The sequence below is a fragment of the Bellilinea caldifistulae genome (assembly GCF_001306055.1).
Classification (GTDB): Bacteria; Chloroflexota; Anaerolineae; order Anaerolineales; family Anaerolineaceae; genus Bellilinea; species Bellilinea caldifistulae.
Window position 1 is genome coordinate 169,598 of sequence record NZ_LGHJ01000012.1, and the last position, 57,671, is coordinate 227,268.

Annotated in this window: 53 protein-coding genes and 2 tRNA genes (2 of these 55 running past the window's edge); 31 read left to right on the forward strand and 24 right to left on the reverse strand. The window is 54.4% G+C overall.

The features are described from left to right. Positions 1 to 3,373, reverse strand: the 5' portion of a protein-coding gene (locus AC812_RS06815; RefSeq protein ID WP_169787268.1) for a transglycosylase domain-containing protein. Its footprint begins 197 nt before the window's first position; the window shows 3,373 of its 3,570 coding nt (coding positions 1-3,373); it begins with the start codon at positions 3,371 to 3,373; the stop codon falls past the left edge of the window. A 222-nt stretch (positions 3,374 to 3,595) separates the two neighbouring features. Here AC812_RS06815 and AC812_RS06820 point away from each other — a divergent pair, with 222 nt between their 5' ends. From AC812_RS06820 to AC812_RS06840, 5 genes are all read left to right on the forward strand, one after another. Continuing rightward, positions 3,596 to 5,968 (forward strand): MGH1-like glycoside hydrolase domain-containing protein, encoded by a 2,373-nt coding sequence (locus tag AC812_RS06820; protein WP_062158842.1) that lies wholly within the window; start codon positions 3,596 to 3,598, stop codon positions 5,966 to 5,968. A gap of 26 nt (positions 5,969 to 5,994) precedes the next feature. Further along, positions 5,995 to 6,348, forward strand: coding sequence for a cyclic-di-AMP receptor (locus tag AC812_RS06825; protein WP_082149233.1), 354 nt, complete (start codon positions 5,995 to 5,997; stop codon positions 6,346 to 6,348). Between the two features lie 2 nt (positions 6,349 to 6,350). Beyond that, complete coding sequence (locus tag AC812_RS06830; protein ID WP_061919421.1) at positions 6,351 to 6,620, forward strand: cyclic-di-AMP receptor; 270 nt, start codon at positions 6,351 to 6,353, stop codon at positions 6,618 to 6,620. Between the two features lie 122 nt (positions 6,621 to 6,742). After that, on the forward strand, positions 6,743 to 7,150 hold the full coding sequence (locus AC812_RS06835; RefSeq protein ID WP_061919423.1) for a hypothetical protein: 408 nt from the start codon (positions 6,743 to 6,745) through the stop codon (positions 7,148 to 7,150). 114 nt (positions 7,151 to 7,264) lie between these two features. Beyond that, positions 7,265 to 7,933, forward strand: coding sequence for a DUF4013 domain-containing protein (locus AC812_RS06840; RefSeq protein ID WP_061919425.1), 669 nt, complete (start codon positions 7,265 to 7,267; stop codon positions 7,931 to 7,933). Between the two features lie 67 nt (positions 7,934 to 8,000). Here AC812_RS06840 and amrA read toward each other — a convergent pair whose 3' ends face one another. Together amrA and AC812_RS06850 are read right to left on the reverse strand one after the other, a co-directional pair. Next, on the reverse strand, positions 8,001 to 8,573 hold the full coding sequence (amrA, locus tag AC812_RS06845) for an AmmeMemoRadiSam system protein A (RefSeq protein WP_082149234.1): 573 nt from the start codon (positions 8,571 to 8,573) through the stop codon (positions 8,001 to 8,003). After that, entirely contained in the window at positions 8,545 to 9,057 is a 513-nt protein-coding gene (locus AC812_RS06850) for a flavin reductase family protein (RefSeq protein WP_061919427.1), read from the reverse strand. Before AC812_RS06850 ends, amrA begins: the two co-directional genes overlap by 29 nt. A 223-nt stretch (positions 9,058 to 9,280) precedes the next feature. Between AC812_RS06850 and AC812_RS06855 the strand changes: the two genes are divergently transcribed. Next, on the forward strand, positions 9,281 to 10,060 hold the full coding sequence (locus AC812_RS06855) for an N-acetylmuramoyl-L-alanine amidase family protein (RefSeq protein WP_061919429.1): 780 nt from the start codon (positions 9,281 to 9,283) through the stop codon (positions 10,058 to 10,060). Beyond that, positions 10,057 to 11,193 carry a L,D-transpeptidase gene (locus AC812_RS17555; RefSeq protein WP_145962592.1) on the forward strand — a complete coding sequence of 379 codons (1,137 nt, stop codon included), beginning with the start codon at positions 10,057 to 10,059 and terminating at the stop codon, positions 11,191 to 11,193. The genes AC812_RS06855 and AC812_RS17555 overlap by 4 nt, the downstream gene beginning before the upstream one ends. Here the strand turns inward: AC812_RS17555 and AC812_RS18445 are convergent. Further along, positions 11,122 to 11,568, reverse strand: coding sequence for a hypothetical protein (locus AC812_RS18445; protein WP_145962593.1), 447 nt, complete (start codon positions 11,566 to 11,568; stop codon positions 11,122 to 11,124). The genes AC812_RS17555 and AC812_RS18445 overlap by 72 nt on opposite strands. 451 nt (positions 11,569 to 12,019) lie before the next feature. Here AC812_RS18445 and AC812_RS18450 point away from each other — a divergent pair, with 451 nt between their 5' ends. From AC812_RS18450 to AC812_RS06875, 3 genes are all read left to right on the forward strand, one after another. Further along, the gene (locus AC812_RS18450; protein ID WP_419714819.1) at positions 12,020 to 12,289 is read left to right on the forward strand and encodes a L,D-transpeptidase; all 270 of its coding nucleotides are present in this window, start codon (positions 12,020 to 12,022) and stop codon (positions 12,287 to 12,289) included. Between the two features lie 37 nt (positions 12,290 to 12,326). Beyond that, on the forward strand, positions 12,327 to 12,752 hold the full coding sequence (locus AC812_RS06870) for a hypothetical protein (protein WP_061919433.1): 426 nt from the start codon (positions 12,327 to 12,329) through the stop codon (positions 12,750 to 12,752). A gap of 111 nt (positions 12,753 to 12,863) precedes the next feature. After that, positions 12,864 to 13,694: a tetratricopeptide repeat protein gene (locus AC812_RS06875; RefSeq protein ID WP_061919435.1), complete on the forward strand. Its 831-nt coding sequence runs from the start codon at positions 12,864 to 12,866 to the stop codon at positions 13,692 to 13,694. Between the two features lie 7 nt (positions 13,695 to 13,701). Here AC812_RS06875 and AC812_RS06880 read toward each other — a convergent pair whose 3' ends face one another. Continuing rightward, positions 13,702 to 14,652, reverse strand: coding sequence for a sugar-binding protein (locus AC812_RS06880; protein ID WP_061919437.1), 951 nt, complete (start codon positions 14,650 to 14,652; stop codon positions 13,702 to 13,704). A gap of 116 nt (positions 14,653 to 14,768) precedes the next feature. Here AC812_RS06880 and AC812_RS06885 point away from each other — a divergent pair, with 116 nt between their 5' ends. Continuing rightward, a complete protein-coding gene (locus tag AC812_RS06885) occupies positions 14,769 to 15,440 on the forward strand; it encodes an NUDIX hydrolase (protein WP_114676128.1) in 672 nt (223 codons plus the stop codon). Here the strand turns inward: AC812_RS06885 and AC812_RS06890 are convergent. The 3 genes from AC812_RS06890 to AC812_RS06900 are packed head-to-tail and all read right to left on the reverse strand — an operon-like array spanning position 15,437 to position 17,594. Then, positions 15,437 to 16,681, reverse strand: coding sequence for a class I SAM-dependent RNA methyltransferase (locus AC812_RS06890; RefSeq protein ID WP_061919439.1), 1,245 nt, complete (start codon positions 16,679 to 16,681; stop codon positions 15,437 to 15,439). The genes AC812_RS06885 and AC812_RS06890 overlap by 4 nt on opposite strands. Further along, positions 16,681 to 17,115, reverse strand: coding sequence for a CBS domain-containing protein (locus tag AC812_RS06895; protein WP_061919747.1), 435 nt, complete (start codon positions 17,113 to 17,115; stop codon positions 16,681 to 16,683). Before AC812_RS06895 ends, AC812_RS06890 begins: the two co-directional genes overlap by 1 nt. A 32-nt stretch (positions 17,116 to 17,147) precedes the next feature. Further along, positions 17,148 to 17,594: a CBS domain-containing protein gene (locus AC812_RS06900; RefSeq protein WP_061919441.1), complete on the reverse strand. Its 447-nt coding sequence runs from the start codon at positions 17,592 to 17,594 to the stop codon at positions 17,148 to 17,150. Between the two features lie 380 nt (positions 17,595 to 17,974). On the opposite strand from AC812_RS06900, the gene AC812_RS06905 reads away from it, so the two are divergent. From AC812_RS06905 to AC812_RS06950, 10 genes are all read left to right on the forward strand, one after another. Further along, the gene (locus tag AC812_RS06905) at positions 17,975 to 18,949 is read left to right on the forward strand and encodes a c-type cytochrome (protein WP_061919443.1); all 975 of its coding nucleotides are present in this window, start codon (positions 17,975 to 17,977) and stop codon (positions 18,947 to 18,949) included. 38 nt (positions 18,950 to 18,987) lie between these two features. Next, positions 18,988 to 19,524, forward strand: coding sequence for a cytochrome c3 family protein (locus AC812_RS06910; protein ID WP_061919445.1), 537 nt, complete (start codon positions 18,988 to 18,990; stop codon positions 19,522 to 19,524). 19 nt (positions 19,525 to 19,543) lie between these two features. Beyond that, entirely contained in the window at positions 19,544 to 21,697 is a 2,154-nt protein-coding gene (locus tag AC812_RS06915; protein WP_061919446.1) for a molybdopterin-dependent oxidoreductase, read from the forward strand. Positions 21,698 to 21,730: 33 nt separating this feature from the next. After that, positions 21,731 to 22,447, forward strand: a complete 717-nt coding sequence (locus tag AC812_RS06920) for a 4Fe-4S dicluster domain-containing protein (RefSeq protein ID WP_061919448.1) — start codon at positions 21,731 to 21,733, stop codon at positions 22,445 to 22,447. Then, a complete protein-coding gene (gene nrfD / locus AC812_RS06925; protein ID WP_061919450.1) occupies positions 22,437 to 23,879 on the forward strand; it encodes an NrfD/PsrC family molybdoenzyme membrane anchor subunit in 1,443 nt (480 codons plus the stop codon). Before AC812_RS06920 ends, nrfD begins: the two co-directional genes overlap by 11 nt. A gap of 15 nt (positions 23,880 to 23,894) precedes the next feature. Next, positions 23,895 to 24,431, forward strand: coding sequence for a quinol:electron acceptor oxidoreductase subunit ActD (locus tag AC812_RS06930; RefSeq protein WP_061919452.1), 537 nt, complete (start codon positions 23,895 to 23,897; stop codon positions 24,429 to 24,431). Then, positions 24,422 to 24,949 carry a c-type cytochrome gene (locus AC812_RS06935; protein ID WP_061919454.1) on the forward strand — a complete coding sequence of 176 codons (528 nt, stop codon included), beginning with the start codon at positions 24,422 to 24,424 and terminating at the stop codon, positions 24,947 to 24,949. The genes AC812_RS06930 and AC812_RS06935 overlap by 10 nt, the downstream gene beginning before the upstream one ends. A 265-nt stretch (positions 24,950 to 25,214) precedes the next feature. Next, positions 25,215 to 25,424 (forward strand): cold-shock protein, encoded by a 210-nt coding sequence (locus AC812_RS06940; protein WP_061919749.1) that lies wholly within the window; start codon positions 25,215 to 25,217, stop codon positions 25,422 to 25,424. Positions 25,425 to 25,532: 108 nt separating this feature from the next. After that, positions 25,533 to 25,622: transfer RNA gene (locus tag AC812_RS06945), tRNA-Ser, on the forward strand. Positions 25,623 to 25,695: 73 nt separating this feature from the next. Further along, positions 25,696 to 25,772, forward strand: a tRNA-Val gene (locus AC812_RS06950). A gap of 159 nt (positions 25,773 to 25,931) precedes the next feature. Here the strand turns inward: AC812_RS06950 and AC812_RS06955 are convergent. The 12 genes from AC812_RS06955 to AC812_RS07015 form a co-directional block, all read right to left on the reverse strand. Further along, on the reverse strand, positions 25,932 to 26,648 hold the full coding sequence (locus tag AC812_RS06955) for an ABC transporter ATP-binding protein (protein WP_061919456.1): 717 nt from the start codon (positions 26,646 to 26,648) through the stop codon (positions 25,932 to 25,934). Next, positions 26,645 to 30,721: an FtsX-like permease family protein gene (locus tag AC812_RS06960; protein WP_061919458.1), complete on the reverse strand. Its 4,077-nt coding sequence runs from the start codon at positions 30,719 to 30,721 to the stop codon at positions 26,645 to 26,647. Before AC812_RS06960 ends, AC812_RS06955 begins: the two co-directional genes overlap by 4 nt. A 480-nt stretch (positions 30,722 to 31,201) precedes the next feature. Continuing rightward, positions 31,202 to 32,407 (reverse strand): M23 family metallopeptidase, encoded by a 1,206-nt coding sequence (locus tag AC812_RS06970; RefSeq protein WP_061919462.1) that lies wholly within the window; start codon positions 32,405 to 32,407, stop codon positions 31,202 to 31,204. A gap of 89 nt (positions 32,408 to 32,496) precedes the next feature. Further along, positions 32,497 to 32,991: a hypothetical protein gene (locus AC812_RS06975; RefSeq protein WP_061919464.1), complete on the reverse strand. Its 495-nt coding sequence runs from the start codon at positions 32,989 to 32,991 to the stop codon at positions 32,497 to 32,499. Next, a complete protein-coding gene (locus AC812_RS06980; RefSeq protein WP_061919466.1) occupies positions 32,988 to 34,082 on the reverse strand; it encodes a dipeptidase in 1,095 nt (364 codons plus the stop codon). Before AC812_RS06980 ends, AC812_RS06975 begins: the two co-directional genes overlap by 4 nt. 89 nt (positions 34,083 to 34,171) lie before the next feature. Continuing rightward, positions 34,172 to 35,416: a 30S ribosomal protein S1 gene (locus AC812_RS06985; protein WP_061919468.1), complete on the reverse strand. Its 1,245-nt coding sequence runs from the start codon at positions 35,414 to 35,416 to the stop codon at positions 34,172 to 34,174. Positions 35,417 to 35,487: 71 nt separating this feature from the next. After that, a complete protein-coding gene (locus AC812_RS06990; RefSeq protein WP_061919470.1) occupies positions 35,488 to 39,609 on the reverse strand; it encodes a preprotein translocase subunit SecA in 4,122 nt (1,373 codons plus the stop codon). 146 nt (positions 39,610 to 39,755) lie between these two features. Next, positions 39,756 to 41,153, reverse strand: a complete 1,398-nt coding sequence (gene lpdA, locus AC812_RS06995) for a dihydrolipoyl dehydrogenase (RefSeq protein ID WP_061919473.1) — start codon at positions 41,151 to 41,153, stop codon at positions 39,756 to 39,758. 143 nt (positions 41,154 to 41,296) lie between these two features. Next, the gene (locus AC812_RS07000) at positions 41,297 to 42,613 is read right to left on the reverse strand and encodes a dihydrolipoamide acetyltransferase family protein (RefSeq protein ID WP_061919475.1); all 1,317 of its coding nucleotides are present in this window, start codon (positions 42,611 to 42,613) and stop codon (positions 41,297 to 41,299) included. Between the two features lie 17 nt (positions 42,614 to 42,630). After that, on the reverse strand, positions 42,631 to 43,617 hold the full coding sequence (locus tag AC812_RS07005) for an alpha-ketoacid dehydrogenase subunit beta (RefSeq protein WP_061919477.1): 987 nt from the start codon (positions 43,615 to 43,617) through the stop codon (positions 42,631 to 42,633). Further along, the gene (locus AC812_RS07010) at positions 43,610 to 44,593 is read right to left on the reverse strand and encodes a thiamine pyrophosphate-dependent dehydrogenase E1 component subunit alpha (RefSeq protein ID WP_272897788.1); all 984 of its coding nucleotides are present in this window, start codon (positions 44,591 to 44,593) and stop codon (positions 43,610 to 43,612) included. Before AC812_RS07010 ends, AC812_RS07005 begins: the two co-directional genes overlap by 8 nt. 100 nt (positions 44,594 to 44,693) lie before the next feature. Next, positions 44,694 to 46,040, reverse strand: coding sequence for an FAD-dependent oxidoreductase (locus tag AC812_RS07015; protein WP_061919481.1), 1,347 nt, complete (start codon positions 46,038 to 46,040; stop codon positions 44,694 to 44,696). Between the two features lie 103 nt (positions 46,041 to 46,143). Here AC812_RS07015 and AC812_RS07020 point away from each other — a divergent pair, with 103 nt between their 5' ends. Genes AC812_RS07020 through AC812_RS07045 form a run of 6 tightly spaced genes read left to right on the forward strand, consistent with a single transcriptional unit; the run spans position 46,144 to position 51,556 of the window. Continuing rightward, a complete protein-coding gene (locus AC812_RS07020) occupies positions 46,144 to 46,803 on the forward strand; it encodes a hypothetical protein (RefSeq protein WP_061919483.1) in 660 nt (219 codons plus the stop codon). Positions 46,804 to 46,818: 15 nt separating this feature from the next. Then, positions 46,819 to 48,111, forward strand: a complete 1,293-nt coding sequence (locus tag AC812_RS07025) for a M16 family metallopeptidase (RefSeq protein ID WP_061919486.1) — start codon at positions 46,819 to 46,821, stop codon at positions 48,109 to 48,111. Beyond that, positions 48,108 to 49,409, forward strand: coding sequence for a M16 family metallopeptidase (locus AC812_RS07030; RefSeq protein WP_061919488.1), 1,302 nt, complete (start codon positions 48,108 to 48,110; stop codon positions 49,407 to 49,409). Before AC812_RS07025 ends, AC812_RS07030 begins: the two co-directional genes overlap by 4 nt. Beyond that, entirely contained in the window at positions 49,406 to 49,828 is a 423-nt protein-coding gene (gene acpS / locus AC812_RS07035) for a holo-ACP synthase (RefSeq protein WP_061919490.1), read from the forward strand. The genes AC812_RS07030 and acpS overlap by 4 nt, the downstream gene beginning before the upstream one ends. Further along, the gene (locus tag AC812_RS07040; protein ID WP_061919492.1) at positions 49,825 to 50,517 is read left to right on the forward strand and encodes a metallophosphoesterase family protein; all 693 of its coding nucleotides are present in this window, start codon (positions 49,825 to 49,827) and stop codon (positions 50,515 to 50,517) included. The genes acpS and AC812_RS07040 overlap by 4 nt, the downstream gene beginning before the upstream one ends. Then, positions 50,510 to 51,556 carry a hypothetical protein gene (locus AC812_RS07045; protein WP_061919494.1) on the forward strand — a complete coding sequence of 349 codons (1,047 nt, stop codon included), beginning with the start codon at positions 50,510 to 50,512 and terminating at the stop codon, positions 51,554 to 51,556. The genes AC812_RS07040 and AC812_RS07045 overlap by 8 nt, the downstream gene beginning before the upstream one ends. Here AC812_RS07045 and AC812_RS07050 read toward each other — a convergent pair. After that, entirely contained in the window at positions 51,520 to 51,777 is a 258-nt protein-coding gene (locus tag AC812_RS07050; protein ID WP_061919496.1) for a hypothetical protein, read from the reverse strand. The genes AC812_RS07045 and AC812_RS07050 overlap by 37 nt on opposite strands. 19 nt (positions 51,778 to 51,796) lie before the next feature. Next, positions 51,797 to 52,618, reverse strand: a complete 822-nt coding sequence (locus AC812_RS07055; RefSeq protein WP_061919498.1) for a hypothetical protein — start codon at positions 52,616 to 52,618, stop codon at positions 51,797 to 51,799. Between the two features lie 166 nt (positions 52,619 to 52,784). Between AC812_RS07055 and frr the strand changes: the two genes are divergently transcribed. From frr to glpX, 4 genes are read left to right on the forward strand one after another with little or no spacing between them, the layout of a single operon-like run. Beyond that, entirely contained in the window at positions 52,785 to 53,342 is a 558-nt protein-coding gene (frr, locus tag AC812_RS07060; RefSeq protein ID WP_061919500.1) for a ribosome recycling factor, read from the forward strand. An 8-nt stretch (positions 53,343 to 53,350) separates the two neighbouring features. Then, complete coding sequence (gene uppS / locus AC812_RS07065) at positions 53,351 to 54,091, forward strand: undecaprenyl pyrophosphate synthase (protein WP_061919502.1); 741 nt, start codon at positions 53,351 to 53,353, stop codon at positions 54,089 to 54,091. Then, on the forward strand, positions 54,060 to 54,911 hold the full coding sequence (locus tag AC812_RS07070; RefSeq protein ID WP_061919504.1) for a phosphatidate cytidylyltransferase: 852 nt from the start codon (positions 54,060 to 54,062) through the stop codon (positions 54,909 to 54,911). Before uppS ends, AC812_RS07070 begins: the two co-directional genes overlap by 32 nt. Positions 54,912 to 54,960: 49 nt before the next feature. Beyond that, positions 54,961 to 55,947 carry a class II fructose-bisphosphatase gene (gene glpX / locus AC812_RS07075; RefSeq protein WP_061919506.1) on the forward strand — a complete coding sequence of 329 codons (987 nt, stop codon included), beginning with the start codon at positions 54,961 to 54,963 and terminating at the stop codon, positions 55,945 to 55,947. A 100-nt stretch (positions 55,948 to 56,047) separates the two neighbouring features. Here the strand turns inward: glpX and AC812_RS07080 are convergent, their stop codons facing one another. Both AC812_RS07080 and AC812_RS07085 read right to left on the reverse strand, forming a co-directional pair. Continuing rightward, a complete protein-coding gene (locus tag AC812_RS07080) occupies positions 56,048 to 56,758 on the reverse strand; it encodes an SIMPL domain-containing protein (protein WP_061919508.1) in 711 nt (236 codons plus the stop codon). Between the two features lie 141 nt (positions 56,759 to 56,899). Further along, positions 56,900 to 57,671, reverse strand: partial view of a toast rack family protein gene (locus tag AC812_RS07085; protein WP_061919511.1) — the 3' portion only. 299 nt of this gene lie beyond the right edge of the window; the window shows 772 of its 1,071 coding nt (coding positions 300-1,071); the start codon falls outside the window, past its right edge; the stop codon is at positions 56,900 to 56,902.

Below are 57,671 nucleotides of genomic sequence, written 5' to 3' on the forward strand. Positions count from 1 at the left end.
TCAGCACAATCCGCAAGGTGACTTTGCCGGCCGGCACATCGGTCAGATCCCAGTCGGTGAGGAACTGCGGCTGATCGGACTGCGGTCCGCCGCGGTACAGCTCTTTCCACTCGGCCGGTTCATCCCCAATTCCGTATTCCAGCCGGTAGTCCTCATACGCTTCCGGCACTTTGATCAGGGCATAAATTTCCAGCGGCGAGCGGGTAATGGTTTGATTCTCACTCAACCCGGCGAACAAAATCAGGGGGCGCTGGTCATTGACCGTACATTCACGCTCCGGCGTGAAAAAGATGGGCTGCTGAAAGCCCATTTGCTCGGCCCAGCGTTGTCCTTCCGAAGTTTCCAGAATCCAGCGGATAGCGCTTTTATCGGTCACGTTCAGGGCAAATTTCTCCTCCACAAAATCGGCACAGGCCGAGGAAGCCAGCAGTCCCGTCCAGGTATCAATGCGTACCTTCTTCCAAAGGTCTTCTTCTTTGGGCAGAGGGGGTTGGTCATAGGCAAAAATTTCATTGCGCTGTAACGGACAAAATTCGGACGGTTCGGTTCCGGAGATGGCGCAAATCACCCGATCTACAATCCCGGCCGGACGGGCAAACGGAGTAGGATTACCACCGGTGATTTGCTGCACAGCAAGGCGCATGAAATTCGACCAGATCGGCGCCGCACCGGTCAGGCCGGTTGTGTTGATCATCGGCGTGTAATCGGCATTACCGACCCAAACCCCCACCGCCAGATCAGGGGTGTAACCCACCGTCCAGTTATCGCGAAAATCGTTGGTTGTGCCGGTCTTGACGGCAGCCGGAAAGCCAATATTCAACACCGAATCGATTCCAAACATCAGCGCCCGGGCTTGATTATCCGAAAGAATGGAACTGATCAGGTAAGCGTGTTCCGGGCGGATGACCTGCTCCCCAGCCGGGGTTTTGTACTCGTAAACAGTATTGCCCTGAAAGTCCACAATCTTTGTGATCGAAACGGGTGGAATCAAGCGTCCGCCGGTGGCAAATACACTGTAAGCCGCGGTCAATTCCAGCAGCGATACATCCCCGCCGCCCAGCGTCAGGGATAGGCCGTAATCCGGTCTCGTCAGCGTAGTAATTCCCAAGCGCCGCGCAAAAGCAATCAGGCCTTCTTGTTGGGGCGTGGCAGGGTTGTCATAAATTCCCACAAATTGCAGCGCCTTGACCGCCGGGACATTGTAGGAATTAGCCAGCGCCGTGCGCACGGTCACCGGTCCATGAAAACGCTCATCGTAGTTAATCGGGCGGTAAGGTTCCCGCTGGTCATTCGGATCTCCGGAGGGTGGAAATTCGCTCGGCACATCCCAGATCAGGGTTGCCGGTGTCCAGCCCTTTTCAAAAGCAGCCGCGTAAGTCAACGGCTTGATCGCCGAACCGGGCTGCCGCGGGCTGATTGCCATGTTGACCTGCCCGGAAATGGCCGCGTTGTAAAAATCGGGCGAGCCGACCATTGCCAGAATCTCCCCGGTGGACGGGCGAATGGCCACCAGCGCGCCGTTGGTCGCATTGTTGCCCGCCAGTTGAGCCACCTGGTCACGCACCAACCGCTCGGCCGTTTCCTGCAAAGCCGGATCCAGGGTGGTATAAACGGTAAAACCGGAGCGGTAGATGGTCGCCGGGTCGTAACGCTCTTCCAATTGGGCACGGATGTAATCCACCCAGTGTGGAAAGCGGTAGACCTGCCGGGCGGGTTGGAAGTTGTAGTTTTCAATCTCGCGCACCGCTTCGGCAGCTGCCTGAGCATCCACACACACCGGACGCAGCGAAGTGCTGACATCAATGCAGTTGCGCTCACGGCTCAACTCGTACATCAAAACCACCACCGTGCGAAAGCGGTTCAAAGTTGCCTCGCGGTTGGCTTCAATGTCGTAAATGGCCGGTGCCTGCGGAATACCGGCGAGGAAGGCTGCCTGACCAAGGGTCAATTTGTCGGCGGTGGTGTTGAAGTAGGTTTCGGCAGCGGCTTCCACCCCGTAAGCCAGTTTGCCGTAATAATTCTCATTCAGGTATAGTTCGAGGATTTCTTCTTTGCTGTAGCGGCGGGTAATTTCGGCTGCCAGCACAATTTCGCGGGCTTTTCGATCCACCGTCCGCTCGTAGCGTTCATCGGCCAGCAACAAAGCCCGCGCCAGCTGCTGAGTAATGGTTGAAGCGCCGGATACCACCTCGCCGGTGGTGTAGTTTTGCCACAAAGCGCGCGCAATTGCCCAAGGGTCAAAACCGGGGTGGGTGTAAAAATCCTTATCCTCGGTGGCAATCGTCGCCGCAATCATGTAAGGAGAGATTTTCTCCAAAGGCACGTAGGTTCGCCGTCCGGCGTTGGGATCAATGATTTCGTAGATCAGGTTACCGTTGCGGTCGAGCAGACGGGTCGTTTCAAATTGAGAGGCTTTACCGGGCAAGTCCTCGATGCTCGGCAAGCTGGCGGCAATCGAAAAATAGCGCACAACCAGGAACGATCCAACCAGCACCACCACAATCACCGCCAGAAACAGCAGCCCGATCAACCCCCTCAACAGGCAACCGAGTGGCTTCTTCCAGGCGTTGTTGGCTTTTGGTTGAGAAGGCGGCGAAACGCTTTGTCCGGCGCTGGAAGTCGTCCGCGAGGGAGGCGCTCCACCGGGGCGAGGCGCTCCACCGGGGCGTTGAGCTCTGGTTGGCGTGCCGGCCGCAGTGGTCTGACGTGAGCGTTGGGCGGCCGACGTCGAACGCTGGTAAGCTGCCGGAGTTACCCGGGTGGCATCCGGATCAACTTCTTCTACCCGACGGGGCAGGTCAGTGCTACTTTTGCCGTAAGGCGGCGGGGGAGGTTGTGGAGCGCCGCCGCTGACCCGCGTGGCTTGGGAATCGGGCAGTGGGGCGGATGGCGGTGCTGCACTCGGGCGGGTTTGTTCAGGTTCTTCCTTCACGCCGGGGGCGGGTTCTTCCAGCCCCTCGCCATACCAGCCGCCCGTTTCTTCAGGGACACCCGTCGGGTGACGGCTCACCGCCGCCGTATCCGCCGGGGCTTCGCCCTTTTCCAGACGCTCCAGGTCTTCACCAAACCAGCCGGCCGTTTCCTCGGGTTCTCCGGTGGGGTGGCGCTCACTAACGGATGCGCTTTCCTCAGCCGGGCTGGGGGTTTCTTCTTTAGGCGCGGAGGACTTGTCCGCTTCTGCCGGTTGGGGTGGCTGGCCCTCCTTACTGCCGGGCTGTTCCGGCATTCGCAAAGGGCCGGTGCCGCCGGTCAACACCGATGAATCACCGTCCTGCGCCGAAGCAACCAGACGGCGCAGACGTTCACCGGGCTGGGTTGGCTGGGTATCATCCAGCGGTTTTTTTTCCTGAGGTTCTTTCGGTTCTTCGCTCATTTTCATTCTACAAATTGACGGATTTCAGATTGACAATTTCTCACCCGGATTGCATTCCATCTGCCTTCCTTCAAGACGCCACAGGTTTTTTTTGTTCGCGGCGCCGCTTAGTAAGGCTGCAAGCATTGTACCAGAAAGTCAATCCATTGCATTTTCATTCTAGCATAATCCATCCGGGCGCAACTCAGGTAAAATGAAAGTATGCGAACCTGGAATCTCGGAATGAACGACCCGTTGATGCTCACCTTGTGCGCTGATGCACGCATTTCCCCCGTAGATTACCTGAACGATCACATCTGGCAGATTTCTTTCAGCGGCAATGAGCCCGAAGCCCTCACCCTGTTCACCACCTTTGGGCTACGGGTGCGCGCCATGCGGCTTTTTCCGCGGTTCTTGCGCAAAGACACGGTGATCAGTGCTCCAGCGGATTTCTTCCAACCGCCGCGCGTGACCCGCCTGTTCCCCAATGATATTGAAGTGCGCTTTTCACCCTTCAGCGGACTGGATGTAACCGCCGAGTACCGCGTCTTCAATTCACAGGCCATCGGCGGGCGATTCACCTTCCATAACCCCTCGGTGCTGGGCGAAAAGTTCATCTTCGAGTGGTGCGGGCTGCTCACCCCATTGAAGGACGGTGAAGGGGGTATGCGGACCACTCAATTTGGCATTCATCCGGTTTTAGAGGGTCGAATCGAGGGCCTGGCGCCCGTGTGTTTCATCACCGGCGGTTTGCGGGCTGGCAGTGGCCCCTATCCCAGTCTCACCGAGCAGGTCAGTCTTTCTCCCGGCGGAATGCGCCAGATTGTCTGGGCACTGGCCAGCCTGCCGGAAACCTCGCAAAGTTACGAACTCGCCCGCCAGATCTGTGCCCGCTCATGGGAAGCGGACCTCGCCCGCATTGAATTGACCAACCGCAGCGAGTGTATGGAAATCACCACCGGCAATCCCGAATGGGATGCCGTCTTCAAACTTTCGCAGCGTCTGGCGGCTTCCCTCTTTTTCCCGGCCAGCGCTCATCTGCCCCGTCCCTCGTTTGTACTGGCTCGCCAGCCGGATCAGGGTTATTCCCTGCGCGGGGATGGCAGCGACTACAACAGTCTCTGGAATGGTGCAACCGCGCTGGATGGCTGGTATCTCAGCCGATTGGTTTTACCGGGCATGGCCGAGCGGGTGGCCGGGGTGGTGGAGAATTTTCTCGCCACCGCCGACTCCAGAGGTCAGGTGGATTGGAAACCCGGTCTTGCCGGTCAGCGCAGCCGGCGCATGGCCCAGCCGCTTCTGGCTCAACTGGCCTGGGACGCGCATCAGACCCTCGTGGATACCGAATGGTTGAAAAAAGTCTATACCGGTTTGCTGGCTTTCTTTAAAGCCTGGTTTTCACCCGATCATGACCGTGACCAGGACGGTTTCCCGGAATGGGAGCATCCTTACCAATCCGGCCTGGAATTTTCGCCCCTCTTCGATGTGACTTTTTCGCCAAGTCAGGGAATTGAGCCAACCTTTATCGAAACCCCCGCTCTGGCGGCCATGTTGTTCAATGAAGCCGGCTGCCTGCTGAAAATCGCCGCCGCACTGGGCGAGGAAAGCGACCAGGAGTGGTTGAAAGCCCGGCAAAAGCACCTGCGGGATCTGGTTGAGGGACTGTGGAACGAAGAAGAGGGCATCTACACGCCCCGCGACGCCTATACCCACACCGTCAGCCGTGGAGAAGTGCTGTTGACCTTCGACTCGCCGGGTGAATACCGGTTACAGCATCGCCTGAATCCCCCGGCCCGCCTTCGGCTGCAATTGGAAACCCAGACCGAACTGACCCGCCGCATTCACCTGTGCCTGAAAGGGCGCGATACCTTTGGCAATCCGCTGGAAGAAGAAATCACCCCCCAGCAGATCAGCTGGCGGCATGGCGGCGGAAGATATACCAGTCCATCCGTATTTTCCTTTATCAGCAGCATCGAAGTGGTCAACCTTCACCCCGGTGATCAGGCCACCATTGCCACCATAGACTTTTTCGATGAGGACATCTCAATGCTCTTACCTCTGTGGGCGGGTATTCCCTCGCCTGAACACGCCGCCCGGCTGGTCAACGAAACGCTGCGCAGCCGTTACCTCCAACCATACGGATTGGTAGCCCATCCGGTGCGCGGGACAAAAATCGGCAGCGGACAAAATCCGCCGGTATTGCTGGCCTGGAATGTACTGATTGGCGAGGGCCTGATTCGCTACGGCTACCTCCGGGAAGCCGTGGAGCTGTTTGAAAGCTGGATGAAAGCCATCACCCAGTCATTGAGGAAAGAACATGTCTTTCGAGCCGCCTATGATGCGATGAGCGGACAGGGAAAAGGCGAGCAGAATGTCCTTGGCGGAGCAGCGCCCTTGGGCTTTTTCATCCGACTGCTGGGGGTACGCCTTCTCGGCGACCAACGAATCATCCTCACTCATTTGAACCCCTTTTCCTTCCCGGTTACAGTACAATATCGGAGAATCACACTCACATTTCTTTCCGATTCTACCCGCATCACCCTGCCCAACGGTCAAACCTGGGTGTATGACGGAAACTCGCCGCAGGAAATTTGGTTGACGCCTCCCCATCCATAGCGCAAAGGACGAAAGGAGCAGATTGAATGACAAAAAAAGGAGCATCTTCCCCACCCCCTGACCTGTGTATGTGGGTCGTCGTTCAAGCTCAGGACGCTGAAAGCGCCGAAATGGCTTTGATGGAACTGGGATTCCCGGTCACGCGCCTGCCCAGTTACGGGGGATTTCTCGGCAGACGCAATGCCACCCTGCTGGTTGCCCTTCACAGCAGCCGCCGGCAGACGGTGTTAGATGCCCTGCACGAAACCTGCCGGCAGCGGGTCGAATACATTGCTGTGCCGCTGGAAAGCGCGCCACTGCCCCTGCCCACCCCCACCCCGATCACCATTGGCGGGGCGACCATTTTCGAAATGGAAATTGAACATTACGAGGAGTTATAGCCATGAAACTCATTCTTGCCATCGTCCCTGATACTTCCAGCGAGCCGGTTTCCCAGGCGCTCACCTCGCACAATTTCCGCGTTACCGGCATCGCCTCCACTGGAGGATTTCTGCGGCGGGGTAAAACAACCCTGCTCATCGGCGTTGAGGATGATCAACTGGAACAGGCATTGCAGCAGATTCGCGCTGCCTTACCCCCCCAACCAGCGGACAGCAAAGAGAGCCGCGCCGTGATTTTTGTCCTGAAAGTGGATCACTTCGATCATTTCTGAGCCTTCCTCCTTAATCGGCTGGCGGGGTGAATTGTGCAACTTTTTTACTCTGCCTGACGTAAATAGGGTATGATGTATCCCACTGGGGTAAATCCCATTCTAAAAAATGATCGGAGTATTCCATGATCGAACAGAATCCTCAACCCACCTATTCAAATGCGATGCTCAAACCGGGTCTGGTTACCGCACTGGGAGTCATGACGCTGGTCAGCGGTATCATCAACATCCTGACCGGTTTGGGAATTACCACGGCAACCGTACTGGCAACCCTGGGCATTGGTCTGATTTGCGCCCCCATCACCTTTCTGCCGGCAATTCTAGGCATCTTCGAAGTGCTTTATGCCCTGAAAATTCTGGCAAACCCGCCTGTACCGGTTCAGTTTTCCCAAACCATCGCCATTTTAGAAATTCTGTGCATTGCCTTTGGGAATGCGATTGCCTTGATCGTTGGTATTCTGGCGCTGGTGTTTTACAACGATGCGGCCGTTAAAAACTACTTTGACCGCATCAACGCCCAGCCGGCCGCATGAGAGAAACGGGCATCAAATTAATGTGGCACAGGGATTGCACCGTTCCAAAAAGAAGGTATAGTAAACCACAGGCATCCCTGTTTCCAGCAATCATTTCAAAATAAGGAGAATATCATGGATTTTGGTCTGGCATTTTCATATGTATTTCAGGACAAGGATTGGCTGCGCAAAGTGGGCATCGTTGCGCTCATTTCGCTGATCCCCATCCTGGGTCAACTGGTGCTGATCGGCTGGTCATTGAACATCACCAAACGGGTCATTGACCGCCACCCCGAACCACTCCCCGAAGTGGATTTTGGCGGCGATCTGGCACGCGGCTTCTCAGCCTTTGTGATTGGTTTCGTTTATTCCCTGCCGATCACCCTTTTCGCGCTTGTCTTTGGCATTCTTGACTCGGTTGTTGCCGGTCAGTCCAGCTCCGATGCAGCCAATACATTGATTGCCATTCTTTCCCTGTGCTTCGGCCTGTTTGCCTTCCTTTACGGCATTGCCATAGCAATCGTCCTGCCGGCCGCCTACGGCAACTACATTGCCAAAGGCAATCTGAGCGCCGGTTTTGCGTTGGGTGAAGTCTTCGGACTGGTGCGCGCCAATATCGGGGCTTATCTGATCGTCCTGCTGGGTTCTTTTGTCGGCGGGTTGATTGCCCCCCTCGGCACCATTTTATGTGTGGTTGGTGTGATTCTAACCTACACCTACACCGTCGCCGTGATGGGACATCTGTACGGGCAGGCGTATAATGCCGCCACCCAGAATCGTGTAGTGGTTAGCGCTGCCGGCTAATCTCCCGCATCCGGCTGGAAATCAAAATCAATGCAGCGCTGCTTATACCGACGCAGCGCTGCTCTTTTTATTCGTGAAATTCCTCCACCTGGTAGGTCAATACCGTGAGTTTTTTCAACCGCCACAACTTGCGCGGAGCGCCCATCTTAAGGCACAACTGATCCAGAAAATTCTCCGCATCCGGCAGGGAATGCCAGACCTGCGGGAGAAAGGTAGCCCGCCGGCCATCGTCCATCAGTACCACGCCATCTATCCCCGGGCGTAGTTTGCGAATCAAATCCAGAGGAGAGTCATAGTCCAACGGCTGCGGCGTGGTCAGTCGGGAAATTTCGATCTGGAGATGATCCACTTCCTCCGGCCGTACCGGAGGAAAGCGGTAATCCGCCAGTGCCGCAGCAATCGCATGTTCGCGCACATCCTCAATCAATGGCTGATGCGCCTCCAGCGTCCCGATGCAGCCGCGCAATTTGCCGTTCAGGGTCAGGGTTACAAAGGTGGCACCTTCCTCCTTCAAACGGGGTGGGATGCTCTCCCAATCCAACGGGCGCAGGGGACGCCCGTGGACGGCGTCTTCAATCGCCTCGCGGGCTACTTGCAACAGCAATTTGCGTTCATTTTCGGTTAACTTTTCCTCTGTCATCACACAACCTGTGGTACACCCGATTGTGATAGACCAGCGGCTGTCCCGGTCGGTTGTGATGAACGGACAGAACCTCAGCGATGTACAGGGTAGAGTTCTTCATCGGATAACGCTGCACCACCCGGCAATCCAGACAAACCAGTCCGCTGGTTAAAAGGGGCACACCGCTGACAAGGGTGAAGGTTTCAATGCCCGCCATTCGGTCTTCATCTTCCGGTATCCGCCCCGCAAAACGGTCGGCAATATCAGCCTGATCTTCTGCCAATATTGTAACTCCAAACACGCCGGATTGTTCGACTAAATTGCGGGTTCGGGTGGTGTTCGCCAGGGTTACACCCACCAGCGGAGGATCAAGCGAAAGCGAATTAAATGAATTAACGGTCATACCGTGTTGAATTTCACCGGCACGCCCGGTTAAGACCGCCACGCCGGTTGTCCAGTGACGCATGGCATTCCGCAGGGCTTCTCCCATTGCAGATTCCATTTTCACCTCCTGCTTCATTTTTGCCGGCTGGCAGTGAACTTGCACCCCAATCCGGCACTACGGTTATACTTTTCAGCACCGGACAAGTCAAGCCCTTGTCGAACGCAGGATTGCAACGCTTGATGTACAATGGTAAAAAAGAAACAAAACCCGTCGCTTAAAGCACTCCGCTAACAAATAATTGCCAAAATCCCTCCGATTAAGGTATCATGAAATCCAGACAATGATGAGCAGTGAACCCACCCCCTCCTCCGAAGATACCGGTAAAAATCCACCGGCACTCAGCGCACTTTGGACGATCCTCAGCATAGCGCTGGTGGTCGCCACCCTGTTCACCCTGTGGACACCCGCCAACCTGTTTTCCAACCAGATGCTCGACCGCATGTTTCAGGCGATCCAGAGCAATCCAACCCTCACCTACCCAACCCCAACTGCCGCTCCGCGCCTGCGTATCGGGATCGTTGCCGGGCATTGGGGCAATGATTCCGGCGCCGTTTGTCCGGATGGCCTGACTGAAATGCAGGTCAATCTGGAAATTGCCAACCGTGTTCAACAGCAATTGCGTGAGGAAGGGTTCGAGGTGGACCTGCTGCAGGAATTTGATGAGCGCATGAATGGCTATCAGGCTCTGGCGCTGGTCTCCATTCATAACGACTCGTGCGAATACATCAATGATGAAGCCACCGGCTATAAAGTGGCCGCAGCCGCTTCCAGCGCCTTTCCGGAAAAGGCTCAACGTCTGAGCGGCTGCCTGATTGAACGCTACGGCAAGATCACCAACCTGAAATTCCACGCCAATTCAACCACCAATGACATGGTTTATTACCACACCTTCCGCGAGGTTGACCCCGATACCACCGCGGCCATCATTGAAACCGGTTTCCTCAATCTGGATCGGCGTATCCTGACCGAACAACCCGATCTGATTGCGCGCGGCATCACCGCCGGCATTTTGTGCTACGTGCGGAACGAGCCCATTCCCATGCTGGATACCGGACAATGAGGATGGAGCAGCAGCCAGACCCGCGGCAAGTTCTGGCGGAAGCCCGCCGCGCCCTCCGGCAGGGGGAACGCAGCACTGCCCGCCGCCTGGCTGCTGAGGCTGCGAAAGCACAACCCGATCTGGAAGAAGCCTGGCTCATTCTGGCAGCGCTTGCCGAACCGCATGCCAGCATCCAGTATCTCAACCGCGCTTTGCAAATCAACCCCACCAGTCAGCGGGCGCGCCGGGGAATGCACTGGGCAATTCAACGCTTGCGACATCAGCCGGCCGCCGCACCCCCGCAACTTCCCTCAACTGCAAACGATGTGGCCAGCGGTAAAACTTTACCGGTGCGCATCCGTCGCATTCAAGCCGTGGCGGCTGAGGATACCCAACCGTTGCGGCTGCCTGCCTCCGCCCGCCCGCCAGCAGTCACCCCGCCCACGGTCAAAGCTGCCGCCTCCATTTTCCGCAGCATTCCCACGCTGGCGTGGATCAGTCTGCTATCGGCAATCGTCGTGATCTGCGTGGCGATTTTGCTCTGGCTGGTGCTGCCGGACCTGCAAACGGCGCTTGCCGAAAGTCCCTCGGCGGCCCGTCCGGTGGGAGCGCTGTTCAAACCATCGCTGACACCGACCTTCACCGCCACCTTCACCCCCACTGCCACTGCCACCGCAACCCCCACCGAAACCTCCACACCAACCCCCACCGACACGCCAACACCCACGCCCACCGATACACCTCAGCCAACCGCCACCCCGCTCTTGATCAGCGGCGGTATGGAGGTTGAAGTAGCCGAGGACGAGCCGTGGATAGATGTGGATTTGAGCGATCAAATGGTCTATGCCTATGTCGGTAGGGAACTGGTCAATAGTTTTCTGGTGTCCACCGGCACGTGGCGCACACCAACCGTCACCGGACAGTATCGCATCTATGTCAAATACCGTTACACCGACATGGCCGGCCCGGGTTATTACCTTCCCGATGTACCCTACACCATGTATTTTTACAAAGGATACGGTTTGCACGGAACTTACTGGCACAATAATTTTGGTACGCCCATGAGCCACGGCTGCATCAATTTACGCACCGAAGATGCCGCCTGGCTGTTCGATTTTGCCTCGGTTGGCACGCTGGTCAACATCCATGATTGATCCCTGGGTTTGATGTTTAGCCTGTTTTCTTCCCATCTTGCCCAAATTTCCCGCCGCGAATTTCTCAAACTCTCCGGCATCGGTGCGCTGGCATTTTTCAGCCTGCCCCTGCGCCTGGATCGGCTGCTTTCTACCAGACTGCCGGAAACCGAAGTGTCGCTGCCCCGCCTTGGGCGCGTAACTGCCCCCAAAATTGATGGCTATCAACGACCCTCTTTCAATGCCGAGCTCAAAAAAACTTACTGGCGGGATTTGGTGCTGTCCATCACCGAAGTGACCCTCGGCGGGGAAGATTCGGGCCACAATCGCATCTGGTATGGGGTTGAGGATGGCGTTTATGTCCATTCCGGCGATATTCAACCGGTGAATCTGCAAAAGCAATCTCCGGTGGCCAGCCTGCCGGAAGGCGGAGCCCTGGCCGAGGTCAGTGTACCGTTCACCGACACCCTGTGGGATTTACGCCGCCAGGACTGGTTTTCTTATCGCCTGTACTACGGAACTACCTACTGGGTGGACCAAATCCAGCAGGATCAAAACGGGAAATTCTGGTACCGCATCCGCGATGACAAGTGGAAAATCTTTTATTACGCGGACGCCACCCACCTGCGGATTGTCAAGGAGGAGGATGTCGCCCCCCTCTCGGCAGATGTGCCGCCGAACGAAAAACTCATCGAAATTCATCTGCCTGAACAAATCGTCATCGCCTACGAGCGAGAGCAGGCAGTTTTCATGGCGCGCACTTCCACCGGCGCCCGCTTTATAGATGGCGATTACCGCACCCCCCCCGGGAATTTACATCACCAACCGCAAACGCCCCTCCCGCCACATGGCAGCCGGCGACCGGGCCGCCCCCAACAGTTACGATTTACCGGGTGTGCCGTGGGTGTGCTACCTGATGGACAACGGCATCTCTTTTCACGGCACCTACTGGCACAACAATTTCGGCAGGCCGCGCAGTCATGGCTGCATCAACCTGTCCATCCCCGACTCGCGTTGGGTATACCGCTGGACTCACCCGCCTGTCCCTCTACAAAAGGTGACTCTCATCGAAAAAACCGGTACAATGGTTAAAGTAATAGACAAGCCGATGGCTTGACCCGATTTCCATTAAGCCTGCCCCGGAGGAGATAGCCATGCCACAACCGCTTTTTGCAGGTTTGGTTGTTGACGAAAACGATCAAGTGGTGGAAACCACAATGGTTGGCTCCGAGCCGATGTACGTCGTCAATGATGCCGGTTTCCGCCGCCATATCCCCGCTGAGTATGTGGATCGGCAGGTGTTAAATTTCCTCAAAGAACAAATCAGCGGACACGAAGACCTGCTCACCGAACAGACGGCGAAAATGCTCGGCCAGGATGACATTTTTTCTAAAGCCATCATCGAAAAACAGTTTCGCAACATTGATCAGCAGTTCGAACAGCTGCTCAAAACCGGCATTCCGGAGGAAGGACGTGCCTATATGGGGATGATGGGCTTTCGGATCGTGATCAACTTTCACGGCGATGTGATCCGCATTGACCAGCCCGGCCTGATCAGCGGCGAGGACGAAGGAGAATGATTCTGAAAAAATGTTTACAGACCACTCCACTTTTCCGATAAAACTCTAATAAGAATTGGGTAAAATGGACATGCTGGGAGAGTTTACCGGCTTTTTGGATGGAGGAGTGACATGACGCCTGACAACATTATTGATGTTAGCGAAGCCGATTTCGAATACGAGGTGATCGAATATTCTCAAAACACCCCGGTAGTGGTGGATTTTTGGGCTGCCTGGTGCCAGCCCTGCAAAGTGCTGGCACCCATGCTGGAAAAACTGGTCAAGGAAACCGCCGGTGCAATCCGCCTGGCACGGGTCAATGTGGATGAAAACCCCAACCTTGCCATCCGCTTTGGCGTGCGCAGCATACCGGCGGTCAAAGCGTTTAGTGGTGGTCAAATTGTCGGCGAATTTACCGGTGTTCAACCCGAATCACGTTTGCGCGAATTTCTCAGCCGCATTCAGCCGCCCAGCCCGGCCGGTTTGGCACTCGAACATGCCCTTAGCCTGCTCAATCAGGAGCAGTGGGCCGAAGCCGAACCGATTTTACGCGAGGTGTTGGAGCAAATGCCCGGCAACCCGCCTGCCCTGCTGGGGCTGGCACGCGCGCTGCTGGCGCAGGGTAAAGCCCGCGAAGCCCATAACATTCTCAGCGCCTTCCCCGCCAGTCGTGAGTTTGCCAACGCGCAAACCCTTCTGCCATTGGCAAAGGCGATGGAAGACCTGCGCCATCATCAGCCGGGTGAAGAACCGGATGAACAGAGTGCGGCTTACTGGAACGCCATTCGGCTGGCTGCCCGCGGACGCATTCCGCTGGCACTGGACGGTTTGCTGGACTTACTACGGCAGGATCGCCGCAACGATCCCGTGCGGTTGACCATCCTCGGTCTGCTGGAAGTGCTGGGGGACGACAACCCGCAAACCCGCAGTTACCGCCGCGAATTGGCAAGCATTCTGTTCTGAATCGACTTTACCTTCTCAACACCAGCACCGCCCAGGTGGTCGGATCGGTCAGGCGGCGGTTAGGAGCCATCGAAACCATGCTCTGCTGGACGTTTTCGCCTTCCTTGTCATTATCCGAGACCGAGACGGCAAAACCGTAACGCTGACCGTCGGCCGGGGTGATGCCAAACAAACTCCATGGAACGGCAGCCTCAACCCGGTACAGCCCGGAACCACCTTCTGAGGCAATTTTTACGTCCGAGCGGCTGCCCGCCTTTCCGGCGGGGTAGTACAGATAGGCTTCTTTATCACCACTGACCGATCCCTTGCCGGGCGAGATGACCAGCTGATAATCATCACCGCTCAACTCGCGCGAATTGAGATCGCCCAACAGGTCAACATCCAGCAGCAGTTCGATCGTATCGCCTTTGTACAGGTCAATTCCGCTGGCGTTCTGGACGTATTGATCATCAATCACCTTGACTGCCAGATAAAGGTAGGTATTATCCCAGCCGATTCGGAAAGACCCCTCCAGGTCTTCTTTGCCGGTGTGATTCTCCTTGCCAAAAACCACCGGCTTGATCGGATAAGCGGTGGTTTTCCACTCATCCCAAACGCCGTCCAGTTTGGGCGCTTCGCTCAGATAAGGCGCCGTATAACTCCCTGCCGAGCGCAGTGCTGCCGTTTGGGTCACAGTGGGGGAGGCCGGCGGTTGGGTTGGCTGCACAGCGGTACTGGTCGGCAGCGGCGAAGGCGCGGGCGGGGGCGTATTGGTGCTGATGACCGGCTCACTGGTAGCCGAAGGCAGCGGCGAGGGAATACCCACCTGCGTTTGCACCAGTTCAAACAAAGCCGTCATCGTCCGGTTGGGGGTAGGTTCTGACAGAGTGGGTGCAGCCTGACGGCCGGGCAAATTACACGCCAGCGTTAGCGCCAGCAGCAGCATCACGGCCGAGCCAATCGAAAGCTTTCTTTTCATACGGAACTCCTTTCTCCTCCAGAGCGACCAATCCAACTTCAAATACTATGGCTGTTAATATTCTACGCTATAATTGATTTGTACCTCAATAAATACCTTCTTGGAAAGACCCCAAATTGAGTGATTCGGCTGTTTCTCCGCCTCATCTCGAAATTTGCGTGGTGGTTTTTACCCTGCAGGAAAGCCGCCTGAAAGTTTTATTGATTCCTTCTAAAGACCCCATCTTCGCGGATATGTGGATGCTTCCCGCCGCCCCCGTTCTCGACTGCGCCCTCGAAAAAGCCGCCGCCAGGCAGATCGAGCAGCTCACCGGTGTGGGAGAAGTTTATCTGGAACAACTTTACACCTACGGCGACCCGGGCCGGCATCCGACCTGCCGCCTGATTTCAATTGTGTATTTTGCTCTCATCCCGGCGGATAGTCTCCTGCCGGCCGCCGAACAAAAAAGCGGCAGCCACTGGTTTGCCCTGGAAGAACTGCCGCGGCTGGCGATGGACCATGCCGACATTCTGGCATATGCCCTGCGCCGTTTGCGCTACAAACTGGAATATACCGCAGTAGGTTTTGAACTTTTGCCGGAATTTTTCACCCTCAGCGAATTGCAGCACACCTACGAGTTGATTCTGGGCGAAAAGCTGGATAAGCGCAACTTTCGCCGCCGCATTCTGGAAGCCGGGATTATTGAAGCTACCCCGCATCGCCGCAGTGGAGAAGGCCGGCCGGCGCTGCTCTACCGCTACCGCCCGGATGCCGTTGCCGAAGTCAAAGCCCGCCGCTTATTCCCCTAAGCGGTGCGGCGCAACAGGCTGATGCTTTCGATATGATAGGTTTGGGGGAATAAATCGAAGGGTTTGATCTTTTCCAGCCGGTAACCCTTTTCAAGCAGTCGTTTGAGATCGCGCGCCAGGGTTGCCGGGTCACACGAAACATAAGCGATCCACCCCGGCTGCAAGGCAACCAGCGCATCCAGCGCCCGGCGGTCCAATCCGGCACGCGGCGGGTCAATCACAGCCGCCACCTTACCGCTCAACCGCAGGCCCGGCAGCACTTCTTCTGCCGCACCCATGTAAAGCTCCACTCCATCAAATTCATCCAGATTCACCGCGTAATCATCACAGGCGGATGGGGACACCTCCACGCCGATACAGCGGGCAGCCCGCTCGGCCAGGAATGCCGAAAACAGCCCCACCCCGCAATAGACATCCAGCAAAGTCGTCTGCTGGTCGAGAGGTAGCCCTTCCTGGAGGTACTCTACCATTGCCCCCGCCTGAGCCGTGTTAACCTGAAAGAACGACCCCGCCGAAACGCGGAAAAGCCGGCCATTCACTTCCATTGGCAGCCAGTCCTCCCCAGCCAGCACAATGCTGCCGGCCGGGCTGAGGTGTACGGCTGAGATGGGCAAATCCACTTCCAAAGCCGGCAATTCAACCGGCTGACCCTCCAGGATCAGCAGCACTTCCTCATCGGCTCCAACCCGCAAACCAACCCGCTCGATGCCCAATCCCGCTTCAAAATCCAGTTGCCGCCAGATTTCATCCAGCGGCGGTTGGGGTAAGAAGCATTCCTCGATGGCAACCACGCGGTTGCTGTTCATTTCTTCATAACCAAGCCGGCCTCGTTCATCCAGATGAAACTGGACGGTATTGCGGTAGAGCCACGCCTGCGGCGATGGCTGAATAGCTTCCAACGGTGGGTCGCTCAAACCAGCAATTCGCTGCAGTTGCTCACGCAGCACTTCGTTTTTGACTTTCAGCTGATCGGCATAGGCAAGATGTTGATAGTGACAGCCGCCGCACACCCCAAAATGACGGCAGCGCGGGATGATTCGCTGCGGTGCGGATTCAAGCACCTCCACCAGTCGCGCCCGCGCAAAACCGCGCTTTTCCTCGGTCAGCTCAACCCGAACGCGCTCGCCCGGCAAGGCGTAGGGAACAAACACCGCCCTGCCATCCGCCAGCCGCCCCATGCTGCTACCGCCAAAGGTATGGCGGAGGAGTTCTACTTCAATCAGCCCGGAAGTTGCCGGCATTAGATCATGTGTACCCAGATATAGTCTTCCAGGCTCTGAATGGTCATGTCCTTTTCAAGCATTAACTGCTTGACCACATCTCCAATTGAAATGACACCGACCAGTTTATCGCCGTCCAGCACCGGTAAATGGCGGAAGCGCTTGGCGGTCATCAGCGCCATGCAGGATTCAACCGATTGCTCAGGGGTCACATAATAAACCGCCCCGACCATGCAATCATTGACCGGAGATTGCAGCGAGACCTTTCCGCTGGCCGCCTGCCGGGCAAAATCCCGCTCGGAGAAGATGCCTACAATCTTGCCGGCTTCCACCACCAGCACAGCTCCAATTTTCTGCTCCGCCATCAACTTGAGCGCATCCAGGACGGTGGAAGAGGGGGTTACGTACCACACCTGTGTGTATTTATCTTTCAGCAAATCCTTTACTGTCGCCATTGGCAGCATCCTTTCCGCTTTTCTGGTTGTACCTATCCGCTGTAACCACGCCCAAGGATGTAATTTTCCAACCCCTGAATGGTGGTCTCTTTTTCCTCTAAAACCTGCTTGACCACATCGCCAATACTGATCAAACCAACCAGTTTGTGATTCTCATCCAGAACCGGCAGGTGGCGGATGTGCTTGGAGGTCATCAGCGCCATGCACTCTTCCACGGTTTGGGTGGGGCTGACATAATAAACCGCACGGGTCATCAAATCGCTGACCGGCTCATCCAGCAGCAGCGATTCGCGTTGAGCCGCAAAGCGCGCATAATCCCGCTCCGAAAAGATGCCGGCAATTTTCTCTCCCTCCATCACCAGCACCGCGCCAATGTTCTTTTCGGCCATTAACTTCAGCGTTTCGCGCACGGTAGCCGTCACCGGCACGCTCCAAACATCCGTTCCTTTAATCTTCAACAGGTTTTTCACAGTCGCCATCAGGAAATCTCCTTTCGTCAAACACGGGTTGGGTGTCAGGGAAAATAACAAACAAAATCACAGGAAAAAACTCCAATTGGTAACTTTATTATATAAGAATTCAAACCTGCCTTCAAACACCAAACGCAACTCTTAATTTGATTATGATAAGAACGGTGCAAGAGTCAAGTTGGCGGAGTAAGGTGGTTGGGTTATTTAAAAATCACCCGCATTAATCTGGTTTTTAATTTAACCAATATTGTATAATTTATAACAAATACCCTAAGGATCACCAGACGAATTCTTCGGAGCATATTTCATTCTTTTTTGAAAGAGCCGGGGCGGGAAAAAAGATTGCGGCTTGTTTTTGAAATGTGGCTTTAGAAATCAGGAGACTGGCAATGAGCAAACCCATCCTTATTACTCTGATAGCAATCCTGATGCTGGTAACCGGTCTGATCGCTTTTCAATTTCAACCTGTGCTGGCTTTCAACACCATTTTCCAGCAAGATGAGCCGCTGGTGCGTGGCGCGCAATTATACGACGACTGGACGCAAGTCACCGGCCAGGCTCCGCCGCAGGGCAATCACCCCATCTGGTCGCGCCAGACCACCAATACCCGCAGCGGGGTGGATACCTGGCGCTGTGTTTCCTGCCACGGCTGGGACTATCAGGGCAAAGACGGTGCCTTTGCTGCCGGGGCAAATTACACCGGTTTTCCCGGCGTTTACGACGCCCAGAGCCTGCCGTTGGAGGACTTGAAAGCCATCTTGAGCGGTCAGAAAGACCCCCAGCATGATTTCTCCGCCTACTTGAGCGATGCCGACCTGGAAGCGCTGGCGGTCTTCATCCGGCAGGGGGTGATTGACGATAATCGCTTCATTGACCGCATCAGCCTTAAACCCATCGGCGGAGACCTGCAAAGCGGCAAAACCCTGTACGAGCAGGGCTGCGCTTCCTGCCACGGCAGTGATGGACAGACGATTACCTTCCGCTATGAAGGCCAGACGGTCAGTCTGGGAACGCTGGCCGTTCAGGACCCGTGGCGCTTTTTGCACCGCACCCGTTTCGGTACGGCCCGCGCCCCACAAATGACCATCGGTTTGAACCTCGGCTGGAGTCCACAGGAAGGACGCGATGTTCTGCTGTACGCCCAATCTTTTGCCACCGGCCTGGAACAACCGGTTAGCCCCTCGCTGGGAGAGCAGCCGGGCGGCAGCGTCAGCCAGCCGGGCGGCCCGGCCAATAACCTCATCACCGGCATTCTCACCGCTTTGGGCGCCATGGCGGCCAGTTTGGGCTTTGCTGTGGTGCTGGGTAGTTTACTGGTAGGTATTCTCTTGCTGGTTGTGTGGTCCATTCGCAACCGCAAATAAATCCGTACAAAGATCGCACATCGAGAAAGGAGACGAGCATGAAGCAACCCAAACCCTGGTGGCAACAACCCGGTTTCCGGGTCGGCATTGCACTGGTGTTGCTGATTTTGCTTGGCGGAGCAGTCAGCGCGGTGTATCTCACCCAGATTCCACCCGAACAGCCAATCGCCTTCCCGCACAATCGGCACGTCGGATTGGGTGCGCCCTGCGCCTACTGTCACCCCGGCACCGCCTGGGGACCCAACGCCGGCCTGCCGGGTATTGACAAATGCTGGGGCTGCCACCAGCAAGTCCAGAAAAAGTCACCCGAACTGGAAAAACTGGCTGCCTACGTGGCAAACAACCAGCCAATTCCATGGGTGCCGGTTGCCATTCAACCGGAATTCGTCCACTTCAATCATCAGCCGCATGTCAGCGCCGGAATTGCCTGTGAGACCTGTCACGGGGATATGACCAAAATGACCGTTGCCGAGCCGCAGCCGCGTCAGAACATGGGCTGGTGCCTTTCCTGTCATCAAAAGATGGCCCCGGAACAGTGGACCAAACTTTCCGACTGCGCAACCTGCCATTATTGATTTGGAGCGAGGAAACAGCATGAGCAATACCCTATCACGAAGAGATTTCCTGAAACTGAGCGGGCTGGGGGCGGCTGTTTCGGCAGTGCTGACCGGCTGCGGGCCAATGGCGCGCTACATCGTCCGCAAGCCATACACCAGCATGCCCGAATACAACCAGACCGGGCTGAGTACCTACTACGCTTCCACCTGCCGTGAATGCCCGGCCGGATGCGGCATCATCGTTCGCACCAAGGAAGGCCGGGCGATCACCATCGAGGGCAATCCGCAACACCCCGTCAACCGCGGGCGGCTCTGCTCGCGCGGGGTAACCGCCCAGCAAGGTCTTTACAACCCCGACCGCATCCGCGGCCCGGTTTTTCAGGCACGCGGAGATGCCGGCCGTGCCAAAGCAATTACCTGGGACGAAGCCTTGAATGTCGTCCAGCAAGCCCTTGCCAGCTCACCTGACCAGATCGCCTTCCTGCTGGGGGCAGCCCCCGATCACCTGTTCGATCTGGTCAGCGAAATGACCGCCACGCTGGGCGCCCCTGCCCCCGTGCGTTACAACGCTTTGACCACCTTTGAGGGACGCACAACCCTGCTCGAAGCAGCCCGGCTAACTTTTGGCGAGGAAACCCTGCCTTACTTCGACCTTGCCAACGCCGATGTGACTTTCGCCTTTGGCGCAAACTTCCTGGAAAACTGGCTTTCACCGGTGGCTTACACGCGCGCCTACGGCGAATTCCGTCAAGGACGCCCGACCCGGCGCGGTTATCTGGTCGTCTTTGAAGCCCGCCAGTCCCTCACCGCCGGCAATGCGGATGAGTGGATACCCATCCGGCCCGGCAGCGAGGCGATTCTGGCGGCTGTATTCAACCGGCTGGTGGCCGAAGCGCGCGGCAAGCCGGTTTCACCGGCTTTCAGCACGGTGACGGTCAGCGCCGCTGCAGCCGCCAGCGGAGTCAGCGAAGAGAAAATCCGCCAGCTGGCGCAACTCTTCGCCGCTGCCAGTCATCCACTCGCCATCCCCGGCGGCAGCGCCCTGGCTCAGGCTGACGGGTTGATGACGGCCCGCTCCTTGCTTTACCTGAACGCCGTGGTGGAAAACCTCGGCCAGCCCGGCGGCGTCTTCCTGACCCCGGCACAAGTCGCCGCCACCGATTTTGCAGCGGTCAAAGAGCTGGTGCGACGGATGACCGACAGCAAAGTCAAGGTACTCTTCATTCACGGGGTCAACCCCCTGTTTGAACTGCCCGGTGCGCTGGGCTTTGGCGAGGCCCTCGCCAAAGTGCCACTGGTGATCTCCTTTGCTTCTTTCCCGGATGAAACCGCCCTGGCCAGCGATTACATCCTGCCCGACCATACGCCCCTGGAGTCGTTTGGCTACCAACGGGTGTTGGCGGGCAGCGACCGCCCGGCCTACTCCTCCTTCCAGCCGGTGGTGGTGCCGCTGTACGATACCCGCGCAACCGCCGATGTTCTGCTGGCAGCCGTCAAACAACTGGGAATGGCAGCCGCACAGGCTTTCCCGTACAAAGACGAGGTGGAATACATCCAGCAAAAACTGCTCCCGCTGATTGAAGCGGGTGGATTTTACACCGCGCCGGAGATTTTCACCTTCTGGTCACGCTGGCTGCAATACGGCGGCTGGTGGAAGCCGCAAGCCGAGCTTTCTGCGCCACGGCAAGCCGTCCCACCGGAAGAAGCCTTCCCCTTCACCCCGCCGGTGGAGTTAGAAGAAGGCAAGCAATTTTATCTGATCACTTTCCCCAATCACTTCGGGGATGGCAGTGGGGCGAATCGCCCATGGCTGCAAGAACTGCCCGATTGGATGACCACCGTCACCTGGAATTCGTGGGTTGAAATTCACCCCAAGACGGCCGAAGAACTCGGCCTGCACGATGATGATGTGGTGCGCATCAGCACCCCCTTCGGATTTGTGGAAGCCAGCGTCTATCGCTATCCCGCCATCCGGCCGGATACAATTGCCATACCCTTTGGGCAAGGGCACACTGCCCTGGGACGCTGGGCAGAAGGCCGCGGCTGCAATCCGGCTCAGGTACTGCCCACCACCACCAACGCCGCCGGTGACCTGACTTTTGGCAGTGTTGTGGCCACCATCCTGCCGACCGGCAAACGCCGCCCGCTTGCTCGTGTGGAGAGCAAAGAAGGCATTTACGGCGAACATTAATGTTAGCGATGAAATAACCAAGGAGAGAGACTCATGGCTGAACAAAAAGCACCTCAAAAATGGGGACTGGTGGTTGATCTCGACCGTTGTACGGGCTGCAATGCCTGCATCGCCGCCTGCTCGATGGAAAATAACATCCCCTTCGTCGGTGAGGACGAAGTGGCTTACGGACGCGGGTTGTACTGGCTCTACAACAAACGGGAATGGCGCGGCGAATATCCCGAAATCAAGCCGGCCTTTGAACCGGTCATGTGCCAGCAGTGCGGCAACGCCCCCTGTGAACCGGTCTGCCCGGTCTTCGCCTCGGTGCATAGCGAGGAAGAGCAAATCAATCTGGCCGTCTACAACCGCTGCGTTGGCACCCGTTACTGCGCCAATAACTGCCCCTATCACGCCCGTCAGTTCAACTACTTCGATTACGAGCTGCCCGAACCGATGAATTCCTACCTCAACCCGGATGTGACCGTTCGGCGCCGTGGCGTGATGGAAAAATGCACCTTCTGCGTCCAGCGAATTGTGCGCGGACGACAGAAAGCCGCTGCCGAGGGACGGGAAGTGGAAGACGGCGAGATTCAACCCGCCTGCGTTCAGGCCTGCCCGGCCGGTGCGCTGGTGTTTGGGGATGTGAGCAATCCCGAAAGCAAAGCCAGTCAGATGGCGCGCAATCAGCGCCGCTATCAACTGCTGGAAGAATTGGGCACGCTACCCCGGGTAACCTATCTCAAAGGAGGAGGACGCTATGGCGGCTGAGACCAATTTGCTGCAAGCCGTAAAGCCAGCCGAACACGCGGAAGAAGACCCCCGCGAACATTTGATGTTCGACCCGCGCCCGCGCGAGGAAATGAACCGCATGGTCATGGAGGCGATGACCACCACCACCCGCCGCTACTGGATCTGGCTGATCGCCCTTGGGCTGGGTGTGGCGGTCTTGTTGTTTGGCGCCTGGGGCAACATGATTTTGACCGGCATCGGGGTTGCCGGTGTCCGCCGCCCCATCTTTTGGGGTGTGTTCATCGTCACCTTTGTCTTCTGGATCGGCATCAGCCATGCCGGAACGTTTGTGTCGGCCATCCTGCGAGTCTTCAAGGCTGAATTCCGCCGCCCCTTCACCCGGGCAGCCGAGTTGATGACCACCTTCGGGCTGGCAGCCGGTGCGCTTTACCCCCTAATCCATCTTGGGCGGGTGTGGGTGTTCTACTGGATGATTCCCTATCCCAACGCTCGCTGGTTGTGGCCAAACTTCCGTTCCCCCCTGGTGTGGGACTTTCTCGCCATCACCACGTACCTGCTTTCCAGCACCATTTACCTCTACCTGCCGCTGGTTCCCGACCTGGCCATGGCGCGTGACCGTACCAAAGGTTGGCGTCATACGATTTATAAGCTGCTGGCTCTGGGCTGGCGCGGCACCGAGGCCGAGTGGTACCGCCTGCGTAAAGCCATCAACATCTTTGCCTTTGCCATCATCCCGGTCATGTTCTCGGTGCACACCATCGTTTCGTGGGACTTTGCGGTAGGCATGGTGGCCGGCTGGCATTCGACCATCTTCGGCCCGTATTTCATCGTTGGCGCAATCCTTTCGGGTGTAGCAGCCGTGGTGACCATTCTGTTTGTCCTGCGCAACACCATGAAACACTTCGACTACTTCATCCGCGTCGAGCATTTTGATGCGCTGGGTAAACTGCTGCTGGTCTTTTCAATGGCATGGGCTTACTTCTTCTTCAACGAGTACCTGCTTTCGTGGTACGGTGGCGATGCTGCCGTCAAACAGGTGCTGACCCTGCACGCTACCGGCCCGGCGGCGTGGGTCTGGTACACCATGCTGATCTGCAATGTCGCCATCCCCTGGCTGACGCTGTGGAATAAGACCATCCGCCGCACACCCTGGGCGATGTTCATCATCACCCTGCTGATCAATGTGGGCATGTACGCCGAACGCTACACCATCATCCCCCTCACCCTCGGCCATCAACGCAGCCCGTTTGATTGGGGTGTGTATAACCCACAGTGGACCGAAATCAGCATTGCGTTAGGCACATTGTGTTTGTTCATGTTCCTGTATCTGGCTGCCTCACGCCTCATCCCGCTGGTGCCGGTCTGGGAAGTACAGGAAGGTCAAATGGCGCACACTCTCCGCAAAGTCGGCAAAGCCGAGGTACCCTCGGTGACCGAACTGGAAGAGTAATCAAGGAGCAAACGTATGGCTGCAAAAGTCGTTCATCTGGCACTTTTCAAAGAAGAACAAATTGATCACGCCGCCGAAGCCATCTCCCGCCTGCACGAACTGGGCATCAGCGATCGCGATATTTCGGTCATCTCCGGCATCCCATACTCCGAGCGCATCCTCGGAAGGCCAATGTCATGGACGAACATCGGCCGGATTGGGCTGGCTGGGGCAGTACTGGGCTTTCTGGTGGCAACGTTTTTGAACTTTGGTACTCCCTTGCTGTATCCCATTCGCGTGGCCGCCATGGGACTGACTCCCATCCCAACCTCGATTGTGGTTACCTTTGAACTGACCATGCTGGGTCTGTTGATCAGCACCTTCATCGGCGTATTCGTGGAAACCATCTCACCGTCGTTTGGGCCGAAAGGCTACCACCCCAAGATCAGTGACGGACACATCGGCATCCTGTTCAGCGGCCCGGCTCAACTGGATGAAAAAATTCACACCGCCCTCAGCGAATTGGGCGCCGAAGTGGTACATGAGGTAGAGGAGGAGAAGTTATGGCCGTAGCCAAACGTTTGATCCTTGTTCTGGTGGTGCTGGCCAGCCCGTTGCTGATCGGCTTGCTTTTCACCTACGACATCATCAAAATCGAGTGGATTTCCTTCATGGAAATTCAGCCCTCTTACCGTTCGATGGAAGCACCCCTGCCGCTGCCGCCTCGCTCAGTGCCGGTACAGGGAGCGGCTTACATCCCCGAACTGGGCGCACCGGCAAACCCCGTTCCGGCAACCGAGGAGTCGATTCAGCGCGGCAAGGAGTACTATGACAATGCCTGCGCTCTCTGCCACGGGGCAACCGGCAACGGCGGCGGGGCTTTCTCCGGTTTTCTGGTGCAGTACCCGCCCGCCAACCTGGTCAAGCCCGACGCCAACGCCCGTCAAATCAGCGATGGGGCAATTTTCCTGACCATCACCAACGGCATTGAAGGGCGTATGCCGGCGCTGATCGAAAACCTCCCAACCCCCGAAATGCGCTGGGACGTGGTCAACTATGTGCGCCACCTGCAGCAACAGGCCACCCCCTGAGCATCTTTCTCGATTGTCCACGCAAAAAGAGCCGCCGGATTGCAACCGGTGGCTCTTTTTCTAATGAAACTCTAATGTTTGAGTGGCTTTTAGGCCTTTTTATTTTCAAAAATGTGTTACAATCAATTCCGTTGAGTGTGAAACGCTCAATGGTTACAGAGATCGCGTCATGGTTGTATCGCCTTCCGATTTCGGTAAAGGCGATTTTTTTATGACCCGATCGAAAAATCATCAAATCTTTTTAGTAACAAATGGAGTATCTCAAATGTCTGATCGTGTAGTTGGTAATGTCAAGTGGTTCAATAGTGAAAAGGGCTACGGTTTTATTTCTCAGGAAAACGGCCCGGATGTCTTCGTCCATCACACTGCCATTCAGGCGGAAGGCTTCCGCACATTGAACGAAGGGCAAAAAGTTGAATTTTCCATCGAAAAGGGTCCCAAAGGCTTGCAGGCTGCCCGCTTGACCATTCTGTAAAATTCTCAACTCAAAAGCCAAAACACCCCTGTTCCAAACAGGGGTGTTTTTTATTTGGAAAGCGCTTTTTATGGTATAATCACCGCGCCCGGTAAACTATACCGCTTTGGAGAGGTAGCGTAGTCTGGCCTAACGCGCGCGCCTGGAGAGCGCGTGTACCGCAAGGTACCGCGGGTTCGAATCCCGCCCTCTCCGCCAGAATTTTCCGGCCTCAGGGCCGGTTTTTTTCTTGCACTTTCAAAGGCGTTCGATTATAATTGGGGTTGCAAACGGGCGGTTAGCTCAGTTGGTTAGAGCGTTGCGTTGACATCGCAGAGGTCGTAGGTTCGAGTCCTATACCGCCCACCAGAGTCAAAAAGCCGCGTTGAAGCGGCTTTTTTCTTGGAATTGTGCGCTAATGTCCCCGTCAGCGGAATTGAAACGCTCCGACTTGAAGAAATTGACGAAAAATGATGGGGGACTTTTCCTTGATCTACCCAAACACCTCACCAATCCACCGCAGAGCCTCTAACACTCCAAAAAATTTACCTCGCTCTTATATTTTATACTTGTAATCGTTCCATCATGGAGGTTAATCACACAATCAGATTCTTCAGCAACACGCAAATCATGAGTGACGAGCAAGACGGATAGCGCTTTATCTTCTACCAGCGTGCGAAACAACTTAACAATTTCCATACCCGTCTTTGAATCCAGGTTTCCCGTAGGTTCATCGGCCAAGAGAAGGGACGGTTCATGGATCAAAGCGCGTGCAATAACCACCCGTTGCTGTTCACCCCCCGATAACTCAGCCGGTAAATGATTGATCCGATTTCCAAGTCCTACCCATTCAATCAGGTGCATTGCCTTTTCTTTCAAGTTAAAACCCAATGAATGTTGATAAGGCAGCAAGGGCAGCATCACATTTTCAATCACGGTCAGTACAGGCAAGAGGTGATAGAGTTGAAATACAAAACCGATATTCTTTCGGCGGAATGCCGTTATTTGATCTTCCGAAAGATTGGAATAGTTTACATCACCAACGATAATATGCCCTGATGTAGGTTTATCTATCCCCGCAATCAGGTTCAGCAAAGTGGTTTTTCCACTACCCGATGGTCCAATGATTGTGGTGAGTTGAGTTTTCTTTACTTCCAGGTCTAAATTATGTAGGGCTGTGACTTTATTAAAGCCGGTATCATACACCTTGGATACGCCAGAACAAATCACGATTGAATTTTTCATTTCATTTCATCCATCAGGTTTTGAAGCGCAACATAGGAAAAAGAGGTAAATTGGGAAAGTTTGTCCATTTCAATCGTGGAAATATCATCAAAAAGCGAGCCGATAAATTCATTGCCTGCCCCACAAAGACCAACAGATGGTAAATTCGCTGAAAGTAAGATAGATAACGATAGTGGACAGGTGTAATTCGTTGATTTGATAGAAACGCCGAATGATTCGCCTGTTTTTAAGATTGAATTCCGTAATATCTCAGGACTTTCACTAAGGCCCATCTTCTTTTCCAACAATCCATTTAGCCAATCCATTAAGTTTGGATCATCCAGATTGATGCTCATCATCCAATTTTCTCTTACCCTTGCAATATCTATTTCCTGATTATTGATATCCGATGAACTCAAGTCATTGTCCACAGCGATATATTGCCAGTTACCCGTCTGTGAAATATCTATTACCCCCACAACACTTGGAATTTCTGTTAAATGATTCTGAATATATGCTATCAGCCCACTATATTGGCTGGCCAGTCCCGGCAACCAGATAAAACGAAGCGTATAAGGCGTTCCGGATTCAGCAAATTGTCGAGCCAGCTCCAATAGCGTAACCGTCCCTGTAAGGCTTAAATCTGCCGCAGGAGTACCTTCTCTGGCATCGTAATGAGTGGTGACCCAAATTTCTTTTTCCGGATATACGCTACCCCGAATGGTTGCTCCCAAAACCTTTGCTTGATAAAACTTTATTTCAACATTTTTCTCCATAACTTGTTTTACATCTGAAGAAATTCCTGCAGGGTCTTGAAGCGCAACACCCACAATACCCATGGGAAGAGCACATTTTTTTTCAAGCAGCTCCACCACGGGATGAATGAAATGGACAGGCTCACGGCTATGACCAGCCAGCATTAACCATCTTTGATCCAAGGAATCACAGACCTCTATCACTTGGTCAATTGGGCTATAAATTAACGGTGTTCTTTGGTTCAGAAGATTTGAAGCAAGCTTAAAGTGGGTCGCAGAAGTTACCAGCGACATTGGATTCCCTTCATTGCGATAAGGCAGTAATTGAAACACAAGATTTTGCTGTTGATCAAAGATATCTGCGGTTTGGTAAGGGACCCACTCTTCATAAACATTCACCCCCATTAAGGATAATTTTTGAAGCAATATCCGGACAATGATCTCGTTTCGGTCATTCAAGGAAGAAGCGGATTCCATTACCCCATTCAATTCTTTCATAACTTCATTGATTTGATTTTCGTCTATTGTCAGGTCTCCATTACCTTTGGTGGAAAGCGGAGTTTGCACTGTCGGCAAAGAAGTGATGCGGATAAGATTTCCAGCCAGATAATTAACAAGACCAATGAAAAGTAAAAGCAGTAACAGAATTTGCCCAAACTTGAAACGATGTGTAGATGAGCGTACGCCCGGAAGATGAAGATACGCCAACGATTTTGAAGTGCCAACCCAACAAGCGATTAAGATCAGCGCCAAGGCAACTCCAAGGATAGAGAGGTTTAATCCTAGAAAATTTGCAGGGATACCTTTCCAAAATGAAACCGCTATCATGCCCAATAAAACACCCATAACACCAAAAATCCCCCCCCGCATGAAACTTTCATAAAAGACCATTCTAAAGAGTTGTTTCTTATCCCAACCTATGTACACCAAAGTTCTGAATTCAGTTTCTCTTTGTGCCACATTCAGCACAACATTTTGGACGAGAATCAATATCCCTATTAGCAATGAACAAGCGGTCAGGAGTAAATAATAGGGCGAAAGACTGATCATTAAGTGTTTCCCAAGCAAATTTAGATTCACATCTCCTTTATTAACAGACCAGATATAAATCATTGATACAAAGGTGAAAGTAATTAAGCCAATAGAAATTCCATTGACGAGATACCGTCTCGGCCGTCGTCTTATTTGATAAAGAACCAATTTACTAAATGTAAAATCAGTAGAGCAATTTCTTCTTTTTATTGAAGTTTCGCCAAAATGTAGAAGGTGGTAGCTTCTCTTTCTCACCTCATTCATGAACAACGGGAGACTGGACACGATAGAAACCCCTCCGACAACGCTACCGATGGTCACAATTTCACGAATAGAAATATTCAGATCCAACAAAATGGAGAGAAAAAGGATTAAAACCGTAAGCGGGACAATCCCCCAAACGGTGATCCATGAAATATACTTTACCAGCCTTCGAAGAATATAACGATTCTCCCATCCTAGCGCCTTCAACAAACCAATTTCAGGCAGTGTAGAGAGAACAAATAAATTAGTATTTGTAATAATCAACAAAATAGAGCCGATTAACAAAAGAAGCAATAGAATTAGGTTTATTAAGTTAACACCGCTCTCAATATATTGGGTAGATCCCAAGGAAGTCCAATTTTCTTCAACGTACCCTATCCCCGGAACATATAAAAGAATTTTTTGGGGAGATGCACCAGCCACAATGTCAACATGAAGACCGGTTTTTTCTTGAATTTCGGTGGCAATTCTTTCAATTTTATGAACATTTTCGGATGAATACCCCGATATATCGCGTATTCGCACTCTGATCGCATCAATATAGTCAGGCCGTCCCACCAAGTACTGAGCAGCCTCAAGGGTTGTTAAACCTAATGGTGGTCGGGGATTAAAACTACCCGGATTCAAGCCCGGAGAAAGCAACTTAGGTTCTAGAATGGAACCGTTTTCGTCATATACCAGTACTTCTTGCGGCGGTTCATAAATTCCGAGGGGAACGTAAGATAGCGGGTCTAATCGCTGGATAATTGACCCAATATTATATACGCCTTTTACATCAGGAATAAATGGCAGCGGCTTAATTGCTTCCAATGAGCGAAAAACAGTTTGCTCACCATTAAGTAACGGCAAGTTCTTCAAAAATTGGGGGTCAAATTTTGATCTCGCTTCTGCATCCAATTCATTCCGAACAATTTCCTCCCAATTACCATATGGTTTGATACTAAAGTGAGATGGAAAATCTTCCGAACCTTCATGAAATTCATACTTAAAAATGCCGGGACGAAGAATTATATTTGAGTCAAGAGGTATATAACCTCCTTCTGCCTCCAATCGGGGTGGTTTATTGGTTGAAAAAACTACAGACTGAAGGACAAGCGGACGGAGGGCGCTTGATAAATCATATCTTTGACGAATTAATACTTCCCCCTTTTGGTCCAATTCCACCATTTTTTCACGCAATACTTCATTCGACTCATCCTCCTTTAACTTCTCGACATCCTCAGATTGGATAGGCAGCTTTCGTAATAATATTTCAACACCCAAGTTGATAAAACTTTGACGATTGACCAACAGGGGTATTTTTACTGCCTTTTGTTTAACCCCATCTAAACCTACTTTAAGCTCTTCGTTTTGGAGATAGTCCCCCTCTTCAATCGCCTCGTCTAATCCGATTAACTTGGCTTCGGCTTCGGGATCAATCCCTGCCACCAGTATCCATTGAGGAGGCAAAGAACCAATATTAAGAGAAGCCCAATCTCCTACCATCCCGGCACCGCTAAAAGACAGATCGCCTTTCAAAAAATCATTAAATAGAAAATTATCATCGCTTTCAGCAAAATAAGCGCTGGGCGTTGGAAATTCCTGGACGACAGCCTCATCGCCATACCATCCTATTTTCATTTCATATAAATTATTAGGTAGATAGGGCTCAATTCTGACCGCGATGCTCCCCAAATTATTCATCATAAACCCAACCACCGAAATCGGAGCAGCGACTTCCACATCCGGCATGCTTTTTATCCACTCATATTGTTCTTCCGTGATTCCACCTTGTGATGCTCCAAGGTAATTTCCTTCTACTATGCCATGTTCTTTTTCTACCTGAGTGATTGCCGTTTGAGGCCGGAGAAGTAAATCATACGCTCCACGCCAATGTTGGGAAAGTTGTGCGGTCGTTTTTATTTCGATTGTGTGAAGGATGATTACGAAAACCAATAGACCAACATATAAAATCCCCAGACCAATGATTGTAATCGGAATCTGACTTTCCAAACCCCTTATCAGTTTGATTTGGATTTTTTTGACTTTGGCAGAAATATTCATTAAGAATCTCCCCAATTAACCTGAATACAATAACTACTTCCTTCACCCTCGATATAGACATTCCACACTGCTCTGTATTGCGGAGAAAAAACGGTTTGGGCAGATGGCGATACAGATATCTCTGCTGGTATATAATTCGGCTGAGGGGGTGTTTGCGGGTATCCTAATACATTTGTACTGCCAATAGCAAGAAACATCATCAATCCTACGAAGAAAATGACAAGTGACTTCTTGAACGTCATTTTTTCTCCGTTTCCAAAAAAGTTCAGAGATGCTCCTGAAAAAAATTATAATAAAAAACTTACTTCTGTCAATAATCAGAACCAATTTCTAACCGTAAAGATGGATATTTTTACTTACCTTCTAAACCCCAATGAAAATCACAGGACTTTGATGGTTAAGAATTGTTTAGAAAATTAAGATTTGCCCGTTTTTTAGACTTGTTTTTCAAAGAAGGGGCTAATAAGTTATACTTTTGTTTTACTGCAAAAAATTCAGCGGATCCACCTTGCCGTACACATCGCTGCGCATTTCAAAGTGGAGGTGCGGGCCGGTCGAACGACCGGTGGAACCCATCAAACCGATCAGATCGCCCTGATAGACACTCTGTCCGCAGACCACATTGATCTGGGAGAGATGGGCGTAGTAAGTCTGCCACCCGTTGCCGTGATCAATCACAATCAGGTTGCCGTAGCCAAAGTCGTTCCAGCCGGCATAGACAATCACGCCGTTATCGGATGCGTAAATGCCCACACCGGTCGAACCGCCAATATCAATGCCGAAGTGGTTAATTTCCGGCTGATAGCGGTAACCGGAGATGTAGCGCGTGGCCGCCGGCCAGACGAATGTACTGGTACCCACCGCCCCGTCATACACCGTACCGCAGTAACCCGGACCAACCGTTTTGGCAACCGCCGGATTATCACGTGTAATACGCGGCATGTTCCAGGTGATGAATTGGCCTTCGCCGCCGGGGATAAACAAAACCGTGCCGGGTTGGATATTGGGAGCAGCAAAATCACCCACACTCTCCAGCGTCAGGTTGTTACTGGGCCAGTTGATGATGTCCTCGGGAGTCACTTTGAAGAAGCGCGAGACAGCATTCAAACCATCCCCCGCATGCCACTCATAAACCGCCCCGTCGGTTGGCGGAATTTTGATCACCTGTCCGGGGGTGATCCAGTGCGGGTCACCCAGTTCTTTGGGATTGGTCCACATCAGCGATTGGGGCTTGAGGCCAAAACGCTCGGCAATGGTAAACAGGGTATCGCCGGGTTGAATTTCGTATTCCACAAAATCGAAACGCGGGCGGCTTGGCAGGGTGGTATGCAGCAATGCCAGCCGGAAAATACCATGCACCATGTTGTTTGCGGCCGGGTCAAAGCGAGGCGGTTCAATGGTCGGGGTAGCCGTGGGCAACGAAGCAGCAACTGCCGCAGTTTGAGGTGTTGCCACCTGACCTTTGAGGTAGAAGTTGCTCATCACCCAAACCACCATCAGCACCAGCGCCAGCGAAGCCAAACCGCTACCAATCCGCATGGCGGCCTCTCCCAGCCCCATTTCCACCACGGTTTGCCATAAATCGCCTATCCCGCCGGCTTTGAGTGACGGACTGACTGGATCGCTCTGTTTGGTTGAGTCAAGATCGGCACGGAACGGATCGTTCGGTGGCGATGTTTCGGTCATGAATCAGGTTCCTTCTGGTGACAATATAACATATCTAAAACGGATGGTCAAGCAACGCTTTACCTACGCACATTCTACGCACCCCCGGCTTAACTTTTCCGACGATCTCCAAACGGAATCAGCATCAAGAAACCAATGGCAATGATGATTTGACCAATTTCAACCCCGCGCGCCTGCCACGGGCCAAAGTACGGCACACCCGGCAGGGGATGACTACCCGCCCCGAACACATCCGCCATGCCGGCAAACACGGCAATCACATAACCGGTTGCCACCATGCGCAGGCCGATATCGGCCAGGATGCTGGGTTGACGTTTTTTCCAAAGCGACATCAGGCTGATATAACCGCCAATGCAGATGAAAGCCAGCCCCACCAGAAACACCGCAATCTGCACAAAACCAATCACCGGGCTGCGGTCAAGCCCGAACAGGCTGGGGCGTGCCCCCAGCAGGAAGATGACAAAACCCAGCAAAGTCAGGGCTAACCCAACCCGCACACGCCGCAGGGAGAAAATCTGATTAGGGCGGCTTTCAACCGGCTGTGAGGCCGACGCAGAGGGAGAAGATCCGGATAGTGAGGTCATGCGGGCAGGGTTTGCTCCAGAATGCGGGTCCAGTTGGCATGCGCAATGGCATGCAAGTCTTGTTCCGAAAAACCGCGCTCCATCAGCTGGTCGGCCAGTTTCGGCAAATCTGCAATGGTATCCATTTCCAGTGGCACAGCCGGAAAGCCAAATCCACCGTCAAAATCTGTGCCGATACCCACGTGACGCACACTGCCGGTCACCTGACAGATGTGATCCACGTGATCGGCAAGATGGCTGAGGGTGACCCATTCGCGCGGTTCACCATTTTTCCATCCGCTGCGCAAAAAACGGTTGAACGGCACCACACCGATCACCCCGTCCCGTTCAGCCAGCCGGCGAATAACCCGGTCCGAAAGATGGCGGGCACGCGCCGAGTCATCCTTCAACAGCGCAGCTGCATTGCAGTGGCTGGCTATGACGGCGCCCTCGTAACGGTCCAGCGCCTGTAGGGCTGATATTTCATTCATGTGGGCAATATCCAGAGTATAGCCGATTTCTGCCATCTGTTCCAGAAGACGGTAACCCTCCGGGGTAAAGCCTTCGCCCTCGTACATGCCGCCGCAATAACGCGTTCCCGCCCAAACCGGCCCAATCAGGCGCAATCCTTCCTGCCACCATTCTTCCAGCTCGTGCTGATCGCGCACCCCTTCAGCACCTTCCATGCTCAAAACCATTCCAACCGGTTGAGTTTGCTGTGGGAAGAGCGGCGGTGCGGTCAGCCAGCGCTCCACATGCGCGCGCAGCTCGGCACGGGTGCGAATCAGGCAAAACTGATCGGGCGACCGGTCGCACAGATTCAGGTAGTAATCGAACTGCGCCCGGGTCAGACGGTAGGCTTCTTCATAAGTGGCAAAGTCCAGTTTTTCCCAGGCGCCGGTTTTATAACGACGCGGCATGACAAACAGCGTGGCAATGATCAGCCCAATGCCCCCGCGTTGATACTCCTCCCATCCGCAGAGCGCCTCGCCGTTCACCGCCACGGTGGAACTGCCCGCCTCGCCCCGGCGGGTTTCGTAAGCCGAAAGGCGAATATCCCGGCCAAAAGTCAGGGCATTGTAGGCAATATCCTGATGAGCATCAATCCACATGAGAGGTTTCATATCGGCGGGGGAGTGAAAGAGACGCCCTGAAACGGCGTCTCTTTAATCTTACACCTGTTTTTCAACAGACAACTCGCTTATTCAGCGGGTTTGTCCGATGACTGCTCACTTTCTTCTTCGGTATCGTCCTCTTCGAGGACTTCTTCCAGCGCCATCCAGTCTAAATCGGCATACGCCATGGATTCAACCCGCCGGATGCTCAAACCAATCCGGTGGTTTTCCGCATCCACCTTGATGACCCGCAGGGTGACCACATCCCCTTCCTTCAACACCTCTTTGGGGTGCTCAATCCGTTTTTCGCTGATTTCGGAAATGTGGATCAAGCCCTCAACATCGTCATCAATGCGCGCAAACGCGCCGAACTTCGTCAGACGGGTGATGGTGCCCTCAATCAACTGCCCCACCTGGTAACGGGAGGCTTTTTCCAGCCAGGGGTCTTTCTGCAATTGACGGATGGAAAGGCCAATGCGCTTTTTCTCGCGGTCAATCGAGATAATTTTTACTTTGACTTCCTGCCCGACTTTAAGCACCTCGGAGGGGTGCTGAATGCGATCCCACGAAATTTCGGAAAGATGCACCAGACCGTCGGCACCGCTGATGTTGACGAATGCCCCAAAATCGGCCAGGCTGGTCACTTTGCCGGTGCGTACTTCGCCTTCCTGGAGGCTGTCAATCACCCGTTCCTTGATCGTTTCGCGGGTTTCGGTATTGGCGGCTCGCTCCGAAAGGATTAATCGCCGTCGTTCGCGGTCCACTTCGATCACGCACACGTCAATTTCCTCACCGATCATCTTGCTCCAGCGCTGCTCCGGGGTTTCGCCGCTGCTTTCGGCGCGCCGCGAAAGACTGACCTGCGAAGCCGGGACAAAACCGCGCAGCCCGCCAACCGGTACAATCAGCCCACCTTTGTTGTAACCGATGATCTTGCTGTGGTAGGTTTCTTTGGATGCCAGTAGTTGTTCGGCTTCTTTCCAGCTGGCCTCTTCCCGGGCGCGCACATATGAAAGCACCACATTTCCGCTGGAATCTTCCGGGTTGACCACGTAAACCGGGATCTCCATCCCGACTTTCAACTCATCCAATTCCTCACGCGGGATGGCCTCATATTCCTTCCCGCTGATGACACCTTCGGACTTCGTACCCACGCTCACCAAAATCTGACCGGGGGCAATACTGGCAATCATACCAGTGCGAATTTCCCCTTGTTGCGGGAAGTCAATCATTGCACCTTCCTGCTCTAAAAGGGAAGCCATGTTATTGTTTTCTGTCTGATGATTCTCGGGCTGGGTTTCCTGCTCGAGAGGTGCGTGGTTTTGGTCCATACGATCCAATACTCCAATGAAAAAAGTTACTGCCCATTATAAAGGCGATTAAGCATCTTGACAACCCCGCATTAATGCCGTCGGCGTTTCTTCTTGCGAGCCGAACGGGAGGCTTCGTCCTTGCGTTCGACTGCTCCGGCCACCACATTTTCGGGCCTGGCTGCCGTCTCCACGCTGCTGCGGTCGCGTTCAACCTGCACCGTTGCACTGCGGCTGGGCTGGTAGGTGAACATCCGCGCCACCACGCCGCCGCGAATATCCTTGAGCAATTGCGAGAATAACTCCGTTGCCCGGCTCTTGTACTGCACCAGCGGATCACGCTGAGCATAGGCTTCCAGCCCAATTGAAACACGCAGGGCATCCACCCGTGTCAGGTAATCCACCCACAATTGGGAGATCACCCCCAGCAGAATTTCGCGGTAGATTTGATTTTGTAAGCGCTCGCCCAACACACGCGCAATTTCCTGCAAGTCTTCGGCAGGCAATTCTTTCAAGTCACTTTCGGCAATTTCTTCAAAGCGTTCGTTGCCCAGCACGGCACGCAGGCGTTCCTGCAAGGGTTGACTCAGACGCGAAAGCGGCGTTTCGGTCTGAATCAGACGGCGCAATTCATAATTGCCCCACACCCGTTGCAATGCCAGCCGCGCGCCTTCGAGATGTTCCAGAATCTCCTCGCTGAGTTCCTCCGCATCACGGCCTTCCAGCAAACCAGCTGCCAAAAAGATGTAGGTCATGCGGATGACTTGCTGCCGTCCCCGCCGATGCGTGCGGCGGTCGAACGTCAGGCGAGTGCCTTGCGTCATGATCCCCAGCAGCCCCAGCAAAGCTGCCTGATTTTGCGCAAGCAGGATTTTCCCGTCCCCCACCCGTTCGAGGGCGGCATCCAGATCCCGGGCGATCGGACCATCCGGGCTGGAAAGCCGTTCAACCCGCTCGTTGAGCAATCGTTCAACCTCACCGTACAACATCCGGGCTGCCTCGTCCCAGTCGCTGCCCATGTACTGAGCCGGACGGGCATCCAGTTCCTCAATGCGCCGTTGAATCGCCCCAATCACCCGGTTTAGCGTTACCGACATCAGCGCAGCCTCAACCTGCTCCTTTACCCGCTCGGCCAGATGATCGCCCCCCTGCGCCAGGGCGCGCATCTCTTCACTGCTCAAACGCAGCGGTACGCGCACCAGCCCGGAGAGTTCTTCCACCAGTTCCTGCGGGCGCAAACTGCCGCCGGACTCCTCCAGCCGGTCCGGCAATCCTTCAAAAAAGGTGTCCACAGTTTCCAGCCGCTCGGCCAGTTGCTGCTGGATAGCCTCTTCGCTGCGCTCCAGCAAACTTTCAATCGCCCGCAGCAGATGATTGCGCTCGGCTTCCAGCGCCCGGCGGGCTAACTCCAACAGCGCCCTCCGCAGTTGATCGGCGGTGATGGCTTCCTCGCCAAATTGCTCCTCAATTTCGTCCATCATCAGGCGTAAGGTGTAGGAGGGATAGGCCACCCCCTCAAAAGTGATTGGCGGCTGAATGTCTTCCAGATACGCCAGCAATTTCCACGGCCCTTCTTCATCGGTCAAAGCCGTTTCAACCCGGTTTTTCAGTTCGTTTTGCAGCATTTCGCGGACATCCTCGCTCAGGTCTTCTTTGGTAAAGACCCGGTCACGCTGCTCGTAGATGCGCTTGCGCTGCATGTTCAGCACATCATCGTACTCAAGCAGGTGCTTGCGGATGTCGAAGTTATTGCCTTCCACCCGCGCCTGGGATTGCTCCACCAGTTTGGCAACCAGATTATTCTCAATCGGCAGACTTTCGTCAATATTCAACCGCGCCATCAGGTTTTCCACCTGCGCGCCGCCAAACAGACGCATCAGGTCATCCTCCATGGAGAGATAAAAGCGGGAAGAACCGGGGTCACCCTGACGGGCAGCCCGTCCGCGCAACTGATTGTCTATCCGGCGGGCTTCGTGGCGTTCCGAGCCAATCACATGCAGACCGCCCAGTTCCCGCACCTTTTCCATCTCATCCATGTACTGCAAAAAGGCACGCACCGATTCTTCATAAATCCCGTAATCGGCCGGATTCATTTCCAAAAGCAGTTTTCGGCGCTGCTCGTTGGTCATCTCGTAGGGGTCGTCGCCGGCGCTTCTCAACACCCGGTTGACATCCGCCAGAATATCCTCGTCGAGTTCACCGCCCAGTTTGATATCCACACCGCGCCCCGCCATGTTGGTGGCAATCGTAACCGCACCGAAGGCGCCGGCGCGCGCAATAATCAGAGACTCTTCATCGTGTTTGCGGGCATTCAAAACCTGATGCGGCACACCGCCCTGCAACACCCTGACCAGTCGCGGACGGTCTTCTTCTCTCAAATTGAGCAAATTCAGTAACCGCTCCACATTTTCCGGGTCTTCCGGGTTGATGGAGGTCATCCCGACCGAGCGGGCAAAATTGCGCAATTCGGCGGTGTTCAGGTCGGGCAACGGTTTGTACAAAAACTGCAATTCGGGAATGGCGGTCTCACTTTCCTGCCGGTTGTGCTTGCGCAGCCAGGCATCTCGAATCAACATCACCTGCATTAAACGACGCAGCAATTCGGGCTGCAGGCGCAGCGAAAGCCGCTCCGAATGCTCCACCGATGTGGTACCCACCAATTGCGGCCGGCCGCGCACATGGTAGTGGATGATTTCCTGCACAATGGCACGGATTTTCGCCTCTTCGGTGCGATAAATCACATCCGGGTAGTCTTTGCGTTTCCAGAACACTGGCGCTTTGAGCGGGTCATCCCGCCGGGCGTAATAGGTGTATTTATAGCCGTATTCGTCCTTGCCTTGCACTTCCACCAGTGTCGGGTTGGGTTGTATCGCCTTATATTCCAGATTGGTGGGAATGGGCAGCACTTCCAGTTTGTAAATTTTGGCGAATTCTTCCGCCTCGGTCAGCGCCGTTCCGGTCATACCGGCCAGTTTTTCGTACATGCGGAAGTAATTTTGAATGGTGATGGTGGCGTAGGTGATATTTTCCGGCTCGACCTTAACACCTTCTTTAGCCTCGACAGCCTGATGCAGCCCCTCCGACCAGCGCCGTCCGGGCATCAGTCGGCCGGTAAATTCATCAATGATGATCACCTTGCCGCCCTGTACCAGATAGTCCTTATTGCGTTTGAAGAGGAATTGCGCTTTGAGAGCTTGTTCCAGATAACCCAGCAAGCGGGCCTGTTCGGGATTGATATCCTCCGGACGTTCCGGATCCACCAGCGGCATATCCAGCAATTCCTCGACATGCGCCATCCCCACTTCGGTCAGGGTGACAGTGCGGTCGCGCTCGTTGATTTCGTAGTCTTCTTCGCGCAGGGCGCGCACCACCTGAGCCATCTTGATGTACCATTCGGCTTCATCGGCTGCCGGACCGGAGATGATCAACGGGGTACGGGCTTCATCAATCAAAATGTTGTCCACCTCGTCCACAATGGCGTAGTAATGCCCGCGCTGTGATCGTTCTTCCAGCCGGTAAGCAAGATTGTCGCGCAGATAGTCAAAACCGAACTCGCTGTTGGTACCGTAGGTAATATCGGCGCGGTAGGCTTCAGCCCGATCCACCATGCGCAGTTGATGCTGGTCCTCGAACGGTGAGGTTTTTTCCAGATCCACCAGAAAAGCCTTGCGCCCGTTTTCGGTGCGGCTGGCCATTTGCAGCACGCCGACTTTCAGGCCCAAAAAGTCGTAAATTGGCCCCATCCAGCGCGCATCCCGGCGGGCAAGGTAGTCGTTGACCGTGACCAGATGCACGCCCCGTCCGGTCAGGGCATTCAGGTAGAGCGGCAAGGTGGCGACCAGGGTCTTGCCTTCACCGGTGCGCATTTCGGCAATTTTGCCTTCATGGAGCACCATACCGCCGATCAATTGCACTTCGTAATGACGCAGACCAATGGTGCGCTTGCTGGCTTCACGCACGGCGGCAAAAGCCTGCGGCAGAATTTCATCCAGTGCGACTTTTTCAGCCTGCCGGCGTTCGGCCTCGTTTTCGATACCGGCGGTTGCCTGCCGGATGTAGGCGCGAAATTCATCGGTTTTGGCGCGTAATGCATCATCCGATAATTTTTCAAATTCGGCTTCCAGCGCGTTAATCTGCTCGGCGCGCGCCGCCAGCCGTTGTATTTCTCGTTTATTCGGGTCAACGCCCAAGATGTTGACGATCTTTTTGAACATAAACAATCACCTCTCTGCGGGTGGATTATAGCATAGACAACCCCCGTAAAAAATAGGCACGGGTCAAATGATAAAAGTTCATTTGACCCGTGGTTAATCATCCGCCATGTGAATTGGATGGGGAGCACGAATCTCCCCGGCGCAAATCAAATGTGAATGGCGTGCCCCGTGGCTGCATGGGCTGCTTCCATGATCACCTCACTCAGGGTGGGGTGGGCATGCACATTCCGGGCAATTTCTTCTACGGTCAATTCCATGCTTTGCGCCAAAGTCAATTCTGGCAGCAGTTCGGTCACTTCCGGGCCAATCATGTGAGCGCCGAGAATTTCGCCGTACTTCGCATCCGTCACAATTTTTACGAAACCGGCGTAATCCCCCAAACCGAGTGCTTTACCGTTGGGCTGGAAGGGGAAGCGCCCAATTTTGACCTCATAACCCTGTTCCTTTGCCTGCGCCTCGGTCAGGCCAAAGGAGGCTACCTGTGGCTGACAGTAAGTCGCTCGTGGCATCATCCGGTAATCCAGTTTGACGGTTGGAACGCCGGCAATGTTCTCCGCCGCAACAATGCCCATGGCGGAGGCGACATGGGCAAGCAGCAGTTGACCGGTCACATCACCAATCGCCCAGATTCCCGGCACATTGGTCGCCATGCGCTCGTCAATTTTGATGAAGCCGCGTTCGGTCAATTCCACACCAGCAGCTTCCAGCCCAATATCCTGGGTATTGGGTTTGAAGCCGATTGCAACCAGGGCTTGTTCGGCTTCGAGTACTTTTTGATTCGAACCATCCGAAACGGTCACGCGCACGCCCTTTTCGGTGGTTTCCACCGACTGGACTTTGTGACTGGTCAACATTTGAATGCCGCGCTTTTGGAAGGCTTTGGCCAGTTCCGTGCTGACTTCTTCATCCTCCAACGGCACAATTCGCGGCAGCATTTCAACCAGTGTAACCTGCGTGCCGTAGGAATTCCAGATGGTAGCAAATTCCACCCCAATCGCTCCCGCGCCAATAATCACCACCGACTCCGGGCGGCGGGTTTGCAAAATTGCCTCCCAGTAGGTCAGCACCTTTTCACCATCCGGCTTGACACCCGGAATCATCGCGGCATGCGCGCCGGTGGCAATGATGATATTCTTTGCCGTAAAGGTTTGGGTCTTACCTTCCGCATCGGTCACCTGAACCGAATCACGGGCTGTCAGCCGGGCGATCCCCATGTGAACATCAATTTTGTTCTTCTTCATTAAAAAGCCGACACCCTGAACCAGCCGCTTGGAAACCTTTCGGCTGCGGTCAACCGCAACGGCATAATCCAGTTTCAGGTTATCAAAGGAGAAACCAAATTCGGCAGTACGCTCCCGCAAGATATGCGCCAGCTCGGCATTTCGGAGCAGCGATTTGGAGGGAATGCAGCCCACATTCAGGCACACCCCGCCCAGAAATTCTTTTTCGACCACGGCGGTTTTCAAGCCCAACTGGGCAGCACGAATGGCTGCCACATAGCCGCCCGGCCCGGCACCAATTACGATTACATCATAGTCACTCATCGTTCCATCCTCTTTGATCCAGTTTTTGGCTGAGCTGATTTATGCCAGCCCGATTTTCCTGTTTTATCACCCCTACGATTTTACCCGCAGGAAGCGAGTTAAGGGGCTTTGTGTACCACAAATCGAACATTTGTTAGAAGGGCTCAGACGCTCCAATTTTGCAGAGTTTCGACCACCTTGCCTAAGAAGCCGTCGGCAGATGCGCCGTCTAATATTCGATGATCGAAGGTAAAGGAAAGATACACCATTGGGCGCACCGCAATGGCATCCCCTTCCACAACCACCGCTCGCTTTTGAATGGCACCCACGCCCAGAATCCCGCACTGCGGCTGGTTGATGACCGGTGTGGCGAACAATGATCCGCCAATGCCGTGATTGGTGATTGAGAAGGTGCCACCCTTCACCTCATCCGGCAGCAGACGATGCGCCCGCGCTCGATGGGCCAGGTCGTTAATCGCCCGCGCCAGCCCCAGCAAGGAAAGACCATCCGCACGGCGAATCACCGGCACAATCAGTCCCTCCTCACCCAGCGAAACGGCAATGCCGAGATGGATTTCCGAATGCAGGATCAACCCCTCCTCGCTCCATGAGGAATTGACCTGTGGAAAGGCTTTGAGCGCGGCAATGACAGCGGCAGCAAAGTAAGCCGTGTAGGTCAGGTTAACGCCGTCACGGGCAAACAGGGCTTTATTCGCCTCGCGGTGAGCCACCACCTGCTTGAGGTCAGCCTCCATCACCGTGGTCACGTGCGGGGCTGTCCGCTTGCTGAAGACCATGTGTTCGGCAATGCTGCGGCGCATTTTGGTATGCGGGATCAAACGGCTGCCGGGGGGAAGGTCTCCGGGCTGTTGAACCGGCGGAACTGGTTTGGTTTCCATCGCCGGCTGACTGCCGGGGAACATCAATTCGGTCGGGCGAAACAAATCGCCTTCACCCGGCGTTTCCCAAATAGCCGGCTGCTCAGCCACGGGTTGTTGTTCTCGCTGTTCAAGGTAAGCCAGCACATCTTTCTTGGTAATCCGCCCGCCTTGCCCGCTGCCCCGAATCTGGCTCAGGTCAACCTGATATTCCTGCGCCAGCCGCGCCACCACCGGGGAGATAAATCCCAGATCGCGATCCCGCCCCGGTGCGGGGACGGCCACAGCCGATTCGGGCTGGGCTTGTTTCGGCTTTTCCGCTGCCGACGGGTGTACAGCGCCTACCTCATCCGGGATGCTTTCTCCCGGCTCACCGATCCACGCAATTACCGTACCGGCTTTGACCGTTTCACCCTCCGGCACCACAATTTTCAAAAGTGTGCCCGCCGCCGGACTGGGAATCTCCGAATCGACCTTATCGGTGTTCACTTCCAGCAGCGATTCGAACTCCTCGACCATTTCGCCCTCTTGCTTCAACCAGCGGGTGACGGTACCTTCCACAACCGATTCACCCAACTGGGGCATGATCACTTTGGTAGCCATGGCTCCTCCTCTCAAACCTAAAAAGCCGCCAGTTCGCGGATGGCTTGCAGAATCTTCTGCGGATTTGGCATGAACCACTCCTGCATCGGGTGGCTGAACGGCACCGCCGGCACATCCGGCCCGCACAACCGGCGCACCGGCGCATCCAGGTCGGTAAAAGCCCCTTCGGCAATCGTGGCGGCAACCTCTGCCCCGTAACCCCCGCTCAGATTATCCTCGTGGACGATCAACGCCTTACCGGTCTTACGGACGGAGGTCAAAATCGTTTCACGGTCAACCGGGTAGAGTGTCCGCAGGTCAACCACCTCCACGTCAATGCCTTCCTCGGCGGCTTTTTGGGCGGCTTGAAGGGCGTAATAATGCATCATCCCGTAGGCGAACAGACTCAGGTCACTTCCCTGCCGGCTAACCCTCGCCGGGCCAATCGGCACCAGAATCTCCTCGTCCTGCGGCACCTCGCCGCGAATCAGGCGGTAACCTTTCTTGGGTTCCAGAAAGATGACCGGATTCGGGTCACGCACCGCCGATTTGAGCAGCCCTTTGGCGTCATACGGGTTGGACGGTATGACCACCTTCAGGCCCGGCACATGCGCAAAGAAAGCCTCCACACTTTGCGAGTGGTACAAACCTCCACCAATACCGCCACCATAAGGAGCACGAATGACCATCGGCACCGTCCATTCGCCGTTCGAACGGTAGCACATTTTAGCCGCTTCGCTGACAATTTGATTGAAAGCCGGGTAAATGAAATCCGCAAATTGAATTTCACAAATCGGGCGCATCCCATACAGCGCTGCGCCAATCCCCACTCCGACGATGGAGAGTTCAGCCAGCGGTGAGTCAATCACCCGTTCTTCCCCGTACTTTTCAAACAAGCCAACCGTTGCCCGAAAGACGCCACCGCGCTTGCCGACATCTTCACCTACGATGAACACCCGTTCATCGCGTGCCAGCTCCTCATCCATTGCCTGCCGGATGGCTTCCACCAGGGTAATTTCAGTCATGGCGCACCTCCTCGGCATACACCGGATAAGCCGCTTCCTCCGCGGCGGGATAGGGCGCCTGTTCGGCGTATTGAACGGCTTCATCCACCATCTTTTTGGCGCGGCTTTCCATCTCCTCCAAACGGGAAGCAGTCAGCAGACCGTCCCTTTCCAGAATGCGCCGGTTGACCAGCAGCGGATCGCGCTTTTTATGCTCCTCGACCTCTTCCCGCGAGCGGTAGGTGCGGTCGTCATCATCCGAGGAATGCGGCGTGATGCGGTACATTTTCGCCTCAATTAACGTGGGACCTTTGCCGCTGCGTGCCAGTTCAACCGCTTCTGTAAAGGCCTGATGCACGGCGAACACATCGCTTCCGTCTACAGCCACGCCGCGCAAGCCCAACCCGCAGGCGCGGTCAGCCGCGCTGGGTACCGCCATCTGCTTTTCCACAGGCACCGAAATGGCGTACTGGTTGTTTTCCACCAGAAAGATGACCGGCAGTTGATGCACCGCCGCCCAGTTAACCGCCTCGTACCACTCGCCTTGTGAGGTTGAGCCCTCGCCAAGACTGGCAAGCACCACTTTATCTTCACGGCGCATTTTGATCGCCAGCCCAATGCCGGTTGCGTGGGAGCATTGGGTTGCCACCACCGCCGAGTGGCTGACCACATTGGCGCGCCTCAGGCTCCAGTGGCTGGGCATCTGCCGCCCGCCGGAACTGGGCTCTTCACGCTTGCCCATCAGGCTCAGCATGAATTCGCGCGGTTCGTAGCCCAAACATAGCATCAATGCCAGATCGCGGTAGTAGGGGGCGACCCAATCGTATCCCCGCCGCAGGGCATACGCCGCCCCAACCTGAGCAGCCTCCTGTCCGATGCCCGAAATGTGAAAAGCAATTTTGCCCTGCCGGTGCAGCACCCAGGCGCGTTCATCTAACCGGCGGGACAGCAGCATCATCCAGTACATTTCCAGACGAGTTTCGTCACTTAATGTCATTCGGTTCATCCTCCTTTGGCGAAATAAAACGGACGGGGAGAATACGCTGATTTTTCTTCACACCCGCCCGTTACAACCCAATTCACGGCGACCTCCACACTCAGGATACCGCCTTAAGCAAGCCCATCACTTCCAGCATTTCTTGATTGGAGGCAAACTTGAAATCCTCCACCCCCAGTTCCTGCATTTTTGCCTGTTCGGCGGCTTCCAGTAATTTGAGCGCATCGCGGGTAACCACCGGATGCGGCAGGCGACTGAGGGTTTCCTGAACTTTGGGTAAAACATCCGGCGCAGCCGGCGGCAATCCGGCTAAATACTGTAACACCGCCCGCGCTCCATTGACGCCGTCTTTGCGCGCCACCCCCACCAGTCCGCTGGAAGCCTTGCGTGACCAGCCCTCCACAAAAACACCTTCGATGGGTTCGTCTTTTTCGCTGTCGTAGGCTTCGTAGGATTCGCCCTCGATTGGAAAACGCGGATTTGGATTTTTATCGAAGGCAAAGTTATGCACCGGTAACCCCAGATTTTCATCCACCCTATCGCCAATCGCAAAAATGACCGTGTCCACATCGAAAACATGAAATTGCCCCAAACCGCGCGCCTTGACCTCTCCACCTTCCAGCACCAGATGAGTATCCTCAATCTCCAGTCCGCCAACCCGCCCGCTGCCGTCATCCAGAATGCGGCTCGGTGAGGAAAGAAAACGAATCCAGAACAGGGTGTGGCTCTGCATCCACACCCCACGAGCGGCGGCGGAGTGTATGAACTCTCTGGCAACCTCAGGATGCTGTCCAATGGCGCGCATCTCTTTGGCTACCCGCTCAATTTCGCGGTCGAAAGCCGCCAGATCCAGGTTGGCAACCACCGCTTCGAGCTCTTTTCGATCGAACTTGATCTCCGCCGGCCCGCGCCGGGCAAAAGCAACCACTTCATCCACCTTACGCACCGAAATCAAATAGCGGGCAATATCCATCATCACATTGCCTACCCCGATAATTGCCACCCGCTTGCCGATTTCCAAATGCTGCTGGCTGAAGGGCGGCAGTTTGTTGTAATGATAGACCACATCCTTGGCGTGATACACCCCGCGCAGATGCTCCCCCGGCAAACCCAGCCATTTTGTCCCCTGCGCTCCGGCTGCCACCAGAATGGCCTGAAATCCCAGCCGACGCAAGTCATCCAGCGTCAAATCCCCCTGCTGACCGATCAGCACATTGCCAAAATACTCGACATCGGGCAACTCCAAAATCTGCCGGAATTGAGCCCGCAGACCGGTTTTCATTTTAATTTTATCCGGGTAAATGCCGTATTCTGCCAGCCCGCCGGGTTTAATGTCCCGGTTGAACAGCACCACTTGTACACCCTGACTTGCCAGTTCTCGTGCGGCAAATAACCCCGCCGGTCCCGCACCTACAATTGCCACAATGTGGCGGTCAGATTGATCCATGTATCGTACCCCGGTGGAGAAAGATGACGAGCCGAATTAATTATACCCCGTTTTGTCCGCTTCTTTTTCAAGCCTGTGCTATAGTGGTATACAAGGTGAAGTCATGGAAACAGCATCCCCCAATTCCGCCCAACCCCCTGCTACCCGGCGGCGAATGCTACGCCCAAATCAGTTACTGCCTTCTTTCTGGACGATTACCGGCATCCTTTCGCTGATTGTCAACGCCATCCTGATCGCCGTGTTGATCGGTGTGGGAAGTCAACTCTTTACGCTCAAGCGCCTTCTATCCGAACAATTGATTGAAGGGCTGTATCAAAATTTTGTGCGGATGGACGAAGCCCACATCCGCACGGTCATACCGGTTCGGGATCAGAAAGTGCGCGCCAACTTCACACTCCACATCAAGACCCCCACGACGGTCACCCTCGCCGAGGATACCCTGCTGCCCAACGCCCAGGTGCTGCGCCTGAACACCGGCGGTTTGACAATCTACAATGCCCCAGCCGACATCGTTCTCAAAGCCGGCACCGACCTGCCCATCTTTTTGGACCTGGAAGTGCCGGTAGATCAGGAAATTCCCGTCAATCTGGATGTGAATGTGGACATCCCGCTGCGGGAAACCGACCTGCACGAACCTTTTACCGGTTTACAAGAAGTCGTGCTGCCTTACCGGGAACTGTTGAACCAGACCCCCAATTCGTGGTCTGAGGCGTTGTGTGGCAACCCACCTCTGCCGCTTTGCCGCTGGTTATTTGGAGAATAATCGAGCATTCAACCCATGGCTGATGACATCTTGCGCGCGCAACTCCCCAACGGTCTAACCGTCCAATTGAAAGAAATCCACACTGCCCCGCTGATCAGTCATTGGGTCTGGTATCGGGTTGGCTCGCGCTACGAACAGAACGGAAAGCGTGGCATATCGCATTGGGTCGAGCACATGCAATTCAAAGGAACACCCCGGTTTCCGGCCGGTGTACCGGATAAAGCCATTGCCCGTACCGGCGGAACCTGGAATGCCTTCACTCACATGGATTGGACAACCTATTTTGAAACCCTGCCAGCGGATCACCTGTCCCTGGCGTTGGAGATTGAATCCGACCGGATGGTCAACAGCCTGTTTGACCCCAAAGAAGTCGAAGCCGAACGGACGGTCATTCTCTCGGAACTGGCTGGCAACCTGAACGAACCGCTCTTCCTGCTCAGCGATGCCGTCCAGAAAGCCTCTTTTGAGCAACATCCCTACCGCAACGAGGTGATCGGCACACCCGAAGACCTGCAAAACATCCGCCGTGATGACCTGTTTGAGTACTACCGGCATTACTACCACCCCGCCAATGCGCTGGTAGCCATCGCCGGAGATTTTGACGCCGGCCAAATCCTGCGGCAAATCGAAGACCGCTACGGGGCGATCCCCCCCGGCAAGCCGGCCCAAAACCCAACCACACCCGAACCCCCGGTTGCAGAAGAGCGCCATCTCGCCGTCAGCGGACCCGGCGAAACGGTTTACCTGCAAATTGCTTACCGCTCGCCAGCCGCCGCCGATGCTGACTTTTTCTCCATGACGGTGCTGGATTCGCTGCTGGCAGGCCCCACCAGCCTGAACATGTTTGGCGGCGGCGGAATTTCTAACAAGACCAGCCGTTTGTACCGTGCCCTGGTGGAAAACGAATGGGCTGTCGGTATTTCAGGCGGCATGCAGGCAACCTTTGATCCATTCCTGTACGACCTGACCATCACACTGCGGCCGGACCGCAACCCGGATGAAGTTCTGGCGGTGGTGGATGACGAGATCAAGCGATTGCAAGATGCTCCTGTCAGCGAGCAAGAAATTCAACGCGCCATCAAACAGGCGCGTGCCATGTTTGCCTACGGCAGTGAAAATATCACCAATCAAGCCTTCTGGCTGGGCTTTGCCGAGATGTTCGCAGATTACGGCTGGTTCAGCGGCTACCTGACCCGTCTTGCCGAAGTAACCCCCGCCGATGTCCAGCGGGCTGCCCAGCGCTGGTTGCCTTCCAACCAACGAGTGGTGGGTGTGTATTATCCCCTCAACGGAGGGCCAGGCGCATGAAGAGGCGCAACTCGCAATCCCTGCATGCCCTGCCGGGGGCCGATGACATCCAGCGGGTTGAACTGGAAAACGGGATTACCCTGTTAATGCGCTGTAATCCCTTCAGCCCCTCGGTGGTGATAAGCGGTTACCTGCCAGCCGGCAGTCAGTACGATCCGCCGGAAAAACTGGGGCTGGCTTATTTAACCGCTCTGGGGTTGACCCGCGGAACCCAGCGCAGGAATTTTCAACAAATTTTTGACACGCTTGAAACCGCCGGAGCCAGTTTGGGGTTTGCCGGCAGCGTTCACACCGTCAGTTTTGGCGGACGCTGTCTGGTGGAAGACCTGCCCATGCTGCTGGAACTCCTCAGCGAGGTTCTTTCCCAGCCCACCTTTCCACCGGATCAGGTTGAGCGTCTCCGGGTTCAGCACCTGACCGGCCTGGCAATCCGCGCGCAGGATACCGCCGAAATGGCCTCACTGGTTTTCGATGAAATCCTCTTCAACAATCACCCCTACGGCAAACCGGAGGACGGCTACCCGGAGAGCATTCAAAACATCCGGCGTGAGGATCTGCTCGATTTTCATCAAAGGTATTATTCCCCTGCCGGCATGGTATTAGCGGTGGTGGGCGGCATTGAACCGGCTAAGGTACTGGACTGGGTGAATCACCATCTCGGTTGGTGGCAAACCCCAACCGTACCCCCAGCGGTGGTCTATCCGCCTCTGAAACCGCCCGCGCAGGACATCCGCCGGCATGTTTCCATTGACGGCAAAAGCCAGTGCGATCTGGTGGTTGGCACTTTTGGCCCGCGCCGCACTGACCCGGATTTCTTCCCGGCCATCATCGGCAACAACATCCTCGGACAATTGGGAATGATGGGGCGGATTGGAGAAATCATCCGCGAGCAGTACGGGCTGGCTTATTACGCCGCCGCAAATCTGGTGGCTTCGACCGCCGCCGGCTCGTGGGAAGTTTCGGCCGGGGTTGACCCGCAAAATCTGCAGCGGGTAATTGACCTGATTCGCGACGAAATTGCCTGCTTCACTCACCAACCGGTCAGCGAGGAAGAACTGGCCGACAGCAAAGCCAATCTGATTGGACGCCTGCCGCTGGCGTTGGAGTCCAATTCCGGTGTGGCCGGTGCTCTGCTGAACATTGAACGCTACGGGCTGGGGCTGGACTATTACCGCCGTTACCCTTCAATCATCGAAAATGTCAGCCGGGACGAGGTGCTGGAAACCGCGCGGCGTTACCTGAACGGCAGCGGTATGGTCATCGTCAGCGCCGGCCCGGATGGGAGCGCAGAAACATGATTTTGCGTACCGGCGTTGATCTCGTGGAAATTGAGCGCCTGGATGCGGTCAAGCCGTCCATCCGTGAGCGTTTTTTGAAGAGAGTGTTCACCCCGGCAGAACTGGCCGAATCGAATAATCAAACCGAGTACCTCGGCGGCCGATTTGCCGTCAAGGAAGCCGTCTCCAAGGCTCTCGGCACCGGCATCGGTTTTGTCCGCTGGCAGGATATTGAATGCCTGGATGGTCAACGCGGCGAACCCGTCCTTTACTTGCACGGAAATGCTGCTAAAATTGCTAAGTACCTCGGTTTAGAGCAGTGGTCGGTCAGCATCAGTCACACCCGCACCCATGCCGTTGCCATTGCCGTGGCCCTGGGCAGCAGCCCTGAACGTCCTTTTCCCCAACGGGAGCAGGAAACCGATGCCGGTCTGGAATGAACATCCTTGCAGTCAGTGATATTGAACTGGGATTTATCTACAACGTTCAAATTGGACAGCGTTTCAAGAACGTTGATTTTGTCATCAGTTGCGGAGACCTTCCATATTACTACTTGGAATTCATTATCAGCGTGCTTGACCGGCCGCTCTACTACGTGCGCGGCAACCACGCCAGCAAAGTAGAAATCACCACCGCTGGTGAACGGAGTTCTCCATGGGGGGCGGTTGATCTGCACCGCCGGGCTGTCTGCTCCCCGCAGGGAGTTTTGCTGGCCGGCATTGAGGGAAGCCTGCGTTACAATTACGGCCCGCATCAATACACCCAGGCCGAAATGTGGTGGATGGTGCTGGGTCTAACCCCGGCGCTGATGCTGAACAAGCTCCGTTTTGGGCGGTATCTGGACATTTTCTTAACCCATGCGCCGCCGTGGGGTATTCATGACATGGATGATTTACCGCACCGTGGGATTAAGGCTTTCAACTGGTTGATTCAGGTATTCCAGCCCACCTACCACCTGCATGGGCATATTCACGTCTATCGCAATGATACCGAGATAGAAACCCGAGTCGGCAGCACAACCGTCATCAATTGCTACGGTTATCGCGAAATTCAATTCAATTTTCAAGAAGTCAATCGGCCGCTGCCCGATATGCAATCCAGCTTTGGGCGGAGGATCAAATATGAGTGATTCAATCAATTCATCGTTTTTCGAGAAGATTGCCCGCGAGGACTTTGAACAGGCTCTTCGCAAGGGTTTCTGGCGTTCGGTGTTAGGCTGGTTTAATAAATCAACCAACCAATTACTGGCTTTTGACGAAGTCCGCAAATACCTGCCAATACGCGGACAGTACGATGTGGGGGTACGCCAGATTCCGATTGACAAAATCGTCGGGAGTGTCGGCCGCTATAACGATTTTGACCGAGCATTCTTGCCCCGCCACCGTCACATCCGCTCCCGTTGGGTGAGTATTGATGTGGCAAAAATGAAGGAAATTGAACTACCACCCATCGAGGTTTATAAAATCGGGGATGTGTATTTTGTCAAGGATGGCAACCACCGTGTTTCGGTGGCTCGTGAAAAAGGGCAAAAGTACATTGATGCTTACATCACCGAAATCGTAACCGACATTCCAATTGACGAAAACACCGACATCAACTGGCTGGTGCGGATGCACGAAAAATCGGAGTTTTACCAGAAAACCCGCCTGCACGAATTGCGTCCCGATGCCAACATCGAATTGACCCTGCCGGGTATGTACCCCAAGTTATTGGAACACATTCAGGTGCACCGCTGGTACATGGGAGAAAAACGAGGAAGCGAAGTGCCTTTTGAGGAGGCCGTCGCCTCCTGGTATGATGAGGTTTATTCCCCGCTGGTCAAAGTCATTCAAGAATTGGGGATTTGCAAAGAGTTCCCCGGACGTACCTCGGCCGATTTGTATTTATGGATCATCGAACACCTCTATTATCTGCGAGAAGAATTCCGCCAGGAAATCAAGTTGGAGGATGCCGCGCGGAGTTTTGCCGAGGGGTATTCACCCAATCCGGTCCGCAAGTTGATCAACCTTTTTCGCAAGTTGACTCGCCTGGTTGCAGAGGGATTGGAGGATGCCTCAGAACTCGAATTGGGCATCCTCCCCGAAGAAATGATGCTGGATGTGGACGAAGTCAAACCGGAGGACAATCCGAATCAGCCGGAGAGCGAAGACAAAGACTTGACCGACTGATCCTGTACACCCAGCCAGAAATGATTGGGTAAAATGCGTCGGTTGGTTTTGATAAGAATCCCGTTTCGTTGAAGGGTATCCTCGTTAACCATGCTGGGATGAACAAAACACACATCCGGTCGAACGCCGTATTTTTTCTCGTAATAATCGGCAGCGCGTTTGATTTTGGAAGATAAATCGGTTTTTTGATCGTTGTCGAACCATAACATTCCGATGTTCATGATACAGACCTCCAAAAAATTAGATCGAATCGGGGAGGTAAAAATGGTGTTCTCGTTGACCAATCTGGACAACGAATTCCTTACCGTTGATGAGAGTGTTGGAATTCAACCCGGAAAGATTTGAAAGAGTGGATGCCAGGCGATGATCCTTCATTTTGCCGATGATGCGGGTCTTAAATTTTTCCACCCATTTTTTTTGCTCGGCAGCAGTGCGACTGTCCATGATCACAATCGGCCAGATTTCATAGAAAGGGCCTTCTTCCAGCAGCCATTCAAAATTCAACCGAACATCAAAATCCATATATGGTAAAGTATCAAAACCATCCAAAATGATTAACCGGCACTCCCCCTCATTCCTGCCGTGCTGTCGGCTTTCAACCCGATCGGCTTCGTCCAGAATGGCTTTGCCTGCCGGATGGTCATAATTGTTTGTAAAATGAGAAAAATAATTTTTGTAACGATCGTACTCAAATTTCCACAGGCTGGTTCGTGCGCTGATCAGGGAAAATTGAATTTCATAAACCGGGTTGGTAAGAATCAATGAGTACATCAAAGTTTTCACCAGACGCATCTTTCCTGCCTCAGGGTCGGAGATGATCAAAATTGAACCCGGACGAGGATCCATCAAATCAAACAACAGGGGATTTTCATCAGAATCGACCCCCAAAAAACCCGTCCGCAAAGGAAGGGGCAACAAAGAATTCAGGTAATTGCGTAACCCGTACTCAGGAATGGGTTTTGAGGATGAAGGATTACCTTTTGGGGAAGACCATTGAGGAAGATCAACCTCAATCGCTTCTTTTTGATTGACCGGTATATCCACAATCGGTAGGGAAATCATGGCTTACTCCTTTGGTAACTTTACTTGATTATAGAACATATGTACTATTTTGTCAATAAACCAATAAAATATTTAATCTGTGGTATTTTTTGCTATTTTGCGGTATCCTTAACACACCACTACTTTATGCAGGCTGATATTTCATTCATCTGACAAGGAGGTTGCGGTGATTAAAGAAACTGTCAAAGATGCCGAAAATCGCATGAAAGGCGCAATCCAATCCCTGGAAGAAGACCTGGCAGGCATACGCACCGGGAGGGCAACCCCTGCACTGATCGAAAAACTGCCGGTGGAATACTACGGCGTCCCGACACCCTTGATGCAACTTGCCTCCATCAGCGTACCCGATGCGCGCACGTTGCTCATCAAACCCTTCGACGCATCCGGTCTCAAAGCCATTGAACGCGCCATCATCACTTCCAACCTCGGCCTGACACCCAATAACGACGGGAAAACCCTGCGGCTCAACCTCCCTCCACTGACCGAAGAACGCCGGCGCGATCTGGTCAAAGTGGTCAATCAACGTTTGGAAGAAGCCAAGGTCGCCATCCGAAATGTCCGCCGTGACATCCTCAAAGACCTGCGCGATTTTGAAAAAGAAAAACTGATCTCCGAAGACGAACTCAAAAAAGGTGAAGACGAACTTCAAAAACTGACCGATAAAATGATCAGCGAGATTGACCGGATCGGAGAAATCAAGCAAAAAGAAATTATGGAGTTTTAAGACTACTGATGAATGAATCAGAGGCAATCGCCTCTCCCCCTCTCACCAAAATCCCCGTCCATGTAGCCATCATCATGGATGGCAATGGACGCTGGGCTGCTGCACGCGGTTTACCGCGTCTGGCCGGCCATCGCGCCGGGACAGAAAATCTACGCACCATCATTCGCGCCTGTGTCGAGTTCAATGTCAAAATCCTGACGATTTACGCTTTCTCCACCGAAAACTGGGGCAGGCCAGCCGAAGAAGTCGAAGGGCTGATGATGATTCTCGAAGATGTGATTGACCGGGAATTGGGTGAACTCCATCAGGAGGGTGTACAGCTTCACCACATCGGTCATCTCGACCGGCTTCCGGAACGGCTGCAAGAAAAAGTCAAACGCGCTGTTGAACTCACCAAAGACAATCATCGGTTAATTCTCAACATTGCCTGGAATTACGGCGGTCGGGATGAAATCGTCTGTGCCATTCGTTCAATTGTCAAAGACGGCATTCCCCCGGAAGAAATTAACGACGAACTGGTCAGCCGCTATTTATTCACTGCCGGTATTCCTGATCCGGATTTAATCATCCGAACATCCGGCGAGATGCGCATCTCCAACTTTTTGATCTGGCAGTCCGCCTATGCAGAATGGTACATCACCCAAACCCTCTGGCCTGACTTCAACCGGGAAGAGTTTTACAAAGCCCTACAAGAGTATAGCCAGCGGGAAAGACGATTTGGAAAACTCTCCGATCAGGGCTGCTGCTGAAAGCAGTGGGGTCAGCCTGCGCAGCCGCCTGCTGGTGGCCATCATTCTTATTCTGGTCGGAGTCACCTTCGTCCTGCTGGGTGGATTAGCCTACACCGTATTCATTGGTCTTTTACTTGCCATAGCCGCCTGGGAATACTGGCGGCTTTTTACTCACGGGGGCTATTTCCCGTCCGCCGTCATGCTGATCGGTGGAACGCTCATTCTGGCCTTCAGCCGCTATTTTTGGGGGTTTGAATCGAGTGATTTACTGCTGGCCGGCCTGATTCTGTCCAGCATGGCTGCCCACATTTTTACCTGCCAGCACGGCTGCACCACCGCCGGAATGGATTTCACCATCACCCTGACCGGCATTCTCTACATCGGATGGATGGGCTCTTACCTCATCTCCCTGCGTTTTCTACCGGATGGGTTGTGGTGGCTGATGCTCACCATCCCCACCATTGCAGTCGGCGATGCCGGTGCATTCTTCATCGGACGAGCATGGGGGAAAACCCCGCTTGCACCGCGAATCAGCCCCAATAAAACCAGAGAAGGGTATTTTGGCGGACTGCTATTTTCCATCGCCGGTGGACTGTTGTTTGCCTTCCTGTGGGGATTACGCTCCCCGTTGATTACGCCCATGCACGGCTTGTTTTTGGGGCTGGCACTGGGATTACTCAGCCCGCTGGGAGATTTGGGCGAGAGCATGCTCAAGCGTCAGTTCAACATCAAGGATTCGGGACGCTTATTAGCCGCTCACGGCGGCGTGTTGGATCGGATCGATTCGTGGCTGTGGGGGGCAGCCATTGGCTACTACCTGATTCTTTGGCTTTGGTAAGCGGATTGACCCATCTCTATACCCCATTTTCAAAAGGAGGAACAGCTCGATGATCGACTCCAAACCCACCCGAAACCTTGCATTGGAACTGGTGCGCGTTACAGAAGCAGCCGCACTGGCTGCCGGTCGCTACGTTGGCAGGGGCGATAAAATCGCTGCTGACCGCGCCGCGGTGGACGCCATGCGGTTGGTGCTCAACACCATCCAGATGGACGGTGTGATTGTGATTGGTGAAGGTGAAAAAGATGAAGCGCCCATGCTTTACAACGGGGAGCGCCTGGGAACCGGAGAACCCCCTCAGGTGGATATCGCAGTTGATCCGATTGACGGGACACGCCCGACGGCTTTCGGTTTACCCAATGCAATTGCTACGGTGGCGCTGGCCCCGCGCGGCACCATGTTCAACCCCGGTCCAATCGTCTATATGGACAAAATTGCAGTCGGTCCTGAGGCGCGGGATGTGATTGACATTGAAGCGCCGGTGGAGGACAATCTGCGTAAAATTGCCAGAGCCAAAGGCGGTAATGTCGAAGACCTGACCTGCGTCATTCTCGACCGCCCGCGTCACGAAGAACTCATCAAGCGCGTGCGGCGGGTTGGCGCCCGCATTATTTTGATCCCGGACGGGGACGTGGCCGGTGCGTTGATGGCTTCTCTACCGGAAACCGGCATTGATGTGCTGCTGGGAATCGGTGGAACGCCGGAAGGCGTTTTGGCAGCCTGCGCTTTGCGCTGCACCGGCGGAATGATTCAAGGAAAACTGCATCCCCGGAATGAAGAAGAGCGGCGCAAAGGTGAGGAATTGGGGTACGACTTTAACCGCGTGCTAACGATTGATGATCTGGTTTCATCCGAGGATGTTTTCTTCGCCGCCACCGGCATCACCAACGGCGAACTGCTCAAAGGGGTAGATTATTACCCCGGCGGAGCTACAACCGACAGCATCGTGCTGCGCGGCTTGACCGGCACCAGCCGGCGCATCATCTCCACCCACCGGCTGACCAAACTTTCCAAAATCAGCGCAATTCACTATTGATGGAAATACGCTTTCCATAAGCAACCGCCCCCCGTTTTGTTCCGCAAAACGGGGGGCGGTTCTGAACTGTTTGCTTGACCTTGCCGCAGGTCGGGATGGATTACTTGATTTCGTAACTCAGGTTGGCGTCCGCCTGAATGACCAGCTGCCCGGCAGCAATCGGCACACTGGATGATGCCGCCATTCCGCCTTTAGCCTCATAAACCGGCATGGGGCCACCGCTGGAGTACACATTGATGTTTTGCAGCGCTCCAAGGGTCACACCCGCAAGCCCGGCAATTTCATTGGCTTTGGCTTTGGCATCTTCCACTGCCAGCCGGCGGGCTTCCGCTTCAGCCGCAGCGCGATCCGCAACATCAAAACTGATGCCATTGATCGTATTTGCGCCGCCTTCGACCACGGCATTCAGAATCTCACCCAGTTTTTGCAGTTCACGCACTTTGACGAACACGGTGTTTTCGACCACATAAGTGATCTTACTCGGCGTGCCATCCTGGTTGTATTCCTGCATCGGATAGACATTGAAAGCCGTCGTCTGAATATCCTCGGCAGCAATGCCCTGCCGCTGGAGAGTATCGGCAATTGCCTGCGCCTGTCGGTTGTTTTGTCCAAGCGCGGTGGCTACATCGTCTGCCTGACTGCGCACACCAATATAGATGTAAGCAATATCCGGTACCACATACACCTTACCGGTGCCAGTCACATTAATCTGCCGTATCGGTTGATTGGCGGCCGGCGCCGTTCCAGCACAGGCAGCCAGCAAACTGGCGGCCAGAACAACAATAATGAGCAAAGTCCAACGCGTTTTCATGGTTCCTCCTTATCGAACCCAATCATAGATTTGTTACATCTTTCAAGACGCTGCTCCCCCAAAAAAGTTCCCAGGTATGAAAACCGGGAGAGGATGGATCATCACCCTCTCCCGCCTCAACTGGAATGTTATTGCCCGTTCTCAGGGAAGCAGACGCAAGTTAAGTACCCCAATGGGCTGCTCAACCTTCAAGCGAATCCGGGCATTTTGGGCATCCGCACCCGGCGAATACAGATACTCCCCCTCAGTCCGAAACTCACCGGCCGGGATATTGCGCATCGTGATAGCCGTATCTGCGTGAATTTCCACCAACGCCCCGCGCGGAATTTCGATGGTCAGGCTGCCAATCGGGTTGCTGATCACCCCTTCAAACGCATCTTCGGACGACAGACGCACCGTCAACTGCCCCACCGCCACCGAGGCGTTCAACCGTTCCAGGTCCAATCCGTCCAAGTCCAATATCTGATCGCCGGCGCCGGTGTTGGTTTCCAGGGCAATCGGCACCTCTCCGCTCAGTTTGATCTGCCAGTTCGGGGATTGAAAACTGCCCGCCCAGGGCAGGTACACCACCCCGGAACTGCCCAGTGAATAACTCCCCAGCCCATTTTGAACCACGTAGCGGTCATCCAGCTCCTGCTGCCGCGCCAGAATGACCTGGCCCTCAGCCAGTAATTGAGAACTTGCCGTACCTTGCACCATCAATCCACCGGCCGGGTTGGAAAGACGCACAATCGCCCGCTCGGCACCTTGTAGAGGTTGGGAGATGGCAACCACCTGTCCACCCATCAAACCCTGATTTCCTGCCGCCAGCCAGAAGACCGCCCCCACCACCAGAAGTGTGAGAAGCACGGCCGCCAGTGTTACCCAGCGCGAACTACCGCGCAGGATGATGTCCAACCCGATGACAATCAAA

Coding starts and splice junctions, on each gene's coding strand:
- AC812_RS06820 (WP_062158842.1), top strand. CDS start 3,596: ATGAACGACCCGTTGATGCTCACCTTGTGCGCTGATGCACGCATTTCC.
- AC812_RS06825 (WP_082149233.1), top strand. CDS start 5,995: ATGACAAAAAAAGGAGCATCTTCCCCACCCCCTGACCTGTGTATGTGG.
- AC812_RS06830 (WP_061919421.1), top strand. CDS start 6,351: ATGAAACTCATTCTTGCCATCGTCCCTGATACTTCCAGCGAGCCGGTT.
- AC812_RS06835 (WP_061919423.1), top strand. CDS start 6,743: ATGATCGAACAGAATCCTCAACCCACCTATTCAAATGCGATGCTCAAA.
- AC812_RS06840 (WP_061919425.1), top strand. CDS start 7,265: ATGGATTTTGGTCTGGCATTTTCATATGTATTTCAGGACAAGGATTGG.
- amrA (WP_082149234.1), bottom strand. CDS start 8,573: ATGACAGAGGAAAAGTTAACCGAAAATGAACGCAAATTGCTGTTGCAA.
- AC812_RS06850 (WP_061919427.1), bottom strand. CDS start 9,057: ATGGAATCTGCAATGGGAGAAGCCCTGCGGAATGCCATGCGTCACTGG.
- AC812_RS06855 (WP_061919429.1), top strand. CDS start 9,281: ATGATGAGCAGTGAACCCACCCCCTCCTCCGAAGATACCGGTAAAAAT.
- AC812_RS17555 (WP_145962592.1), top strand. CDS start 10,057: ATGAGGATGGAGCAGCAGCCAGACCCGCGGCAAGTTCTGGCGGAAGCC.
- AC812_RS18450 (WP_419714819.1), top strand. CDS start 12,020: ATGGCAGCCGGCGACCGGGCCGCCCCCAACAGTTACGATTTACCGGGT.
- AC812_RS06870 (WP_061919433.1), top strand. CDS start 12,327: ATGCCACAACCGCTTTTTGCAGGTTTGGTTGTTGACGAAAACGATCAA.
- AC812_RS06875 (WP_061919435.1), top strand. CDS start 12,864: ATGACGCCTGACAACATTATTGATGTTAGCGAAGCCGATTTCGAATAC.
- AC812_RS06880 (WP_061919437.1), bottom strand. CDS start 14,652: ATGAAAAGAAAGCTTTCGATTGGCTCGGCCGTGATGCTGCTGCTGGCG.
- AC812_RS06890 (WP_061919439.1), bottom strand. CDS start 16,681: ATGCCGGCAACTTCCGGGCTGATTGAAGTAGAACTCCTCCGCCATACC.
- AC812_RS06895 (WP_061919747.1), bottom strand. CDS start 17,115: ATGGCGACAGTAAAGGATTTGCTGAAAGATAAATACACACAGGTGTGG.
- AC812_RS06900 (WP_061919441.1), bottom strand. CDS start 17,594: ATGGCGACTGTGAAAAACCTGTTGAAGATTAAAGGAACGGATGTTTGG.
- AC812_RS06905 (WP_061919443.1), top strand. CDS start 17,975: ATGAGCAAACCCATCCTTATTACTCTGATAGCAATCCTGATGCTGGTA.
- AC812_RS06910 (WP_061919445.1), top strand. CDS start 18,988: ATGAAGCAACCCAAACCCTGGTGGCAACAACCCGGTTTCCGGGTCGGC.
- AC812_RS06915 (WP_061919446.1), top strand. CDS start 19,544: ATGAGCAATACCCTATCACGAAGAGATTTCCTGAAACTGAGCGGGCTG.
- AC812_RS06920 (WP_061919448.1), top strand. CDS start 21,731: ATGGCTGAACAAAAAGCACCTCAAAAATGGGGACTGGTGGTTGATCTC.
- nrfD (WP_061919450.1), top strand. CDS start 22,437: ATGGCGGCTGAGACCAATTTGCTGCAAGCCGTAAAGCCAGCCGAACAC.
- AC812_RS06930 (WP_061919452.1), top strand. CDS start 23,895: ATGGCTGCAAAAGTCGTTCATCTGGCACTTTTCAAAGAAGAACAAATT.
- AC812_RS06935 (WP_061919454.1), top strand. CDS start 24,422: ATGGCCGTAGCCAAACGTTTGATCCTTGTTCTGGTGGTGCTGGCCAGC.
- AC812_RS06940 (WP_061919749.1), top strand. CDS start 25,215: ATGTCTGATCGTGTAGTTGGTAATGTCAAGTGGTTCAATAGTGAAAAG.
- AC812_RS06955 (WP_061919456.1), bottom strand. CDS start 26,648: ATGAAAAATTCAATCGTGATTTGTTCTGGCGTATCCAAGGTGTATGAT.
- AC812_RS06960 (WP_061919458.1), bottom strand. CDS start 30,721: ATGAATATTTCTGCCAAAGTCAAAAAAATCCAAATCAAACTGATAAGG.
- AC812_RS06970 (WP_061919462.1), bottom strand. CDS start 32,407: ATGACCGAAACATCGCCACCGAACGATCCGTTCCGTGCCGATCTTGAC.
- AC812_RS06975 (WP_061919464.1), bottom strand. CDS start 32,991: ATGACCTCACTATCCGGATCTTCTCCCTCTGCGTCGGCCTCACAGCCG.
- AC812_RS06980 (WP_061919466.1), bottom strand. CDS start 34,082: ATGTGGATTGATGCTCATCAGGATATTGCCTACAATGCCCTGACTTTT.
- AC812_RS06985 (WP_061919468.1), bottom strand. CDS start 35,416: ATGGACCAAAACCACGCACCTCTCGAGCAGGAAACCCAGCCCGAGAAT.
- AC812_RS06990 (WP_061919470.1), bottom strand. CDS start 39,609: ATGTTCAAAAAGATCGTCAACATCTTGGGCGTTGACCCGAATAAACGA.
- lpdA (WP_061919473.1), bottom strand. CDS start 41,153: ATGAGTGACTATGATGTAATCGTAATTGGTGCCGGGCCGGGCGGCTAT.
- AC812_RS07000 (WP_061919475.1), bottom strand. CDS start 42,613: ATGGCTACCAAAGTGATCATGCCCCAGTTGGGTGAATCGGTTGTGGAA.
- AC812_RS07005 (WP_061919477.1), bottom strand. CDS start 43,617: ATGACTGAAATTACCCTGGTGGAAGCCATCCGGCAGGCAATGGATGAG.
- AC812_RS07010 (WP_272897788.1), bottom strand. CDS start 44,593: ATGACATTAAGTGACGAAACTCGTCTGGAAATGTACTGGATGATGCTG.
- AC812_RS07015 (WP_061919481.1), bottom strand. CDS start 46,040: ATGGATCAATCTGACCGCCACATTGTGGCAATTGTAGGTGCGGGACCG.
- AC812_RS07020 (WP_061919483.1), top strand. CDS start 46,144: ATGGAAACAGCATCCCCCAATTCCGCCCAACCCCCTGCTACCCGGCGG.
- AC812_RS07025 (WP_061919486.1), top strand. CDS start 46,819: ATGGCTGATGACATCTTGCGCGCGCAACTCCCCAACGGTCTAACCGTC.
- AC812_RS07030 (WP_061919488.1), top strand. CDS start 48,108: ATGAAGAGGCGCAACTCGCAATCCCTGCATGCCCTGCCGGGGGCCGAT.
- acpS (WP_061919490.1), top strand. CDS start 49,406: ATGATTTTGCGTACCGGCGTTGATCTCGTGGAAATTGAGCGCCTGGAT.
- AC812_RS07040 (WP_061919492.1), top strand. CDS start 49,825: ATGAACATCCTTGCAGTCAGTGATATTGAACTGGGATTTATCTACAAC.
- AC812_RS07045 (WP_061919494.1), top strand. CDS start 50,510: ATGAGTGATTCAATCAATTCATCGTTTTTCGAGAAGATTGCCCGCGAG.
- AC812_RS07050 (WP_061919496.1), bottom strand. CDS start 51,777: ATGAACATCGGAATGTTATGGTTCGACAACGATCAAAAAACCGATTTA.
- AC812_RS07055 (WP_061919498.1), bottom strand. CDS start 52,618: ATGATTTCCCTACCGATTGTGGATATACCGGTCAATCAAAAAGAAGCG.
- uppS (WP_061919502.1), top strand. CDS start 53,351: ATGAATGAATCAGAGGCAATCGCCTCTCCCCCTCTCACCAAAATCCCC.
- glpX (WP_061919506.1), top strand. CDS start 54,961: ATGATCGACTCCAAACCCACCCGAAACCTTGCATTGGAACTGGTGCGC.
- AC812_RS07080 (WP_061919508.1), bottom strand. CDS start 56,758: ATGAAAACGCGTTGGACTTTGCTCATTATTGTTGTTCTGGCCGCCAGT.